Source organism: Haloferax sp. S2CR25, from assembly GCF_031624535.1.
GTDB lineage: Archaea > Halobacteriota > Halobacteria > Halobacteriales > Haloferacaceae > Haloferax > Haloferax massiliensis.
Genome location: NZ_JAMQOO010000009.1, coordinates 1 through 57,045 on the forward strand (window position 1 = coordinate 1; position 57,045 = coordinate 57,045).

60 protein-coding genes (1 of these 60 only partly in view) are annotated in these 57,045 nt (G+C 61.4%); 54 read left to right on the forward strand and 6 right to left on the reverse strand.

Going from position 1 to position 57,045, the window contains the following annotated elements; all coding sequences use genetic code 11:
* The coding region (locus NDI65_RS17255; RefSeq protein WP_310893885.1) for a trypsin-like peptidase domain-containing protein at positions 1–656 on the reverse strand (656 nt) is incomplete at its 3' end.
* On the opposite strand from NDI65_RS17255, the gene NDI65_RS17260 reads away from it, so the two are divergent.
* The 13 genes from NDI65_RS17260 to NDI65_RS17320 all read left to right on the forward strand — a co-directional run bounded on the left by NDI65_RS17260 (position 646) and on the right by NDI65_RS17320 (position 19,707).
* Positions 646–849, forward strand: coding sequence for a hypothetical protein (locus NDI65_RS17260; protein ID WP_310893886.1), 204 nt, complete (start codon positions 646–648; stop codon positions 847–849). The two genes, NDI65_RS17255 and NDI65_RS17260, sit on opposite strands and share 11 nt — an antisense overlap.
* A 254-nt stretch (positions 850–1,103) precedes the next feature.
* Positions 1,104–1,931: an IS5 family transposase gene (locus NDI65_RS17265; protein WP_310893887.1), complete on the forward strand. Its 828-nt coding sequence runs from the start codon at positions 1,104–1,106 to the stop codon at positions 1,929–1,931.
* A gap of 142 nt (positions 1,932–2,073) precedes the next feature.
* Positions 2,074–3,510: an ATP-binding protein gene (locus NDI65_RS17270; protein ID WP_310893888.1), complete on the forward strand. Its 1,437-nt coding sequence runs from the start codon at positions 2,074–2,076 to the stop codon at positions 3,508–3,510.
* A 180-nt stretch (positions 3,511–3,690) separates the two neighbouring features.
* Positions 3,691–4,029 (forward strand): hypothetical protein, encoded by a 339-nt coding sequence (locus tag NDI65_RS17275; RefSeq protein ID WP_310893889.1) that lies wholly within the window; start codon positions 3,691–3,693, stop codon positions 4,027–4,029.
* Positions 4,030–4,161: 132 nt separating this feature from the next.
* Positions 4,162–5,817, forward strand: a complete 1,656-nt coding sequence (locus NDI65_RS17280; RefSeq protein ID WP_310893890.1) for a hypothetical protein — start codon at positions 4,162–4,164, stop codon at positions 5,815–5,817.
* A 227-nt stretch (positions 5,818–6,044) separates the two neighbouring features.
* Entirely contained in the window at positions 6,045–7,826 is a 1,782-nt protein-coding gene (locus NDI65_RS17285; protein ID WP_310893891.1) for a hypothetical protein, read from the forward strand.
* 148 nt (positions 7,827–7,974) lie between these two features.
* Positions 7,975–8,337 carry a hypothetical protein gene (locus tag NDI65_RS17290; protein WP_310893892.1) on the forward strand — a complete coding sequence of 121 codons (363 nt, stop codon included), beginning with the start codon at positions 7,975–7,977 and terminating at the stop codon, positions 8,335–8,337.
* 1 nt (position 8,338) lies between these two features.
* Positions 8,339–10,033: a hypothetical protein gene (locus tag NDI65_RS17295; RefSeq protein WP_310893893.1), complete on the forward strand. Its 1,695-nt coding sequence runs from the start codon at positions 8,339–8,341 to the stop codon at positions 10,031–10,033.
* The gene (locus tag NDI65_RS17300) at positions 10,033–12,372 is read left to right on the forward strand and encodes a hypothetical protein (RefSeq protein WP_310893894.1); all 2,340 of its coding nucleotides are present in this window, start codon (positions 10,033–10,035) and stop codon (positions 12,370–12,372) included. The genes NDI65_RS17295 and NDI65_RS17300 overlap by 1 nt, the downstream gene beginning before the upstream one ends.
* Position 12,373: 1 nt before the next feature.
* On the forward strand, positions 12,374–12,880 hold the full coding sequence (locus tag NDI65_RS17305) for a metal-dependent hydrolase (RefSeq protein ID WP_310893895.1): 507 nt from the start codon (positions 12,374–12,376) through the stop codon (positions 12,878–12,880).
* Positions 12,881–13,052: 172 nt separating this feature from the next.
* Positions 13,053–17,300, forward strand: coding sequence for a hypothetical protein (locus NDI65_RS17310; protein ID WP_310893896.1), 4,248 nt, complete (start codon positions 13,053–13,055; stop codon positions 17,298–17,300).
* Positions 17,300–18,196: a DNA primase gene (locus tag NDI65_RS17315; RefSeq protein WP_310893897.1), complete on the forward strand. Its 897-nt coding sequence runs from the start codon at positions 17,300–17,302 to the stop codon at positions 18,194–18,196. The genes NDI65_RS17310 and NDI65_RS17315 overlap by 1 nt, the downstream gene beginning before the upstream one ends.
* The gene (locus tag NDI65_RS17320) at positions 18,193–19,707 is read left to right on the forward strand and encodes a primase-associated protein (RefSeq protein ID WP_310893898.1); all 1,515 of its coding nucleotides are present in this window, start codon (positions 18,193–18,195) and stop codon (positions 19,705–19,707) included. The genes NDI65_RS17315 and NDI65_RS17320 overlap by 4 nt, the downstream gene beginning before the upstream one ends.
* Positions 19,708–20,814: 1,107 nt before the next feature.
* Here the strand turns inward: NDI65_RS17320 and NDI65_RS17325 are convergent.
* Positions 20,815–21,405, reverse strand: coding sequence for a hypothetical protein (locus NDI65_RS17325; RefSeq protein WP_310893899.1), 591 nt, complete (start codon positions 21,403–21,405; stop codon positions 20,815–20,817).
* A 1,257-nt stretch (positions 21,406–22,662) separates the two neighbouring features.
* On the opposite strand from NDI65_RS17325, the gene NDI65_RS17330 reads away from it, so the two are divergent.
* The 7 genes from NDI65_RS17330 (at position 22,663) to NDI65_RS17360 (ending at position 28,817) form a co-directional block, all read left to right on the forward strand.
* Positions 22,663–23,469, forward strand: coding sequence for a hypothetical protein (locus NDI65_RS17330; RefSeq protein WP_310893900.1), 807 nt, complete (start codon positions 22,663–22,665; stop codon positions 23,467–23,469).
* Between the two features lie 765 nt (positions 23,470–24,234).
* The gene (locus NDI65_RS17335; RefSeq protein ID WP_310893902.1) at positions 24,235–24,648 is read left to right on the forward strand and encodes a hypothetical protein; all 414 of its coding nucleotides are present in this window, start codon (positions 24,235–24,237) and stop codon (positions 24,646–24,648) included.
* A 959-nt stretch (positions 24,649–25,607) separates the two neighbouring features.
* Positions 25,608–25,895 carry a hypothetical protein gene (locus NDI65_RS17340; protein ID WP_310893903.1) on the forward strand — a complete coding sequence of 96 codons (288 nt, stop codon included), beginning with the start codon at positions 25,608–25,610 and terminating at the stop codon, positions 25,893–25,895.
* A gap of 294 nt (positions 25,896–26,189) precedes the next feature.
* Positions 26,190–27,254: a DUF6610 family protein gene (locus NDI65_RS17345; RefSeq protein WP_310893904.1), complete on the forward strand. Its 1,065-nt coding sequence runs from the start codon at positions 26,190–26,192 to the stop codon at positions 27,252–27,254.
* 404 nt (positions 27,255–27,658) lie between these two features.
* A complete protein-coding gene (locus NDI65_RS17350; protein WP_310893905.1) occupies positions 27,659–28,111 on the forward strand; it encodes a hypothetical protein in 453 nt (150 codons plus the stop codon).
* Positions 28,112–28,453: 342 nt separating this feature from the next.
* On the forward strand, positions 28,454–28,624 hold the full coding sequence (locus tag NDI65_RS17355; protein WP_310893906.1) for a hypothetical protein: 171 nt from the start codon (positions 28,454–28,456) through the stop codon (positions 28,622–28,624).
* A gap of 1 nt (position 28,625) precedes the next feature.
* The gene (locus NDI65_RS17360; RefSeq protein WP_310893907.1) at positions 28,626–28,817 is read left to right on the forward strand and encodes a hypothetical protein; all 192 of its coding nucleotides are present in this window, start codon (positions 28,626–28,628) and stop codon (positions 28,815–28,817) included.
* A 233-nt stretch (positions 28,818–29,050) separates the two neighbouring features.
* Here the strand turns inward: NDI65_RS17360 and NDI65_RS17365 are convergent, their stop codons facing one another.
* The gene (locus tag NDI65_RS17365; RefSeq protein WP_310893908.1) at positions 29,051–29,620 is read right to left on the reverse strand and encodes a hypothetical protein; all 570 of its coding nucleotides are present in this window, start codon (positions 29,618–29,620) and stop codon (positions 29,051–29,053) included.
* Positions 29,621–30,322: 702 nt separating this feature from the next.
* Here NDI65_RS17365 and NDI65_RS17370 point away from each other — a divergent pair.
* From NDI65_RS17370 to NDI65_RS17390, 5 genes are all read left to right on the forward strand, one after another.
* Positions 30,323–30,700, forward strand: coding sequence for a hypothetical protein (locus NDI65_RS17370; protein ID WP_310893909.1), 378 nt, complete (start codon positions 30,323–30,325; stop codon positions 30,698–30,700).
* Positions 30,701–31,009: 309 nt separating this feature from the next.
* A complete protein-coding gene (locus tag NDI65_RS17375) occupies positions 31,010–31,507 on the forward strand; it encodes a hypothetical protein (protein WP_310893910.1) in 498 nt (165 codons plus the stop codon).
* A 263-nt stretch (positions 31,508–31,770) separates the two neighbouring features.
* Positions 31,771–32,142 (forward strand): hypothetical protein, encoded by a 372-nt coding sequence (locus NDI65_RS17380; RefSeq protein ID WP_310893911.1) that lies wholly within the window; start codon positions 31,771–31,773, stop codon positions 32,140–32,142.
* 1 nt (position 32,143) lies between these two features.
* Positions 32,144–32,503 carry a hypothetical protein gene (locus NDI65_RS17385; RefSeq protein WP_310893912.1) on the forward strand — a complete coding sequence of 120 codons (360 nt, stop codon included), beginning with the start codon at positions 32,144–32,146 and terminating at the stop codon, positions 32,501–32,503.
* 267 nt (positions 32,504–32,770) lie between these two features.
* Positions 32,771–33,772: an ArdC-like ssDNA-binding domain-containing protein gene (locus NDI65_RS17390; protein WP_310893913.1), complete on the forward strand. Its 1,002-nt coding sequence runs from the start codon at positions 32,771–32,773 to the stop codon at positions 33,770–33,772.
* A 148-nt stretch (positions 33,773–33,920) separates the two neighbouring features.
* Here the strand turns inward: NDI65_RS17390 and NDI65_RS17395 are convergent, their stop codons facing one another.
* Complete coding sequence (locus NDI65_RS17395; protein WP_310893914.1) at positions 33,921–34,439, reverse strand: type IV pilin N-terminal domain-containing protein; 519 nt, start codon at positions 34,437–34,439, stop codon at positions 33,921–33,923.
* A 383-nt stretch (positions 34,440–34,822) separates the two neighbouring features.
* On the opposite strand from NDI65_RS17395, the gene NDI65_RS17400 reads away from it, so the two are divergent.
* On the forward strand, positions 34,823–35,401 hold the full coding sequence (locus NDI65_RS17400; protein ID WP_310893915.1) for a hypothetical protein: 579 nt from the start codon (positions 34,823–34,825) through the stop codon (positions 35,399–35,401).
* A 3-nt stretch (positions 35,402–35,404) separates the two neighbouring features.
* Here NDI65_RS17400 and NDI65_RS17405 read toward each other — a convergent pair whose 3' ends face one another.
* Both NDI65_RS17405 and NDI65_RS17410 read right to left on the reverse strand, forming a co-directional pair.
* Positions 35,405–35,572: a hypothetical protein gene (locus NDI65_RS17405; RefSeq protein WP_310893916.1), complete on the reverse strand. Its 168-nt coding sequence runs from the start codon at positions 35,570–35,572 to the stop codon at positions 35,405–35,407.
* 45 nt (positions 35,573–35,617) lie between these two features.
* Positions 35,618–35,860 carry a hypothetical protein gene (locus NDI65_RS17410; RefSeq protein ID WP_310893917.1) on the reverse strand — a complete coding sequence of 81 codons (243 nt, stop codon included), beginning with the start codon at positions 35,858–35,860 and terminating at the stop codon, positions 35,618–35,620.
* Here NDI65_RS17410 and NDI65_RS17415 point away from each other — a divergent pair.
* The 28 genes from NDI65_RS17415 to NDI65_RS17550 all read left to right on the forward strand — a co-directional run.
* Positions 35,859–36,254: a hypothetical protein gene (locus tag NDI65_RS17415; protein WP_310893918.1), complete on the forward strand. Its 396-nt coding sequence runs from the start codon at positions 35,859–35,861 to the stop codon at positions 36,252–36,254. The two genes, NDI65_RS17410 and NDI65_RS17415, sit on opposite strands and share 2 nt — an antisense overlap.
* Before the next feature lie 267 nt (positions 36,255–36,521).
* The gene (locus NDI65_RS17420) at positions 36,522–37,325 is read left to right on the forward strand and encodes a hypothetical protein (RefSeq protein WP_310893919.1); all 804 of its coding nucleotides are present in this window, start codon (positions 36,522–36,524) and stop codon (positions 37,323–37,325) included.
* Between the two features lie 358 nt (positions 37,326–37,683).
* On the forward strand, positions 37,684–37,998 hold the full coding sequence (locus NDI65_RS17425) for a hypothetical protein (RefSeq protein ID WP_310893920.1): 315 nt from the start codon (positions 37,684–37,686) through the stop codon (positions 37,996–37,998).
* Between the two features lies 1 nt (position 37,999).
* Positions 38,000–38,143 (forward strand): hypothetical protein, encoded by a 144-nt coding sequence (locus NDI65_RS17430; protein WP_310893921.1) that lies wholly within the window; start codon positions 38,000–38,002, stop codon positions 38,141–38,143.
* A gap of 320 nt (positions 38,144–38,463) precedes the next feature.
* Positions 38,464–39,066, forward strand: a complete 603-nt coding sequence (locus tag NDI65_RS17435) for a hypothetical protein (protein ID WP_310893922.1) — start codon at positions 38,464–38,466, stop codon at positions 39,064–39,066.
* A gap of 271 nt (positions 39,067–39,337) precedes the next feature.
* Positions 39,338–40,072, forward strand: coding sequence for a hypothetical protein (locus NDI65_RS17440; RefSeq protein WP_310893923.1), 735 nt, complete (start codon positions 39,338–39,340; stop codon positions 40,070–40,072).
* Between the two features lie 333 nt (positions 40,073–40,405).
* Positions 40,406–40,726: a hypothetical protein gene (locus NDI65_RS17445; RefSeq protein ID WP_310893924.1), complete on the forward strand. Its 321-nt coding sequence runs from the start codon at positions 40,406–40,408 to the stop codon at positions 40,724–40,726.
* 237 nt (positions 40,727–40,963) lie between these two features.
* The gene (locus NDI65_RS17450) at positions 40,964–41,695 is read left to right on the forward strand and encodes an N-6 DNA methylase (protein WP_310893925.1); all 732 of its coding nucleotides are present in this window, start codon (positions 40,964–40,966) and stop codon (positions 41,693–41,695) included.
* Between the two features lie 255 nt (positions 41,696–41,950).
* Positions 41,951–42,691, forward strand: coding sequence for a hypothetical protein (locus NDI65_RS17455; RefSeq protein ID WP_310893926.1), 741 nt, complete (start codon positions 41,951–41,953; stop codon positions 42,689–42,691).
* Between the two features lie 257 nt (positions 42,692–42,948).
* Positions 42,949–43,557: a hypothetical protein gene (locus tag NDI65_RS17460; RefSeq protein WP_310893927.1), complete on the forward strand. Its 609-nt coding sequence runs from the start codon at positions 42,949–42,951 to the stop codon at positions 43,555–43,557.
* Between the two features lie 255 nt (positions 43,558–43,812).
* Complete coding sequence (locus NDI65_RS17465; protein WP_310893928.1) at positions 43,813–44,448, forward strand: hypothetical protein; 636 nt, start codon at positions 43,813–43,815, stop codon at positions 44,446–44,448.
* 342 nt (positions 44,449–44,790) lie between these two features.
* Positions 44,791–45,069: a hypothetical protein gene (locus NDI65_RS17470; RefSeq protein WP_310893929.1), complete on the forward strand. Its 279-nt coding sequence runs from the start codon at positions 44,791–44,793 to the stop codon at positions 45,067–45,069.
* 152 nt (positions 45,070–45,221) lie between these two features.
* The gene (locus NDI65_RS17475; RefSeq protein ID WP_310893930.1) at positions 45,222–45,629 is read left to right on the forward strand and encodes a hypothetical protein; all 408 of its coding nucleotides are present in this window, start codon (positions 45,222–45,224) and stop codon (positions 45,627–45,629) included.
* Between the two features lie 153 nt (positions 45,630–45,782).
* Positions 45,783–45,995 carry a hypothetical protein gene (locus NDI65_RS17480; protein ID WP_310893931.1) on the forward strand — a complete coding sequence of 71 codons (213 nt, stop codon included), beginning with the start codon at positions 45,783–45,785 and terminating at the stop codon, positions 45,993–45,995.
* 246 nt (positions 45,996–46,241) lie between these two features.
* Positions 46,242–46,562, forward strand: a complete 321-nt coding sequence (locus NDI65_RS17485) for a hypothetical protein (RefSeq protein WP_310893932.1) — start codon at positions 46,242–46,244, stop codon at positions 46,560–46,562.
* 129 nt (positions 46,563–46,691) lie between these two features.
* Positions 46,692–47,600 (forward strand): phosphoadenosine phosphosulfate reductase family protein, encoded by a 909-nt coding sequence (locus NDI65_RS17490; protein WP_310893933.1) that lies wholly within the window; start codon positions 46,692–46,694, stop codon positions 47,598–47,600.
* 66 nt (positions 47,601–47,666) lie between these two features.
* Positions 47,667–48,665, forward strand: a complete 999-nt coding sequence (locus NDI65_RS17495; protein WP_310893934.1) for a DNA N-6-adenine-methyltransferase — start codon at positions 47,667–47,669, stop codon at positions 48,663–48,665.
* An 85-nt stretch (positions 48,666–48,750) separates the two neighbouring features.
* Positions 48,751–49,209: a hypothetical protein gene (locus tag NDI65_RS17500; RefSeq protein ID WP_310893935.1), complete on the forward strand. Its 459-nt coding sequence runs from the start codon at positions 48,751–48,753 to the stop codon at positions 49,207–49,209.
* A gap of 2 nt (positions 49,210–49,211) precedes the next feature.
* A complete protein-coding gene (locus NDI65_RS17505) occupies positions 49,212–49,958 on the forward strand; it encodes a hypothetical protein (protein WP_310893936.1) in 747 nt (248 codons plus the stop codon).
* A gap of 2 nt (positions 49,959–49,960) precedes the next feature.
* Positions 49,961–50,746, forward strand: a complete 786-nt coding sequence (locus NDI65_RS17510; RefSeq protein WP_310893937.1) for a hypothetical protein — start codon at positions 49,961–49,963, stop codon at positions 50,744–50,746.
* Between the two features lie 432 nt (positions 50,747–51,178).
* Entirely contained in the window at positions 51,179–51,583 is a 405-nt protein-coding gene (locus tag NDI65_RS17515) for a hypothetical protein (protein ID WP_310893938.1), read from the forward strand.
* Positions 51,583–51,948: a hypothetical protein gene (locus tag NDI65_RS17520; protein ID WP_310893939.1), complete on the forward strand. Its 366-nt coding sequence runs from the start codon at positions 51,583–51,585 to the stop codon at positions 51,946–51,948. The genes NDI65_RS17515 and NDI65_RS17520 overlap by 1 nt, the downstream gene beginning before the upstream one ends.
* Positions 51,949–52,383: 435 nt before the next feature.
* Positions 52,384–52,665 (forward strand): helix-turn-helix transcriptional regulator, encoded by a 282-nt coding sequence (locus tag NDI65_RS17525; RefSeq protein ID WP_310893940.1) that lies wholly within the window; start codon positions 52,384–52,386, stop codon positions 52,663–52,665.
* A 298-nt stretch (positions 52,666–52,963) separates the two neighbouring features.
* Positions 52,964–54,046 carry a PD-(D/E)XK nuclease family protein gene (locus tag NDI65_RS17530; protein WP_310893941.1) on the forward strand — a complete coding sequence of 361 codons (1,083 nt, stop codon included), beginning with the start codon at positions 52,964–52,966 and terminating at the stop codon, positions 54,044–54,046.
* Positions 54,047–54,081: 35 nt separating this feature from the next.
* Positions 54,082–54,639 carry a hypothetical protein gene (locus NDI65_RS17535; protein WP_310893942.1) on the forward strand — a complete coding sequence of 186 codons (558 nt, stop codon included), beginning with the start codon at positions 54,082–54,084 and terminating at the stop codon, positions 54,637–54,639.
* Between the two features lie 309 nt (positions 54,640–54,948).
* Positions 54,949–55,419 carry a hypothetical protein gene (locus tag NDI65_RS17540; protein ID WP_310893943.1) on the forward strand — a complete coding sequence of 157 codons (471 nt, stop codon included), beginning with the start codon at positions 54,949–54,951 and terminating at the stop codon, positions 55,417–55,419.
* A 120-nt stretch (positions 55,420–55,539) separates the two neighbouring features.
* Positions 55,540–55,839 carry a hypothetical protein gene (locus NDI65_RS17545; RefSeq protein ID WP_310893944.1) on the forward strand — a complete coding sequence of 100 codons (300 nt, stop codon included), beginning with the start codon at positions 55,540–55,542 and terminating at the stop codon, positions 55,837–55,839.
* Positions 55,839–57,045, forward strand: the 5' portion of a protein-coding gene (locus tag NDI65_RS17550; protein WP_310893945.1) for a DNA cytosine methyltransferase. The gene runs 23 nt beyond the window's last position; only the first 1,207 of its 1,230 coding nucleotides appear in the window; the start codon lies at positions 55,839–55,841; its stop codon lies beyond the right edge, outside the window. The genes NDI65_RS17545 and NDI65_RS17550 overlap by 1 nt, the downstream gene beginning before the upstream one ends.

Here is a 57,045-nt window from a genome sequence, read left to right on the forward strand (position 1 = left end):
CGAGCGATTCCGAGCCAAACACATCCAGCGGAATCATTCGTGTCGGACACCGCTAGCGCGGTGTCCTTGCCCTCTTCGATTTCAGAGCAGCAGCTGAACTGAATCAACAATCTCCTACAGAAGAGCGTTGGATCTAACTTCTCATACACCTTATCATCTGTCACTTCTGGAGTTTCACCAGGCATCCGTGCGTTCTTCGGCATACCACCATAGGTGAGGCCCACAACCTCTCCATTCATAGAGAAAACAGGAGAACCACTGCTTCCTTGTGTTCCCGGAAGGGTTGACCCGAGGTCGTCGGGGGCTTCTTCGTAATTAATGGCTCCTGTGAATTGACCGAGACCGATAATCCAATTCCCAACGGAGGACGGATGACCGACGCTCACCATCGGTTGATCGACCTCTAGACCATCGGAGGAACCAATTGTGAGAGTAGGCTGCTTCTTTGCTTCGATCTTCAAGAGCGCCACGTCCGGTGATTTGTTTTTACCAACAACGGTAGGGGTGTATTCGTCTCCGTTGGCCGTCCAGAGTGTCAGCTCTTTCGCCCCATCTACGACGTGGTGGTTTGTCACAATATACCCCTCTGAGTCTACGAACCACCCGGTAGCACCTCCGAACGAGTATCCACCAAAACGCGCCTCGATGAACACCACGGATTTCCGAACCTGGAGACCTAGTTGCTTCGCCTTTGAGACGACTTTACAGGAGAACTCTTCTGCATCGCACGTCGGGGTCGAAGTGGTCGTGGTGGTTGTCGTCGTGGACTCTGGAGTTGTAGTCGGTGTGGTAGTAGTCGTCGGGGTCGGAGTCGGGGTTGAGGTCGACGTTCTGGCACTTGTCGTGTGAACTGCACTCGTCGTCGGCTGGGGCGCGGGGCGTGGCCGCTTTCCTGAAGGCTCAGTAGACGTGGTGTATGCGTACGCACCACCGCCGGTAACGGCACTTCCGCCAAGGATACCGCCGATGCCGGCTAACAATTCTCTGCGGGAAGGCATATCAATTCATTGGTGACTAGTCTATACGGCTTTGGTGAATCACTAGACGGCGTCGGATTCGTTCGGTAGTTCAAAGGAGTTGAAGCGGAAGATTGCCGATGATCCATGTCGAAAATCTCCCGCTTCACGAGCAAAGCGGTCACGTTAGCTAAAAATGTTGTTGGTGACCGAGGCGAAGCCGCCGCCCCCGAAGGGGGTGGCGGCTTCGCCGACTACGCCCTCGTTTCGCTGCACTGTCTGCGGGTTTACCTTGATGAATCGTACCGCAACGCACTCGATCTGCTGAGCGAGATGCCGCATATTTGTGGGGAGATCGGCCTCGAAGAGGGCGATCTCCCTGACCACTCGACGCTGGTTAAGGCGTTTGATAGGTTTGAGATGAAGGTCTGGCGAGTGCTGCTGCGCCTGTCGGCGCAGCTGCACGACCCCTCGGGTCACGCCGCCATCGACGCCACGTTTTTCGACCGTGAGAACGCCAGCAAGCACTACTGCCGCCGGACGAATTATCGCGTTCAAACACTGAAAGCGACCGCTCTCGTCGACACAGAAACTCAAGCGATCCTCGACGTTCACTGTACGACCGAAAAAACGCACGACACACAGCTCGGCTGGCAGGTCGCCTACCGCAACGCAGGCGACCTGCACAGCCTCGCCGCTGACAAAGGCTACGACTGGATGGGTTTACGCGAGAAACTGCGAGAAGAGGACGTGAGACCGCTGATTAAACATCGCATCTTCCGGCCCATCGACCACGCGCACAACGCGCGCGTCGATGGGCCTCGCTACCGCCAACGATCGATGTGTGAGACCGTCTTCTCGTCGATCAAGCGCACGCACGGCGACGCCGTGCGAGCGCGAACGTGGTACCGAGAATTTCGTGAACTCGTCGTCAAATGTGTCGTTCACAACATCAAGCGTGCCGCAACACAGTGAAATCAACCGCCGTATGGCGATTCACCAGAGCCGTCTATACATAAACCCTTCACACATATCGGCTCAGGGGGGTTGATATTCGTCGTCAAATTGTCTGACACTACCCCTGAATTTAAATATCGTCTATGGAATATCTCGACCTATGATGGACGGTAGAGAAAGCAACACGTCCACTTCCTCCTCCACGCCGACGTGGGGTACAAGAGCGAAGGATACCACTCTTCTTGGTGTGACGGCGCTTGTTGTCGTTGCGACGCACATCTACTTCCCCCTACTCATCTCGAGTATCATCCTGGACGCAGCCAGCTGGAGCGGGTGGGGCGGTCACATCATCATTACGGGCATCGGTCTTGTCCTCGGGCTCGCCGCCGCCGCGGTCATCTGGCGGGGCTCATCCTACATCGCGATGTACCCTCTCGCCCTCATCGAGGGAATATTCTACAAGGATCGGGATTGGAGCGTCCTCCCGTTCGCGCACAACGTGATGTACCTCTCCATCGGCGCTACGTTCATCATTTGGACCGCGCCGATCTGGCAGGGCACTATCCCTGGAGCCTATTCGGTCATCCGGCCTCTCACGGTTGAGGGAACCACGCTCGGCACGTGGTTTCTCCTGATTGCCCCGACTGCGTACATCTCCCGTCTGGCACTCCCCCGGGCCGAAGACTTCGAGGGGGACGCCACAGAAGACGGCCACTCGAATGCCACTGATGGGATGTCGACGCAGGTCGAACCGTCTGAACCGGCCGAAACGACACCGCAGAAGAAGCAGCGCCGGGCCTCGAAGGAGGCAGACTCGACTCGGTCGACCGACCGGAGCGACGAACTGACCTACGACTGGGAGAGTCCGCCCGACCTCACGTATCAGGACGTCGGTGGCTACCGGGACGTGACGAGTCGTCTTCGTCGGCGCGCGATCACGCCCCTCACTGCGAGTTCGGATGCGTACACTCGATTTGGTGTCTCACCGCCGACCGGCATCCTACTCTACGGGCCGCCCGGGACGGGAAAGAGCCATCTGGCTCGCGCAACCGCGGGTGAACTTGGGTTCCCGTACTTGGAACTCAGTCAGGCAGACCTCACGAGCAAGTGGATCAACGAGAGTGCGGGGAAGGTTCGACAGCTCTTCGACGAGGCCGAACAGTTCGAGCATTGTGTCATCTTCATTGACGAGATCGACAGCCTACTCCGCACCCGACAGGGGAGCGGCCACAGCGAGGACACGAAGGTCGTGAGCGAGTTCCTCGCTCGCCTCGAGGACGAGGACACGAACTACCTGCTCATCGCGGCGTCGAACCAGCCGGACCTCATTGACGATGCGATTCGCCGACCGGGCCGATTCGACGAACAGTTCGAGATCGGGCTCCCGGACGCGGAGGCACGAGAAGAAATCTTCCGCGTCCAGCTCCGGGAACGTCATCCCAGCCTCTCCGACGAGGACTATCGGGCGCTCGCGCGCAAGAGCGACGGACTTAGTGCTGCGGATATCGAGGCCGTCGCCAACAGTGCGGCATTCGACGCCGCCGAACAGGACGCGCCCACGCTCACCTACAACGACCTCAACGCTCACCTCCCCTAAGCGCCTCACTCCTTTCCAGTTGCCGTCACCATTAGACAGAGCCTTCAGTACGTTATGGTGAATTGGAATGATTCAATCACTTAGGAAGTAGGAACAGTAAAATTCGACTTCCGTACCCCAATTTTGTCTAACTATGTTGATGCACTAAAACTTTTAAACCTGTGAACTCATGGGGGAACTATGGCATCCAAAGCTAGATCCGCGGGCATTCTGGTAGCCCTCGCTGTTCTGCTCCTCGCAGCGACGGGACCGGCCGTGGCGCAAGATGGCTCATACTCAGGAACCGGCGAAGCGGAAGGCATCATGGATCGATTACATGAGGTTATCTTCGACCTTCTCCTCCTTCGTGGAGGAGTGATCGTGATGGGCATTGGAGCTGTGCTTTGGTTCACCGCGAAGAACAGCGCCGACCGCGCTCAGTGGGGTCGCTGGTTGGCGATCGGTGGCGTTAGCATGATGGGGTTTTCCATCGGTGTGAAAGCGGTCATGGGTGTCATCCGGTTCATTTTCGGCGGATAACCCCGCTCTTCGATGACTGTCCAACTGTTATCGTCTCGTAGACGTCTATTCGCGTTACTTGCTGCCGCTCTCCTTCTTGTTAGTGCCATCCCAGTAGCGGCCCACGTCAATTCTGCACCCGACGACGCGAGAGTGTTCTTCGCAGATGACAAGGACCCAAAAGAAAAGGAATACCCGGACTTCGGGCACGCTGACATCGGATGGGTCACAAATGTCGATGAGGAGACTAGTACCCTTGCGAAGGCGTACGACTTCTACTACTACTCGTCTCGTCCACAAACGGAAGTCGGGAGCGAGAACATTACCCTCTCAGAGTTCCGAGAGAACCAGCTGGAACGAGTCTCCCGGAACAGCTCCTCTAGCAAATGGCCAAATTCCGCCCCAACCCCAAAAGACGGTGAGTGGGTAAAAGACGCATACGTCGCATTTCTTGGCGTCGACGGCGGCGCGGAGTACAACGGCCCGACCGCGACCGACGGCGCGTACTTCATCGCCTCCGACGGAGCCGTATTGAATATGCTCGACTACCGCGTGGAGATGCCGACCGGGGACTGCGACGTTGACTATGACCGGAGACTCGTCAACGGAACTCGGCAGATTGTCGGTGGGACGAAAGACTGTATCGCCTACGACCTCGCTGATAAAACGGTCACTCGACGACTTTCTATCGGCTCGCAGACGTGGGTCGCCGTCGGGGACGACCGCCGAATCGAGTACCAGGGCGCAGCGGCAACCGGGGAAGCGGACGTCCGACTCGAAGCGACCATCGGCGTCGAGGTTGACAAACTTACGCGGTCGTTCACCTACGACGCGAACAACTCTACGTGGTTGCTCCAATCGCGAGACGTCGACCGAATTACGAAGTCGCTCACTGTCAGTGACTCAGCTCGGGCGTATATTACCTCCAATCAGGAACTCCAGGTACATCAGCGTGTCATCGACATCAGCGAGGACAAGAAAGCCATCGTCCTCACGTTCAATGGCCCGGACTCGCTGACGGAACGCCGGCTCTGGAGTCGGGCGACATTCAACGAGAAACAATCCCTCCGAAACGTTTGGGGGATCTACTCTATCCAACGGTATCAGGGTGGGAAGGTTGCGACGAACGACCGCCCCTCACCACGCGAGTACCATTTCCCCCACGCCCTTCGGATGCAGTTCACCGCACGGACGGACACACCCGCGGCGCAGTACAACTCGAACGGCGAAATCGGATACGCCCGAATCCCAGAGGTCGTCGATTACCAGCGCCATCAAGTCGGGACCGGGAATGCGTCACTCCCGTCGAACGTGAATCTCCCCACGAGTAAGGTCTACCTCTACGACCAGCTCGTCCTGGAGAACGCCCCCGACCGCATTCAGACCGTCTACGACATTCACGGTGAGCCGATTCCGGTTACCACCGAGGTTGACCCCTACCACCAGACCCGGTTCACATTCACACGTCTTGAGGACGACAGGCTCCGAATCCGACTGGTGACATCGTCGGGAGAGGGCGTCCCGAATCGGGACGTACTCTTGAGTGGCGTCTCGGTAGAGGCAGCGACGACGAACGAGAACGGAGCCATCGTCGTTGAGAAGGAGCGGAACGTTGTCTCTGCTGAGTTCGCGGGGGATAATTGGCGTGTTGACCAGAACCAGTACTATGGTGCTTCTCAGGCAACCCGTGTCATCCAATCACCGGGCCAGATTTCTCACGTGATTAACGATCTCCTAGTCTCGATGGGGTACGCCCTTCCGTGGATTCTCATCGGAGTTCTTGCCTATTCGATGCGACGACGGGACTGAATTACGTTCAGTCAAATTGAAACTCTTAGCTCACTCACTTTGAACATTCACTGAAGAAATGCAGTACGTGAGTGGGTATGTCGCTTCTGTATTTGTGAACTAATACTACCATAGATTTTTAAGCGTTGAATGGGTTGGGATGATTAACTGCTGCATCATCAAGTGATAAAATGACGCCAAAAGAGTGGTTGGCCCATCGGGGAATCGTACCAGTCTTATCCCCGGGAATGATTCAGACTACGCTTACACCGACTCCTTTATTTGTCGGTGCGGACTGGATCATCAACCTCCTGAACACTATCCTGCAAGGGCTTACCGGCGCGATTGGCGAACTGTTCACGGCGGGACTCGCGGAGTTCCTGTTCTTCCCGAGCCCGTACCATATGTCAGCCGCCAACGAGGCGTTCTACTACAGCCGCGAGCTCGGACTCAAGCTCTTCCCGATCGTCATCGCTTTCGGCATTCTTTCTATGCCGTTCTCACAGATGGAGAAGGCGCGACCATACCGGCAAGTCTGGCGTGGCGTCACCGTCATCTTCGCGATGGCGCTCGCACCCCCGATGCTGGATATCTGCCTCCAACTCGTCAACTGGACCGGTCAGCAACTCTTCCCCACCTCGTATAGCCTCTCGTTCGCCGGGCAAGGGATGCTTGATCAACTCGCAGGCATCGGGCTCGCGGGTGTCGGTCTTGTCGTCGCTGGCTACCTAATGATGGGCGTGTCTATCCTCGGCGTACTCGTTCTCCTGTTCTTCCTCTTCCTCCGAGAGTTCCTCTTCCAGCTTACCTACCAGCACTTCGCGATTCTCATGGTTATGTGGTACATCGATTGGGGGCCGTTCAAAGTCTCGAACCACATCGCTAAACTCGTCTTCCGGACGACTGGGTATCTCCTGCTCGCCGGGATTCTCATGTCCGCCGCGCTCGCGACGGGCGCGGCCCTTGCCGGTGGCGACCCGGGAACGGTTCAAGCCTCAATGCAGGGTGGCCAATTCGCTGGGGAACAGGCGACGATCTCCTTCTGGAGGCAGTTCGCCGGATGGTTCATGGGAATTGCGCTCGCCGGCGTCGTTGGGGCGAAGGCCGCGACGATGGGTGGGGTCCCGATGAGCCAAGTCGCCCGGGCGCGGGGCGCTGGTAGCGGTTCGGGAAATACCGCGTCGGCATCGAACGGAGACGGCAAAATCACCCGTCTCCGCGACCAAGGGCGAGAAGCCCTGTCGGACCTCGGTAGCCGTGCGGGAGGCCGACTCGACGAAGCCGGTGGTCCGCTCGCCGGGATTTCTGTCGGTGGGGCACAGGGATACATCGCACAAGGTAAGTCCTCGTTGAACGAGACTGCGTCGTCGATATCCGATCGCGTCGGCCCGCGAGGGACTGCGGTCGCAGCTGGTGTCGGGTCGGTCGGGAAGTTCGCCGCAACGGAAGGAATGGCTGGAACCGCGTACGCCGCAAAGAACATGAACCAGTCTCCGATGCAGTGGGCGACGGCAGCCCGTGACCGCTACCGGGAAAGGCCCCTCGTAGACACGGGGAAGTACTCAGATGGGCAGTACAAACTCGATTCCTTCGGGTCGAGTGGATCAGGCGCATCCGGCGGTGCTACTGATTCGACGCCCGTCGACGGGTCCCGCGCTGCCGCGGCGGGCGCGACTGACCGCGAGTCGGAACAGGCTGGTCTCTCTGATGAGTTCGATGAGGCGTTTGACGAGGCATTCGAGAACTCCGATCTCTTCGAGAGTGGCAACAATCAGTCCAAGAGAGGTCTCGTTGACGACAACGCTGGTGGGTCAGGTACATCTCCCAGTGGCTACTCCGACCGTGCAGACGGGGAGACAGATACCGGATGGGAGTTGAAGCCCCGCTATACGCTTCGGCGGACAGGAAGCGAGGGAGACGGTGAAACGAGCGCTCCCGAATCGCCGCCCGCAGGGTCCAATCCATCGGACAACAGCGAGGACAACGGTGAAGACGACAGGGATTGGGGAAACCCTGCTGACTTCATGTAACCACCCGGTCGTTCCAGAAGCCGGTGCAGTCGGTCGGTTTTGAAAACATTCTAATTCTTCAAAGAGTAGAAAACGCAATACGGCAAAGGGTATCCAATATTCATTTCGCCACACAAAAATTAAATGTCTATACGGATAAGGACGCGTTATGCGTTCGTTCCCCGTTGCCGGGAGACTACTAGAACAGAAGTTCCTGTTCGGCCTCTCGGTGAAGCATCTGGAAGTATTGGTGATCCCCTTCGCGTTCATGGTGATCCCGGAGTTCCTCGGCGTGCCCACGATGTACTACCTCTGGTTGGGACTCGTCGGTCTCGTCTTCGCTGGATTGGTACTCCACTACACACCGCCCGTGCAGCGCCCCCGTGAGTGGGTTATCGGCTGGTTTCACATCAACTACGGAACCACAACCTACCTGAATCGACCAACTGAGCGCGGTCGAGCGCACGGAAAGATTCAGGATGTTGTTCTCACGTACGAAGATAGCTGGAAGACAGATTCGGAGGGAGAGTAAAATGGCTGTTCAAGACCCCGAGAGCCGGAACCTTGGCCCTGCGCTCGACATTCTCCGCGACCAGGAAACCCCGATGAAGCACCGTCTCGAAGCGACGATGGGTGCGACTCAGGACGAAGCGACGGCACGGGACGCGATTATCCAACGTGGCGTCGAACTCACAGAGGGAACGGCCAGCGATGCGGAACGTGCGGAACTGAAGGCACTCTTGGAGACCGCCGCGAACGAGTTTGGAATTGCGGTGTCCCCGAAGGAGATCGCCGCTGCTCGAAAGCGCGACGAGCAAGAACAGGCCGAGGACGAAGTCGACGACGAGCCCGACGAGACCACGGAACGAACGCACGTCCCGTCGGGAGGTCTGGCCCCAGAGCAGGCGGAAGACGCCCGCGAAGAGATCGAGGTTGACGAGGCGTCCGACGTCGACGAGGGGAACGACGCCGGCGACGAGGCCGCCCTAAGCACTGCCGACCACGACGAAGCGGGAACCTCCAACGACACGGGGACGCCTACGACGGCCGGAGAAGCGCGTGAACACGACGCTTCGCCAGCCAACGTCCAGCACCCCCTTGGTCAGGATAACGGCAGGGACGACGCCGAGAGCGGCGTGACGGACAACGCTCCCGGCAACGGAGACGCCGAGAGGGCAACGGTTGAGGCCGCCGACGTAGAACCCCCGGTCGAGAGCGATGACCCCGACGACGAGACATCCAACGAGCCGGACGGGGAGAGCTTGGACCACGAGGGCGAGATCGGCGAGGGAATCCCTACTGCGCAGAGTGTCCTCGAGGGTCGCCAGACGGAGTCTCTCGACTCGCCAGCCAGCGAGCCAGCTGAACCGAAGACGATTGACGAGGAACGCATCCAGCGAGATATCGAGACGGGCGACGACTCCGCCCGTCCAACGGCGCGCGACCGTGTCCTCCCCGACGACGACTACGTCATCTACGACCGCCTCACGCGGCGCAGCACGCTCACTCAAGACACGCTCGGGTTCGAGTACGTGCGAGACGATGGAGTCGCGGTCGATGACGACCACTACATCGGCCTCATCCACGTCACCCCCCGGAACTGGCTGGTACTGAACGACGAGGAGAAGCAGAGCGTCTTCAGCGCCTTCGTCTCGTTCCTCCGTGGAGCCGTCCAGTTCCCCATCCAGATCGTCGCGATTCCGCGGGACTTCGACGTCACCCACCATACCTCGAACATCAAGGACGCCGACAACCGAGCGAACCACGACAAGGAAAGCCCGTTCCTCGCGCACGGACGACGACGACAGGTCATCTGGACGCAGAACGCCATCGACAACCGTCACGTCAAGGACCGTGACCACTACATCGTCGTTCGCGTCCGGGCAGAGCAGGTCTACTCCTACATGAACAAGTCGGGGGCCTTCGACGGCATCCCTATCCTTGAGAACCTCGCGAAGAAGGTGAAGCGAACCGCCTCCAGTGATGAAGAGGAGGACCAAGTCGCGAGCGAAGACCGCTGTGTCGCCGAGGTCAACCAACGTCGGCACTCCCTTCGAGAGAAGCTCGCGAACACTGGTGTTCGGACGGAGCTGGTCAACGACCGCGGCGAGATGATGGATATCTTGTACCGCTACTACAACCACTCGAACTCCCCCTTCGACGAGTACAACCACGCCACGTACACGGAGAAGTTGTCGAACATCGTCTCCCCCGGAGGTAACCACTAATGCCGATCAGTCTAGGAGCGATTCAACAGTACCTACCCAACGCCGCACAACAGATCGTACAGCAACTCATCAACCAGTACGGTGAGGCTGCCGTCGCAGGAGGCGCGATAGCCGCCATCGGTCTCATCATCGTATTTCTCTACGGCGGCTACCGTGGCGTTCGAATCGGTGTCGAAAAACTCCGGAACACCGAGCGAAGTGTCGGACGGTCGCAGGGGTTCGGCTCCTTGGACGACGTCGACGAGGACACGTTCGACCTTGCGGTCAGTATCCTGAAAGCTGAGGGTGAGGAACCGACTCGGAAGAGCATCAAGGAGAAGGCGGAACAGATCCGGGAACTGGAGACGATGGACGAGGACGACCTCCGTCTCGGAATCGTCCAAGACGACGGTGAGAGGAAGCGTGCCGACCAGCGCGTTGTCGCGCCTATCCGTATTGAGGAAGAAGCCGACTACTTCGAGCGGAACGGCCAGTACGTTCGAGTGCTCACCCTGAGCCAGCTCCCCGACAAGGTTCCGATTGGGTGGCTCACTGGTCTGTTCACGACCAACCTGGACGTCCGCGTTAGCTACCATATCACGCCGCGTGACACGTCCACGATTCTGGGAAAACTCCAGAAGAAGCTCACACAGGTCATGGTTGAACTCATCCGGAAACAAGAGAAGAACCGGACGGACACCCACGAGCAAGAACAGGAGAAGGCGGCGATCAACCGGCTCATCGACCGCATTGTCGAGGGCTCTACGAAACTTTACGACTTCGCGATTTACATCGAAGTTGTCGGGAGCACGAAAGAGGAACTGGACACCGCGACCCGCGACATCATCCAGCTCTTTAGCGAGAAGAACGCCGAACTCGTCCCGCTGGAGAACATGCAGGTCGCTTCGCAGAACACCGTCGCACCCGTCGGGAAGGACAACATCAAGAACACAGGTCTGCTCCAGGAAGAAGCACTCGGGACGACGTTCAGTTTCGTCGAGCCCGCTATCAGTGACCCCGACGGCATCCTTCTCGGCTTCGACGATACGTCGCGACCGATCATGCTGGACAAGTTCAGCCTCTCCGGCTACTCGAAGGCTGTCACCGGGAAGATTGGGTCCGGGAAGACCTACGACACGAAGAAGTGCATCTACCGCCGCCTCCAGATTGACCCTGGGATCGAGTGCATCATGTTCGACCCGTTGGGGGACGACTTCGTCGACTTCGTAGAGAAAATGGACGGACAGGTCATCCGATTCGGTGGAGACTACGTCATCAACCCGTTCGCTATCGCCCCGTCCGACGACGACGTCATCGAGGATCCCTACAACGACAAGATTCGGTCGCTTGTCGGGATGCTCTACACGCACTTCGAGGAGAAGGGCGGCCTCGAGTCTGCAAAGGAAGGGCTCTCGATTCGTGTCTTCCACCTCGCGTACCTCCAGAATGGAATTACCCCGGACGAGAGCACGCACCACCGCGAAAACCCCACGTTCCAAGACTTCTTGGACATTCTTCAGAAGCTCGCCGATGGTGAGGAACCTACGGAGTTCATAGAACTTTCCGACGAAATCGACGACAAGAAGCAGATCATGCGGCACATCCAGCGGATGGAGGACAACCTCCGTCCAGAGCAGCGTGCCCACGCCGACGACCTCTTGCTCGGTCTCGAAGCCTTCCAGAAGAACGGGCCGAACTCCAACCTAAACGGCCACACGAACGTCTCGCTGGACGACCAGCTCGTCGTGTTCGACATGTCGAACTTCGCGGACGGAAGCGAGGCCCCTCTCTTCATGCATGTCATGCTGGACTGGGCCTACAGGCGCACGCAGACGACGCCCGGTCGGATGGACGTCACGTTCGAGGAGGCGCACTATCTCCTGAAGCAGGAGGGGACGCGCTCGCTTCTGAACCTCTGGTTTCGGCACGCGCGCCACTTTGACGCCGGACTTACGCTCATCAGCCAAACGGCCGAAGAGTTCGTTGACGGCGACGAGGTGCAGGAGATCTATGATCAGTGTGACATTAAGCAGATGTTCTATCAAAAGAACGTCTCTCATAAAGTCGTGGACTACTACGACCTCAGCCCGCGCGAGAAGCAGTACATCGAGCAGGCAGCTCGCGGACAGAAGTCGGGTTACTCCGAGTGCCTTCTCTCCGTGACGGGCCACGGGCGGCGTCGGTTGGAAGTTCGGACGGGTGAGTTCGAGAACCACATCCTCGACGACGATGAAGACCCGTGGGAGTACCTTGTGGAACACAAGGACATCACCTACGACGACCTTGAGTACCTGGAAGAGAAGGGAAAACTGGACGACTACGCTATCCCTGAGAACGTGAAAGCGCAAGTGAGGGCCTAAGATGTACCGGAAGGGGCATCAGGGCATGGCGTTGCTGTTCGCCGCGCCGCCCTCGGTCTTGCTCATCCTCACGACGGGGAATCCCGGAGCCGGACTCCCGTTCACTGCCCTCGCGTTCACGGTCGCGATGCTTCCCGACACCGACCAAAGAATCCCGTTTGTGAAGCACCGCGGAATCACGCACACCATTGTTTTCGCGGTCGCGGTCGCACTCATTGGGGGCGTGCTGCTGTTCCAACTCGTCCAAATCGTCCTCCCGTGGAGAGACCTCCCGGCTGTACTCCTCTTTGGGTACGTGGCGAGTGCGTTGTTCGTCGGACTACTCAGCCATCTCTTCGCGGATTCGCTGACTGTCGGGAGTGGGGACTATGCAATTCACCCCTTCTGGCCGATCAGCGACCGTGAGGCACGGCTTGGTCTCACGACCGCAAGTTCAACCATCTGGAATGTATCTCTCCTAGCAGCGGGAATCGCCGTTCAAATCGTTGTCTACGCTGTCGTCATCTAATTTCCCCATTCGAACGTTTCTGGCTCTGTACTGCTCTCTGAAGCTTTTGGAGATTCAATGTGATTTCCTAATAGGATTTATTAACGTCACGTACATGGGTTCTTCATAAACAGTTCGGAGAACTAAGGAATATGAACCAGACCAATCACAAAACGATACGGAGGTGTCGCAGATGAAACGAGAATACATAAAAATCGAGCCGTCCCGAGGAATCCTCGCACCGGAGACAGTCGTCCGATACATTGCGGGACTCCGGAAACTCGGCGACTCGGGGATGCTCAACAAGCTGATGGGGAGCGCTGAGACCCCCACGTTCGAGTTCATCATCTACAGTTCCGGAGCCGACGAACAGATCGAGTTCTACGTCGGATGCGAACCTGACGAGATGCTTGATCAGCTTGCCCGAAAGCTCCGATCGATGTATCCGGACTCCTTCGATTATCGAGAAGCCGAGTTCGACCTCGCCACTGCCCTCATACCACGGTTAGACGAGTTCGACTACGATCCGGACGAGTACGACGAGCAGACACTCTACACGATTGAGGGTGACGAGCCGGAATCCGAGGATGACAACCTCCCGGACACTCTCAAAGACCCCGAAGAGATCCGTCCTGATATCGATGAAATCGACCCCTTCGTCACACGATGGGGCGGTCTCGGGCAGAAGTCGAAGGATTGGATGACACCGCTTCGTCGGTTCACGCAGCGCGAGCAGGTTGAGGACGAGGAGGCTCCTCCCCGAAGCCCGCTTTCGGACATAATCGAGGAAATGGCGCATACCGACTTCCCCATCGCTTACCAAGTTCTGTTCCAGCGCCGTCCTGATTGGTCGGGGGCCGCGTCGAAACGGAAGAACGACATTCGACTTGGACAGGACGGCCTCCGCGCCGCTGTGTCGCAGACGTTCAACGACGCGGTGTTCGGTATGTCGACCGAGGAGAAGCGCGAGCGATACAAAAGCGACACCGCGACCGAGGTCGGGGAAGGAAGCCAGCAGAGCGAGACCGCAGTAACAGGCGACCTCGCAGGACGGAAGACCCTCATCGACTTGAAGTCGCCCGGCCAGACGTTCACCGTCAACGTTCGCGCGGCAGCAGTTCCACGGCGAGACTATCCCGTCGACGTGATTGAGCCGACGATGAGTAGCATTTGTAGTGCCTTCGACCACTTGGATGGGTATTTTTACTCGATACAGGGAGACGTTCTCAAAGGTTCTTGGAAGGACAAGGCCGTTGAGTGGATGCGTCGAGGAGAGAATCGCTCCGAAATCGAGTTCCGACGGATGCTTGATCGGGAACTCGTCACCTCGAAAGCCGGGAAGAAACGGAAGCATCTCGTACTAAACGCAGACGAGCTCGCGAACCTCATCTCCGTCCCCAGCTCTCGAACGCTCACCGTCGCCGGTGAGCGCGGAGCAAGAGGGAAAGCCGAAGCCCGCGACCCGCTCCCCCGACCCGACCCGGACGTGATGGAAGCCTTCGAGGAACCGGGTATGGCCATCGGGTACGCGATGGACGAGAACGGGAAGGTCGTCAACCCACCCGTCCAACTGGGGCCGCGTCACCTCGAACGGCACTACCTCCGAGCCGCGTCTACAGGGTCCGGTAAGTCCGTTGCCGTCCAAAACGACCTGCTCACCGCACACGCTAATATTCGTGGGCCGACAGCCATTGTCGAACCAAAAGGCGACGGTATGTGCATGGAGTACCTCCGCGCCCACTACAAGCAGTACAACACGCTGGACGACGTATTGTACTTTCACATTCCCGATGTTCTCCCTGCATTCTCCTTTTTTGACATTCGACCGGCACTGAAAGCGGGTCGTCGTCGTGAAGACGTCATTGAGGACAAAATCAACCACTTCCACGAGATTCTGCGGATGGTCATGGACTCCGAACTCTACGAGCAGGCGTTCGTTGCGAACGAGATTCTCGACTGGCTCATCAAAGCCCTGTTCGACGAGAAGCATGGGAGTGACGCCTTCGGTATCGACGATCTCTCAGAAGCGGTACGGACAATGCTGAAAGAGCAGAAGACGCCCCCAATATCTGAAGAGAATCGAGACGTTGAGGATGAACTGTCCGCGCACTTCGAGAAGGACGCCCAGCAGTTCACGCAGTCTATGGAGGCGGCCCGTCACCGTATCAACCAGATCAAAAAGAACACGCACCTCTACAAGATTTTCAGCCACGTTCCAGAGTGGGATTACGAGAATCAACGGTACGCGAGCAACGTATTCGATTTCCGTCACTTCCTCGAAGAAGATGTTGTTCTCCTGTTCGACACGGGTGATCTTCGTCCCGAGGCGCAGCAGGCGTTCACGCTCCTCCTACTTTCGAACGTATGGGACGCGGTACAAGTCCGCCGTCGCGATCCACAGGCGGAGTACGACTACGTCGCGAACCTCATTCTCGAAGAGGCCGCTGATATTGCCTCCAGTGAACTCGTCTACAAACAACTCCTCCCCCAAGGTCGGTCGTTCGGTCTCGCAATAGGGCTCATCATGCAGTTCTCCGAACAAGTCAACCTTGGCGACGGCGGAGACCGCGCCTACCGGGAAATACTGAACAACGTGAAGACGAAGCTCGTCGGGAACGTCGAAATCGACTCAGACCTCGCGGAAGCCCTCGCACATGAAGGTTTGGAACCCGTCGAACTCAGGAACCGTCTCACCGCGCTCCCGACGGGCGAGTGGATCGCCCAGCTCCCGAGCCCGGGATTCGGGAAGACTGCTCCCGAACTGTTCACCGTGAAACCGCTCCCGATCCCTCCGGGAACTACTGAAAGCGACGATCCGCTCCACCCTGATCAAGCGTCGACCTTCAATAGCTCTGCACTCCCCCGCGTCGAGACACGAACAGCGACCCACTACGGAATTGACGCACCTGCTAGGGACGACGAGAATATGGGCGACGGCGACAGCGTCTTCTGGGGTGTCGACGACGGTGAGCAGGTTGCCGAATCCCAAGCCGATGAGGTGGGCAGTAGTATTCTCGCAGCGAAACCAACGCACGCGTCCTCCGGAGCTACGGAAGAGGCGACCACGGACACATCGGAGGCGGCTCCACAATTGACCGCCGACGCTACCGAGGAGCCTGCTGACTCGGCTGGTGGCGGCGACTTCTTGGACGAGATCGACGCAGAGATGGGGCTTGTACCGGGTCAAGACGGCGGGGAATCTCCGTCGACGGCCGAAGAGACTACGGACAGCCCAAACACCACCCAAGCGACTATCGACTCGGACTCGGAGAGCACCTCTGAAGCAGGATCGAAATCGTCCTCCACCGGTTCGCCGATGACGGAATCCGTGTACGCTGACGGACTCCCTGCCCATATCGAGGTGGACAAGGAAGGGAACGTCTACCGCTGCACCATCTGTGAGGCCGAGTACGCGAGTGCAGACCGCAGTGCCGCGAAGCAATGCTGCCAGTTTGAGACAAGGGGCGACGTACTCGCCGTTGTCCAGCACCTAATTGACGAAGCAGAGAATCCTTCGACTCTGTACGGGAAGTTCGGGGCCATCGTCGGCCACGCGGAAGGTCAGAACGTCGACGTTGAGTTTAGTGAGATGAGGTCGCTGGTTACTGCCGATGAAGAAGCCACGGTCGAGGAGACAGAAGACGCCGAGAGTGCTACCGAGGACGATGGGCAGGTCGAGGATGAAGACGAACTGGACGCAGAGACGTTCCATGAAGCGGTCGCTGGCGTCGACGATGCGACACTCGAAGAAGAGGGCTTCACCCGCGACGAGGCGAAGTTCCTCGGATTGGTCCTGGACGCGATGAACGACGACGTCCCCGGGTACAATCTCCTGAAATCCATGACCAAGCTACGGGATGGGTTCGAGGAGATCGACACCGGGAGTCTCGAAGAACGAGGGTTCATCGAGAGCCACCGAGTATGCCGCCGCCGGTACTACACCGTCACTCCCGACGGTCGGAAGCTCATCGGGAAGAAGCTCCGTGCGATGCCCGGTCGCGGCGACCTCGGTGAGAAGACTCCCCACAAGGTCGGCGTTGAGATGCTACGAACGTGGTTCGAGCAGAAGAGCGTCATCCAACGGGCCGAGAAATACTACGAGTACGACCCGGACACCATCATCGACGCCGTCGCGTTCGACGAGGATGACGGGATCGCGTGGGTCGGCGAGGTCGAACGCTCCTCGAATAATGCCGACTCGACTGAGAAGGACTACCAGCAACTCCAGAGCGTCGACGCGTCTGCTGTCTGGGCGTTCAAGAACAAAACGGAGGCCATCGAAATCCTGAACGTACTGATTGAGCGTGACTGCATCGACCTTGAACTGACCACGACTATCACGAAGTCGTTCCCTAAGATGCAGGAGGCGGTTGAGAACATGAACGACGACGGTATGAGCCGCATCCTCCGGTTTAGCGACCTAAACGAGGAACTTTACTGATGACCTGGAGACAAGCAACCTCAGACGAGATATCCGCCTACTACGACGGTGAGTTCCAAGACCGCCTCGGCCAGCTCCCAGAGCACATCACTCCTGCCGGGCCGAAGCAGTACGCCATCGCGTTCCGAGAACCCCATCCAGTAAAGAAGGACGATATCCCCGACCGCGACTTCATCCGTCGCGATACTCGGAACACCAACTGGGACGGGGAGCCGACGAGCAAGCAGTTCACATCAATGCAGGAGATCGTCGACTTCATCCGGTGGCCTGCACGGAACGACCCCCTCCGGAACACAAACGTTGGTCTCGCCGATCCCGACATACCCGGCGTGTCAAACCCGACAACCGACGCAGTCTACTACGCGCTCGATAACTGGGACCGGCCGTGGGTCATGCTCGTCGACATCGACGCGAAAGACGTCGCGAAGCAGCGCGCCGAACGAACTCTCGGCGACCGCTACGACGACCAGGAGACGCTACTCGCACACGCCGGGGTCACGCCCGGTGCGCCCGAGGACTACCCCTACGAGTTCAAGGATATCCGGAAGGCTATCGAGTATGGCTTCAAGACGAAGCGCCTCTTCGAGGACGTCTTCAACGCAGACGAGACGCAGGTCGTCTACACCGGACAGGGCGTCCACGTCTACCTTCTGGATACCGACCTCGAACACTCCTACGACGCGAAATCGAGGGAAGTGTTCAACGACCTCCTTCAAGAGAAGTACGCCATACCAATCGACCCGGTCGTGACAGCCGACCAGCGGCGAGTCGCCCGGCTCCCCTACAGCCTCCACACGGACGTCTGCCGGGTCGTACAGCCCATCGAGAGCCAAGACTTCGACTTCCGGACAGACGCCCGACCAGAGTTTCTCCAGCAGGAGGCTGAAACCGCATGACTCGGAAGAACCCCTACAACAACGAACGCGAGGCCCTGCGCGCCGCTGCACTCCCGCACGACTACCAGACTCGTGGATTCAACCAGCTGTTCCGGCGCGGCTACGGGCGCTGGAAAGCAGACGGTGAGGACCAGACAGACAAACTCATCAAGGATATCGAGACGTTCGCGAAGGGTGCGTTCGACGAGGACGTCCGGGAACGTGCCCTTTGTCGCCCCTACGTCGATGAACCGGGAACGCTCGCCGTCCTCGCCACTCTCGCCGCAGTCTGCGTGCAGGAACACCCTCGGCTGAAAGACACGCCCACGGGTCGACTGAAACTCATCGAGAACATCCAGGAGCTATATACGAACAACGTCCTCTCACTGATTCACGACTTCGACGACCCCTCGTTCGCACAGGATATCGCCGAGACCATATTCGGGAAAGGCTCCGTCGACGGTGTCCCACACGCCGGTCGCGTTTGTACCGGGATCGTCGAGCGCCCCGACCTTGGGGACGGGCTCTACATCGAGATCCCGATGGTAGCTGCCTCCCGGAAGTGCCTCATCCACGTCGACGACGAGGCGGGCGGACACCTCGTGACCGAGGTCGCGGACAACAACCTCTACATCCCTGCCAAGTACCTCGATAAACGCTACCGGGAGTACGCAGGCGGTGCGTTCCAGCGCATCCTCCACGCACAGGAGTCCAGCCTCTCACCCGACCAGCGCGATTGGCTCGCGAAGAACGAGGAAGGCGTCACCGACCGTATCAACCGATTCTTCAACACCGGTCATCACGACCGTATCTGGAAGAACTGGAGTCGTGAGGAGCAACAGGTCAAGCTCATCGTGAACGTAGTCGAGGCCGCCGAGGAGGACGACGTCGCGCTCGGTGAACAGCTCACCGCGACCGAGATCTACGAAGCGGTCGCGTCGTACTCCCCGGAACACCGCTGGGAGTTCGATATCGCCGACCAGTTCTCGAGTGCGACCGGCATCGCGAACATCCTCCGTGACAACGAAGACCACAAGAGCGTCAGCATCGACCGCAGTGGTCGTGTCAACAAGTACGAGCTCTCCGGCTACGGCGGCTCCTCGAAACAGATCACCGTGCAGGGCTTGGAGGACCTCTTCGAGCTTCCCTGTATGGCTGCGATGGATGAACGCCTCCAGAACGAGAAGCCCGTTCGGAAGGACCTGTTCAACTTCGCTCGCATGGTCATGTGGCTCCCGAAGTACCAGCCGAATTCAGATATCGACGTCATCGTCGAGGACCTGAAAGATGTGTTCAGTCGGTGGCCGTGGTACGACGAACAGGAGACCGATTACCAGGTGCGATATGAGTTCGCCCACGGGAAGAACTCGGACGGTGACGACTACCTCCCGATGGGGTGTGACAACGACGATATGCAGCGCTACTGCATTGGTCAGAACGAGTGCGAATATTCGATCTGGGGGAGCATCGATTTCCCCGATCGGATGTACGATCAGGCCCAGTCTCAAGACGGGTTCAACGGTTACTACTGACCGACTATCGATCTCTTTCTTTTCGAGTCCTCGAACCGCGTTGAGCTACCTCTCTCGCGAGGGCTACGAAGCACCGCATGATGATGGTGTAAGGAACGGCCACCCTTGCTTACCTACCAGACTTATTTCACATCGTATTTCGCCAATCTGCCTGCGTCGTGGCCACCCCATTGGACGCACCCTTTCGCGCCCAATTTAGAGCCTGTCGCGTCCAATCGTGGCCATTTCAGCCGATTTTTCGCACCCAATTTCTGAGTGCCGCAGAGACCGTGGAGTCCAATTCTGCTGTATTCTCCCACTACAACTGGTGACGGCTCAGAATCGACTCGTCGATTTTCCCTTTCCACACCTCTGTTCGCACCAATTTATACACAATTAAAGATTAACTATTTGTTAGGAGGGTGATTTCTGCGTCTCAGGCCATATCGCACCGATTCGTGGCCAATTAGCGAGCTCTCACAACTCAAAATCTCTTTCGTACCCAATTTAACGGACGGAGAGGAGACGATAGATTCTCTAAAGATATTTGGACTCATAACGGCCTCTTGCATATGGATTTTATTGTCCAAAGGAAAGGGGCCATATGCAGAAAGAGGAGAGAGGGGTTGGCTCAGGCCGCGGGTGGACGGCCGAAATCTTCTGCCGCCAGATAGGCAGTCTATCGGATTGTTGATACAGGAAAGAACACCTGCTTGGGAGTGGGTGGTCGGCCCCTTGATGAGCGTGAACTGGTGGAGGTTGAGGTGGAGCGTATGAGCAAGTCACTCTGCCGCCGTTTGGGCGGGTCACTCTACGCCGTGACAGGCGGTCCACTCTATCGCCGTGGAGGGCGGAGTCATTCAGACGTCATGACGGACTTGGCGTCGGGGTATGGACGGTTGCCTGCTGGGTGTGAACCGCATCGCGTTGCGGGGCCGGTGGCCCCACGTAGACATACACACCCAGCAGGGACCGCACGGGCCGCCGGGGGCGGCCCGTTGTCCATCCCCTCCTGACGGGGTGTGGGTGGTGGTAGGAGTAGCGGTGAGCCGAGCGCGGCTGATAGCCGGCGCGTACCAAGCCGAAGGGAGTTGGCTTGGCGAACGGGGGAGACGTTGGGGGCGTGTCTTAGGGGGCGATGGTGTAGAGGAGGCCGAAGTAGGCGATGATGACGGCGACGAACAGGAGGAAGGTGAGGATGAGGGGGCCGATGAAGACAGGTGCGCCAGAACGTTCAGAGCGGTCTCGTCGGTAGAGGGTAGGCGTAGGGGGACGGTTCGAGTTCTTCTTCGAGTTCGCGAGGCGGACGTGGGCGACGAGGGAGAGGGCGAGGACGCCGAGCATGGTGTGGTACTGGTTGGTCGTCGACCACTGACTGACTCCAAACGTTACGAAGATGACGAGGACGGCAGAGACGAGAGCGACCACGATGTCGACAACGCGAGCGTGCCTACTGAGGTCGAGGTACGTATCGAGTCGAGTGGCCGCGAGCTTCGCGATGAAGTGCTCAGCGGTGACGTCGACAAAGTCGGTAGTGGCGAGGGCGAGGGCTGCATAGAGGAGGAGGCGGACGTTCTCTCGAGAGAACGAGCTGTCGTAATAGAGCGCGATGATGACGCCGGCAGTGATGAGGACGACGAGCAGGCGAGTCCCTGTATGGGGGAGGAGGTCGTCGACACGATCTTGCCCAGTGGGGGACGGGTTCGAGTCAGTAGCCATTACACGAGCGGAGTGAGGGAACCGGTTTACGTATGCTGGTCCGTTGACGGGTCTCCGCAGTCAGAATCGGAGTCGACTACCCCCCGAAGCCCGGTCGCTCTCGACGACCCGCGACCCGCGCTGCGCTCCGGTAGGTGCTTGCGAGGTCGGGGGCCGGTCGAGGCGCGCCCACCCTTCGGAAGTCCACCACCGCAGCGGTGGTTGGAGGGCTCGCGTCAGACAGGAAGGTGTGCCTCTGCGTTCCGCGATGAAGGCCGGGACGTTTTTTCGTCTTGCGATTTCCAGTCTCACGTACCGGTGGACTGTCGGGGGCCGTCGTGCCGCTCGCCTCCCCACAGGGGTCGGCGCGCGTCACTCCGGCAGGTGTCCGAGCGCGCCAGCGCCCGGTCTCCTGGTAGAGCCCTTAATGGCCTCCAGTCGGGCCAGCAAACCGCACTGGCCCGATGTAACCACTAAGGGACTACCAGCTACCGAGGCGCGTATGGCGCGCTACGAGTGTCCCACGCACGGAGTTATCGGCTACAAACAGACGACGTCCTCGAAGACCCCGCCCGGTCGGAACTGCGCCGAGTGCGGCGCGTCCGTCGCTCGGTGCTGGGGCCGGCCGTAGCCACCCCGGCTTCTTTTTGCTTCCGAACGGCACGTCGGAAGCGAGCGCCGATGTCGTCCCTCCGCGTGTTCGAGGCGGCCCGTCCCGCTCGACTCCACTTCCCGCGGCCCGCTTTACCCAGAAGAACCATCACCCGCGCGTCGGAGTCACGCGGGGAAGCTGCACGCCGGGTGGGGGCGACGGCGTCGTTGAGGGATGTCTGTTCGGTGTGTACGCAACGATCCGCACCGCTCGCCTCCAGTCGCATCGCCCGCTCGTCACCGACCATTCCGGGCATGCGGGGCCGCTCACTCACTGCGTTCGCGGCCCCGTTCCGGGCCGGGCTCCGCTCGGGGTCGCCGGGCCGCTCACCGCCGGGTTCGACACAACCACCGTGTCAAACCCCCGCGGCCCGACCGGCGCTCACTCGATGCGTTCGCGCCGTCTCCCCCTTCGCTCCGTATGGTTTGACTCCAGCACTAAGCGCGCTTTCGGTCGCGGCGGCGCAAACCGCACGCCGCCGGACACGAAACCGGCTTATGTGCTGGACGCGGGCTCTGCTCCTTCTCGACGCGCGCCGCTGGATTCTGTCCGGCACAGTCGCCCGCGTCCCGCGCGCCGAGGGCGCGCGTGAAGCCCGCGGGACGCGGGCTTGAAGGTGTTCCAACATGACGGAAATGACAGCAGTAGAGCCATTCGCATCGGAGTTCAACTACACGTTCACGGTTACGGAGAAGCGTCCAGTGATGGTTCCCACGGGGCCATCGAAGGTCATCATCTCGGAGTTCGACTCGGCGGACGCAGGAGTGAGCGCGGTGTCGCCTGAAAACTACCCTCACGTGGAGCGGATGGAGGTTGAGACGGACGTCGGAACGCACGAACGCTGGAAGCCGGTGGACACGGTCGCACCAGAGGCATCGAAGCACGTGACCCTCGAAGAGCGGAAGATTCGTCGGCGGAAGTCGCGGTATGACGGTGGTGCGTACAACCTGTTCCTGCGGTTGATTCGGCAGGGTGAGCTGGTCCACTACGGCTTCGAGACCGAGGACGGACCGGAGATTCGGAGCGCACGGTCGGTGTGTGAGTTCCTCGCGGACAGGGTGAAGATTCCATACCGGACGGAAAGCGGGCGGGCGCGGACGTCGTCGTACGGGCCGTTCATCGACGACGTTCCAAGTGACAGGGAAGTGCGCGCGATGCAGATGCTCATCAACGGTCACACACAGAAGACTGGTGGTGCGCCGAGTCCTCGGGTGGTTCTGGGCATCGTCGAGGCGGTTGTCGAGAACGACATGGAGCGGTTGAACGGGTACGTGAACGACCTGATGACCCCCTTCATGGACTCGGAGTGGGTGAAGATCCCTCTCAAAGAGCAGGATGACGACCAAGTGCCGCTCATCCGGTCAGTTACCCCGGAGAGCCGGCGGAAGGTGAAGCAGCGGTTCACCCTCACCCTCGAAGGCACGAACGCGTAACCCCGAACGCGCCCCTTTTTTGGTTCGTTTCTCTGGTGTGTACGTTCCCCACCTCCCACCCACCTCCAGGTTCCGGACTGCTCACGGCGCCGCGGTGCGGCGTCGTTGCGCGGTCGGGCTTTCCCCTCGTTCAGCTGCGCGCTAACGCGCCGGGCGATCGGGGCGCGCGCCTCGAGGCCAACCTCGTGACGACGACCGTGGCCGGGGGTGTGCGCGGTCACACGCCGTCGCCGCAAGGAAAGGTTACCCGCGCTCCTGGCCGGGGCGCGGAAGCGGTGGGTCACTGGCCGTCACCGGCGCTCCCCACGTCGTGATATCGCTCGCGAACAGCCACTTCCGTCAGAGGCACACAGGCACAGCCGGCGTCCCCCGACACCCTTTTACGTTGTTACTTGAGGCAGGTCCCACGTCGAGCGACGAGGTCACTCGGTACGAGGAGTCTCTACCGCACCGCAGAACTACCAGTCGCACGCGTCGAGAGTCGCGTGCGTCGACGACGTTCCCGCACCGCGGCGGCCCGCGTCGCTCGGAGCGTGCTGTTCCCTCGCGGCCTCGTGGCTCCCCGCCACGCCAGCACCAAGCGCGCTCCCGGTCGCTGCGCTCGCGTGGCGTGCTCGCGACACGGAACCGGCTTGTGTGCTGGACGGCCGCTCAGTCCAGACTCCGCGCGCCGCTGGTTGGTCGAGGAGAGTGCGCGGCGCGCCCGACAGGGTCGGGCGGAGGCGCGCCGCGGCAGGTGCGGTTCTGATTGGAGGCAGTACACGGATGAGCAAAAGCACGGAAGTCGAAGCATCGATTCTTGAACGCATTCGACACAAGGGCGCTGTGGACGTGGACGTCGTTCGGATGTTCACGACGCTCCGCACGCACGTCTGGTTGGACGAAGACGAAGATGTCGCCAGCGCCCGGTTCGCGCGCCGGCTGGCCACCGTGTGTGACCAGGAGGTCGTCGAAGTGCCCGACGAGGTACGCAAGGCTGCGGTCGTCCGGTTCGAGCGTGGACGGTTCGAGACAGTCGATGAGGCGGTCGTCGCCTTCATCAACTGCTACACGGACTTCCACTTCGGGCCGGACGAGGAGATTCCGGTGTGGTTCACCCGTCTCCTGAAAGCCATCGCGTTCTTCGTGCAGGCGCTCACGCTCCTCGAACTCGTCATCCGGCTTCTCGGCCTGCGGTAACGGCCACTGAACGACTGCCGCAGTCGCGTCTCCATTTGCGGTACTTCTTTGCTCCCTCGCGTGTCCGTCACCACCACCCACCCGCCTCCACGTTCCGGACGCCCCCGGGGGGTGCGTCGGGCTTTCGCTCTCGTACCGCCCCGCACCGCTTCCGGTTCACTCCCTTCGGTCGTTCACCGTCCCGCGCTCGCTCGCTACGCTCGCTCGCGCGGTTAACGAAGCTCTCCCCACCCCTCACACTCGAACCTCTCTACGAGCACGTCAGGGCCGTCTACGGAGAACCAAGCGAACGCCCGCGGTCGCTCGGCATCCCGCGACCCGCGCTGCGCGCCTCACATCTGTTCGGTGCTTACGGGGTCGGGGGACGACCGAGACGCCCGCCCCCGTCCGAACTCCCCGCCAGCAGCGGCTGATCGGCATGTGGCCATATGGCCAGATGCGTTTTATGTTCCTCCAGCCACAACAAGCAGACGCCGGGACGACGATCCGGCGTGAGACCGCACGGAGTCGCTTTGCCAGAGTCGCAACGTGCGTCCCACTTCCGTCCTTTCGTGTCGACGTCAGAGGCACACCCTATTCGTGTTCGAGCGGCACGGGCCGCTCGTCCTTCCGCTCCTTCTCGGCTTCCCGCCGCGCGACGACTAAGCGCAGTTTCGGTTCCTGCGGTCCAGTCGGTCCTTGGAACACGAAAACTGGCTTATGTCGTCGCCAGTCGCTTCCGGCGCGCGTCCCTGGTTGGTCCGGTGAGCGGTCGGCGCGCCCGACAGAGTCGGGCGAGGGCGCGCCTCCGACGGAGGTGTTGCCTGAAGGTGTTCGACATGACAGGCTTATGGACCGACTGTCGGCGACAGAATCGTACGGGAAACCAGTGCTGTCTGTTCAGCGAGGACGTCCTCGCAGAACTCGAGGCACGCGGCGTCGACGCCGATCCGTTCGCGGTTGGCGAAGCACTAAACGAAATGTACCCTGTCCACATCCCCGAGCGCGTGATGTGGATGGTGCAGTTCGAGGTGAGCTCTGCGCCTCTCATCACCGTCGAGATGGTCTTCTACCAACTGGAGGTCGAGTTCATCCACCTCCAGCAGCGGTACGAACCCACACATCAGCGCACCCCCGAGGGCCGTCTCGCGAAGGCACTCATCTCCTTCGGAGAACGGCGCGTCGGGTTCCAGGACCGGCTTCGATCCCACGCTCGAAAGGCGTTCGAGCGCGGACGAGCGCTCGGTCAGAAACTCGTGTCCGCCTAACCACCGGCCCCTTTTTTGCGTCCCTGGTTGGCCGATGTGTACGCGTCAGCTCGGCGCACGCGGGGCGTGCTGGCTTTCCCTGCCCTCGCGCCCTCCCGGCGCGCCACCACCAAGCCCGCGCCCGGTTCGCTCCCAACCACGGTCGCGAACACAGAACGGGCTTGTGTGCTGGACGGACCAGCTCGCCAGATCCCCGCGTGCTTCTGGATGGGTAGGAGAGGGTCGGCGCGGCCCGACAGGAGTCGGGCGAGGCCGCGCCTCCGAGCAAGGAGGCGGGTCAGAAGGTGTTCCATCATGTCTTCGTTCTCTCCCAGTAGCAGCAGTAGCGTCGCCCATCAAGTAGCCGCCGCCCGTCGAGCGGACTACATCGCGTTCCTCTTCAGGATGCCGTACGCGTTCGACGCTCACCAACTCGGGTTCGCAACGGGCGTTCGGGAGGACTACTCGATGCAGAACAAGTACGACACGGCGGACGTCCCCGTGTTCATGCTGGACAACGACTTCAAGGACCCCGACCTGGAGCGCTACCTCGAAGTGTTCCGCGAGTACGAACCCCGAATTGGCGTTATCGGTGATGCCTACGACGTCGACGATGCACAGCAGCTCGTCGACGCGGCTCGTGAGTTGACGGATGAACTCGAGTATTTCGACCCCATCATCGTCCCGAAGTGCGAGGCGGCACTGGAGGCGATTCCGAAGGAGATCATCGTCGGCTATCCGATTGGATATTCGGACATCCACGCGCCGGACTTCACGCGACCGAGCGACTGGGCCGGTCGTCGAGTTCACATCCTCGGCGGGAGCCCGCCGAAGCAGTGGACGGCGATCCAGGAGCTCGCACCGGGCGGTGACGCAGCTGGAGACCAGTCAGGTCTCAGCGCGTTCGGCGTGACGAGTGAGCCCGCGTGGGACCCCGCGGATATCGTCGGCCTGGACTGGAACGGCCTGCACGGGGTCGCGCTGAAGGGTGAGTATTGGCATCACGAGTCGCCGCACTGGCGGCGAGCGGACGACCTCACTATCCGCGGGACGGTTCGACGGGGTCTCCAGCATATCCGGCGGTTCTGGAGGGATCGTGGCGTCTGGCCGACGCTCACATTCGCCGACGCCGGCGTTCGTCAGAAGGAACCCCTCTCTCCGACCGACCCACTCTGCACGGGGTGCGGTCGCGATCTTTTCGACCCGGATGAGATAGAGGTGCTCGTTGAGTACGAGGACCGCGTCACCCGCGCGTACTGTTCGGAGTCGTGCTTCGACCACGCGGAGTACCATACGGGCCTCGTCCCGCTCGATATCTCTCGCGACACCTCGTTCTACACGATGAACCGCGCTCGCATCAGCGGCTTCAAGGCTGCCTGAGACGGGCGAATCCCGGTGTTTCTCGTTACGGTTCGCACCGCTCGCCGCTCCAGTCTCCGGCCGGTCGCCGCCGGAGGCGGCTCCCGACCCGCCGCTTCGCTCGCGCCTTCCCGGCGCGCCAGCACTAAGCGCGTTTTCGGTTGCGTCCCTCAGCGGACTTTCGCGCTCCAGCCTCCGGCCACTCGCCTGCGACGGGCGTCTGCGCCGCCCGTCGGTGCTCGCGACCTTCGACTGTTCACGTTCCGCAGTCCGGGACGGACGCGAGAAACGGCTTATGTGCTGGCCGCTCGCTCTGGACTGGTCGGCGCGCGTGGCTGGTTTGGGGTGTTCACTGTTGCCCGCGTCCCGCGGCCCCAGGGGGCCGCGTGAAGCCCGCGGGACGCGGGCGAGAAGGTGTTTCTAACATGAGTAGTGCAAGCAACTCAGGAGCGAAGTACGGACGAACTGAACAGAACGAACAGACGACCCTCGGAGACTCGAAAGCGGTTTCTCCCCCTGAGCGCGTTCTCGGACGACGTGAAGGCGTGACGTACCGGGCAGTCGGCAAGGGCGTACCGCTGGGGATTCACATTCGCTTCGAGACGGTGAAGCCAGCGAACAGCTGGGATCCGACGAACGAACTCGGGAACAGAGTGGTTGACAAGAACGACGCGAGCGATGTCTACGTGGAGGCGTACCACTCCCCGGTGTGTGCGATTAAAGACGGACGGTTGGTGACTGAGGGCGACCTCGATGACCCTGATGACGAAGATACGATGAAGTTCGGTGGCGTGGCGTCATTCCTGGAAAACGGGGTGGTCGACTTCATGCCCACCGAGGACGTGAAGTGGTACGTCGTCGACGATCCTCACCGATAGACGGCGGCTCTCTTTTTTGTCGTCACTCCTCTATTAGCGTCTCTCTCCTCAGTTCGCCCCGCTCGTCTCTCCGTCGCGATACTCCCTCGCGGCTCCCCGCCGCGCCAGCACCAAGCGCGTTTTCGGTTCGACTCCCTCCCACGGTCGGTCTCGAACGCGAGAAACGGCTTGTGTGCTGGACGGTCGTTCTGCTCCGTTCCGACGCGCGCTGCTGGACTGGGTCGTCGCTGGTTGCCCGCGTCCCGCGACCCAGAGGGGTCGCGGCGAGCCCGCGGGACGCGGGCGAGTAGGTGTTCCAACATGTACGAGAACGTCAGTTTCGAGGCGAAGCAGAGTGCGCTAATGTACCATTCCCAAGTGTCGCAGGATATCCGGCATCCGAGTTCGGGGACGGCGGTCGTCGTGAACCGGCACTCGGACGGGTCGCGGTTCGAGTCAGTTGACGCGATGATTCGGCATCTGGTCGCGATGGGCGACACGGAGATCGTGGAGTTCCTGGAGGCGGCGCTGTAAAATGGTTCGACAGGCATGGGAGGATCCGCAGGCGCGGGCGTCCCTCGACTTCCGGAGCGGCGCGGCGGCGCGAGAGTTCGAGCGCGAGCAGATGCTCGAACGCGCACCGGCGGAGTGCGCTCGGTGCGGCGGGGACGCGGCGCGCGATGTCGCGCTGTGCGGGACGTGCGAGGCCCTCGTCAAGGACGAGTAGCCCGCACCGTCGCCTCGCTTTACGACCCACCATCCCCACCCACCTCCACGGTCCGGACGCACCCCCGAGGGCGTCCGGCTTTCGCACAGCCGCTTCCGGTTCACTCCCTTCGGTCGTTCACCGGCCCGCGCTCGCTCGCTACGCTCGCTCGCGCGGTTAACGAAGCACCGTTCCTGCCGTCCATACGGTGCGTACGGTGCGTACGGTACAGACGGTAACAACGGTGAGCCCGACTACGCGTCCGAGGTCTGCCGACGCAGGAGTTCGAGCGGGGCTTCGTACGCCAGTCGAATCGCTTCGATCAGCTCCGAGACCTGCTCGGGACCCTCGCGATACTCGGTCGCGTGCATCTGGTAGACGACGTCGTCCTCGTCGAAGATACAAACCTCGTGATCGGGTGCGACTTCGGGGTCGTCTGGCCACGAGGCATCGTCATCGAGGACAACACGGAGTGGTGGCGTCTCGTCGACGTCGATCCCAGCTGGTGGTTCCGGAAGTGGTTCTGGAGTGAACCAATCCGGCCCGTTCGCCCCGTCCGTCCACATCTCGCGCTCTTCGTACTGCCCCTGCATCCAGGAAGCGTTCGTTGCGAGGAGACTAGCGGGATCTTCGTAGGCGTCGACGAGCGCAGAGACCATCCGAGGGACCATCTCGTCGCAGGGACCTTCAGGACCCCAATCGTGGTTAGTGAACGGGACGACTTCCGCGCCGTTGGCGTCGTACACGACGACGATTCCGTCGTTCGAGAGGATTTGGAGGGGGAGTTCACCGTACTCGATTTCGGTGTCGGTGTTCGTAGCCATATCCTACATTTCGGGAGATAGGGCCTTCATATTCCCGAACTTAATAACTCTAAGCAGAACGGTGACACTTCCCGGACGCCCTCATCCGCTCGGCATCCCGCGACCCACGCTGCGCTCCAGTAGGTGCTTACGGGGTCGGGGGACGGCCGAAGCGCCGAGCCCGCCGGACGTCCACCCGCGGCCGGCGCTCGCTTCGCTCGCTCAGGTGGATCGCAGAGGATCGTCAACACCAGTGGCTACTCGAGCTCGTAAGGGCAGTAAGATGAGGCAGCGCGGAAACGCTGCCTGAAGGTGTTTCCAACATGTCGGTGTCGACATGCGGATGAGAGCCATGTTCCAATCCAGCTCTCGCGTCGACAGAGTTCCAAGCCGTCGACGTACTTTACTGTTCCAGTCGGACGTTATAAAAACGTTATCCGTGCAGTGTTCGTCAACGCCGTCTCGGTACAGCCCGCTCGGAGCGTCCTACCATCCAGTCGTTCGCGGCTTCCCGCCGCGCCAGCACCAAGCGCGTTTTCGGTTCGACTCCCTCCCGCGGTCGGTCGCGAACGCGAGAAACGGCTTGTGTGCTGGTCCCTCCTTCCCGGCAGATCTCCGCGCGGTCTTCGTCTGGGTCACTGTCGTTGCCGCGCCGGGACGCGCTCCCGGGGGAGCGCGTGCAGAGCGCGCCCGGCGCGGGCGGGCCTGTAGGTGTTTCCAACAATGAATCGGATGTTCGACACTGGTACTGGTGAGACGCTGATGATCAACGACGTCGATGCGCTGACTTTCGAGCGCGAGTGCTTCGAGGAGACGTACGAGGCGGTGCGGGCGAAGGCGAAGGCGGTGGCGGACGAGGACGACGACGAGCAGGTTCGGCTGGCGGTGCTGAAGGCGCTGATGGATGAGGTTCTGGACATCGCGCTGGAAGACGTCCTGGAGCTGAAGGTGCTCGTGACGCTGGACGAAGAGGTCACGGGGTTCGAGTGGGTGCTCGCGCGGACGGTCGAGCAGACGCTGAACACGGTGGCCGACTGGAAGACGGGCGTGTCGGAGCCCAGCTGGGAGTCGGAGACGGAGCGAGAGACGGCGTTCGCCTGAACCGGCGGCCTATTTTTTGCGTCGCTTTGGGAGACCGGTGTGGACATCTCCGGATCGAGTGCTCGCCTCCCGTTCCCGTCACTCCCTCGCGGCTTCCCGCCGCGCCAGCACTAAGCGCGCTCCCGGTCGCTGCGCTCGCGTAGCGTGCTCGCGACGCGGAACCGGCTTATGTGCTGGACGGTCGTTCTGGTCTCTCTCGGCGCGCGCTCTGGTTTCTGTCAGGGTTGTTGCCGCGCCGGGACGCGCTCCCGGGGGAGCGCGTGCAGAGCGCGCCCGGCGCGGGCGAGCCTGCCTGTAGGTGTTTCCAAAATGAGTACCACTCAGTCCAAGAACGGTAGTATCGAGATTCGGTCGAAGAAAGGCGCGCTCGACGAACGAGATCGGTTCGACGAGACGGTTGAGGAACGTATCGTGACGAAACTCCAGTACGGTGCGGGCGTCAAGGACACGGACGCGGACGGGCTGATGGCCGAGACCGCGTGGGCGGCGAAGGTCGAGTTGGTTTGGATGCCGAGTGAGGTCCTGATGGACGTGCGCGAGGAATTGGAGGCCCAGGTCTGGACGGACGAGTCTCTGGAAGACGTCGTCGAGACGTTCATGGTCGCGGTCGAGCGTGTGTACAACGCGTGGCTAACGGACGACCGGGCGGACCTTGTCCTGAAGAAGGAGAAGGCGGTGAAACGCTTCGAGGAGGAGTTCATCGAATGGGACCACATCTGTCCGACGACGTGGACGCTCGTGGACAAGTATCTCACCGAGAACGAGGAGAATTTGGTTGCGGTACGCGTAGCAGCGGAGAACCGGTAGGCCATCGAACACCCTTTTTTGCCGTGGTAGAGACGGCCCGTCACGCGTTGAGGCGCTCCGTCAGTCCATCCCGGACTGCGCGGACTAAGCGCGGTTTCGATTCCTGCGGTCCAGTCGGTCCTCGGAACGCGAGAACCGGCTTATGTCCGCGCCCATCACGCCCCTGACGCGTTCCTGGATGTGTCGGGGAGTGGTCGGCGCGCCCGACAGGAGTCGGGCGAGGGCGCGCCTCCGAACAGAGGCGTTGCCTGAAGGTGTTCCAGATGGAACGACAGATAATCGCAAACCGCAACGACAGAGCAGCGTTCATCAAGCAACTTCGAGCACTCCCAGAGGGGAGTGCAGTCCGTATCCGCGGGCCGACCGAGGACGAAGAGGCGTACGCAGACGGGCCGTTCAACGCGACGTTCGTCGGTCGCGGCCAACTCACGCTTCGCGATCAGGACGGCGAGATCCTCTTCATCCATCTCCCCGTCGAGTGCGCGCAGGACTGGTGGCCGTTCCTCACCCACTCCGAGTACCGGACGTCGACGAACAACCTGTGTGAAGTCGAGGAACTCGACATTCTCACGACGAATCGCGCGGAGGCGTTCGCGACGGTCGAGAACGGCACTCGCGTTTCCGGAGGTGTCTAACGTGGCGACTTACCAGGGCTACACGGCGTCCAACTGCGTCCTCGTCACCGACGTCAACGCGGTCGCAGAACTCCTCGAAGTCTACGGCGTAGAGATGTTCGTCGACCAGTCGGAGTGGGAACGCGGACAGCTCCGGTTCGCCGCGGACGCGACGTTCTCGGCAGAGAACCCCGGTGCGGGCGAACAGGCGACGACGGAGGGCTTCTTCATCGCTCTCAGCGACCACCTGCCGGAGGACGTGACCCTAGTCGTGCAGAGCATCGGCCACGAGCGGACGCGCTTCCCGCTGAACGCGTACCAGTACACCGTCACCGACGACGACGTCGAGTTCGTGCAACTCGATCCCGAGGGTAGTCTGTAGTCGCCCCCGGTTCCTCCCTTTTTGCTTCCGGACGGCACGGGCCACATCGGCCTTCCACACCTCGCGCCCTCCCGGCGCGCCACCACCAAGCGCGCTCCCGGTTGCGTCGACGCAAAACCGCGCGTCGACGGACGCGGAACCGGCTTGTGTGCTGGCCGGTGTTCCCGGCCGCGTGTCCCTGGATGCTTAGGTGAGCGGTCGGCGCGCCCGACAGAGTCGGGCGGAGGCGCGCCTCCGACAGAACGGAGGGCGTCAAGGTGTTCCAACATGTCCAGTAGTCAACCTACGATCGAAGACAGCATCGAGCGGAAAGAGCAGGCGGAAGCGGCGGTCGCGTTCGACGACAAGGAGACGCGAAAGGACGAAATGCACTCCGAGATCGAGGAGTGGGTCGAAGAGCTCGCCGAGATGACAGACGAGGCGGCGGCGTCCAAGCAGTTCCAGGAGTGGCTGGATATCCAGTCGAAGTTCCACGACTACTCCGTGAACAACACGCTCCTCATTCTCGCACAGAAACCAGAGGCGAGCGCGGTGGCGGGCTACCGGGCGTGGCAGAACGACTTCGACCGTCAGGTCTCCGAGGGCGAGAGTGCCATCTGGATCTGGGCTCCGGTCATCGCGAAGCAGTGTCCCGGGTGCGGGAACGCGCCGAGCTACCACGAGCGGATCGAGTGTGAGTACGACGAGACGCTGCCGGAGGAGTGGTCGAAGGGCGCTGTGGCGTTCCGTCCTGCTCCAGTGTTCGACATCAGCCAGACCGAGGGCGAGCCGTTGACGGACATGGACACGGCAGCGTACGGGGACGGTGCGTCGCTACTGCCCGCGGTCGTGGACACGGCGACCGACTTCGGAGTGGATCTCGAACTGGTGAACGTCGAGGACTGGTCGCGGGGGAGCGCGCTCGGTGTCGCGAAGCCGAGCGACGACGAGGAGCATCAGGCGGAGGTGAAGGTGCAGAAGCAATCGAACCTCGCGGACGTGGCGTCGACGACGATCCACGAGTACGCCCACGCGCTCCTACACGTCGGTGTGTCCGATACGGAGGAACGCGGCATGCGGGAGGTCGAAGCGGAGTCGACGGCCTACGTGGTGGCGCGGTACTTCGGGCTGGACGCGTCGAACTCGGCATTCTACATCGCGCGGTGGGCTGACCAGGACGCGGACGCGATCCGAGAGCGGCTCACGCGAATCAGCCGGACGAGCAAGCAGCTCATAGAAACCATCGAAGGCCACCTCGAAGACGACGAGGCGGAAGACAAGGACCAGTAGCCCCTCACGGGCTCTCTTTTTTGTCGAACCGCCATCCCCACCCACCTCCACGGTTCGGACTGCTCGCGACGCCTATTGGCGTCGCTGTGCGGTCGGACTTTCGCATGAAGAACGCACAAAAACGGAAAGGTCGTAGACGAACGAGGGGTTACGCGGATGCCGTGAGTTCGGCAATCTGTTGATCACTTTCGTCGTCGATAATGAGCACCTTGACCGGGTCGCTCTCCAAGTCGAAAGTGTTCGACGAGGACGAGTACGCGGCAGATCCGGCGAAGCTAACGGTCGTCGATGTATCGTCACTCTCGATACTAATCGTGTCTCCCACACTGATGTCGACGTCGTTCCCGTTCGAGAAGGTGGCGAGCGTTGCGCCGTCTCGCTTCACCTTAATCATCGTGTCCTGTGCGTTGAGCTCTGTACCGCCCTCGTGGGAGACGTGGATAGTGTCCGTTGTTCCGGACTCTGCGTCTTCAACTGCGAAGTTCGCTTTGGGGGCTGTCTTCCCCATCTGACTGTTAAAGTCGAGGACGAATGCCCCGACACCGGCCGCCATGATGACCACGAGTCCGATCATCAAAATCACGGCGATGACCGGGCTGACTGCTCGGTCCTCGCGGCGAAGGGCGGCGAACTGTTCTTGTACTGAGTTGAGTATTCCGCGTTTCATTCCTTAGTGCTTTGAATCGTTTTGTTCTTAATCGTTCCGTTTATCCGAATTGAATCTCTTGCTCACCACCCCGTATGGCGTTTTTCTTCTCCTTGGTGTTCTGGAATATCACCTTTCAGGGTATGTTTCGTAATTAGAATGACGTTGCATAAACCTTTCTACAGGAGGAATGGCCCGGAACGAACGCTGTCCCTTATTCGCCCAATAACGGGCGCGACGGTGAATACAGCACCCGATTCGCTCCCCCGCGGTCGCGAATACGGGACTGGTTTCAACCGTCGCCAGTCGGTCCACGCATTCGTTCCTGGTTGCTGGAATGAATCGACGGCGCGCCCGACGAGGTCGAGGCGAGGGCGCGCCGAAGAGAACGCCCGTGAAAGCCCATGAATGACGACATGCACACAGATGCTTATCGAACCGCAATCGAAACCTTTCAAAAACATGGAACGGAAGACACCGAGCCACCAGGAGCCCCAACGGGGCCAACAGGTGAGTGGATCTATTCGTTCAGCGAAGATCGCGTCCCTGTACACCCGAACACCTCCCGGAACTACGAACGGGCAAACCGTGCTCACTTCGAGTTCTGGTGCGTGGCCGACACTGGCTACCGATACGACGGCTACGTCGTCGTCTCGTTCCTCAACGACACCCGCGAGGAGACCGAGGGCGTCGTCGTGAGACCGGATGTGTACGCACGCTGGTACACGGTGAAGCCGCCCGAGAAGCGAACTTGCGAGGCCGATGTGAAGGAGATCGATCAGCAGTGGGTGACGAACGAGGACGACATGGCCTTCGAGGTCTCCGTCGACGAACTGGTCGAGCTCTTCGAGGAGGGAACGCAGTGGCTCCTCGAGTACGCCGAAATCTGTAACTCCGATCGACGCCAGGAGATCGCGCGTGCCGCAGAACACTACTGGAACGACACCCCCGAAACAGAGACGACGTCGCTCACCGACTTCTAGTTACTACCCGAAGGAGTTCGTCAACGCGCCGAATACGGTTGCAACAACTACACTTAGTACGGCGATGACCACATAGGCAATCACTTTTTCAAGAGGATTTAGCGGAACGAGTACAGCGGCGATCACATTCGTAACTGCCATTGCCAACAGAAATTCCGTAGGGTTGACCATATGCAGAATGATTCAACCTCTCTGTTTAAGACTCAGGGAAGTCCTCTACGGTTCGTCGCGCGCCGAGTCGAGCAGCGGCTTCGGCCCATCCCGGGCCGCCAGCACGAAGACGCGTTCCGGTTCGACTCCCTCCCCGCGGTCGGTCGCGAGCACGGAAGCGACTTCAGCGCTGGACAGCCTCGCTCTTGCGCGCTCCTCTTTGTGTAAGCAAGCAGTCGGCGCGCCCGACAGGAGTCGGGCGAGGGCGCGCCTCCGAAACAGGAGGTGGCCCAGAAGGTGTTCCAACATGAGTCTGGAAGTCATCGACCGACACAGCGAATCGCTCTTCGAGTTCATCTGGTGTCCCGTCTGCGGATACGACGTCTTCTCGCACATTCCGTTCGAGGGCGTCTTCTGCAAGCGGTGTAATACCGAAGTCGAGATCCGGGAGTCCCAGCAGAACGCCGGCTACGACGAGAACGTTCTCGTCGACTTCGACAGCTCACACGCGTGGAACGTCCACGTCGAGGAGAAGAACCGACGTGACCTCCCCGATCAGCGAGCCCGAGCGAAGGTCGTCCACGGCGCAGACGGCTACGAAGTGAAGTGGTGGAGCCCAGAGCCCGGCGAGGACTGGACGCCGGTCGAGAAAGGCGAGTTCGACGACGTCGACGAGCCCGCCGAGGTCGCGCACTTAGCGTAATCCACCATCTCCGGCCCCCTTTTTGTGTCCGGCACGGCCTGCTTCGCCTCTCGCTCCCTCGCGGCTTCCCGCCGCGCGACGACCAAGGGCAACCCCGGTTCGACTCCCTCCCCGTGGTCGGTCGCGAACACGGAACGCCCTTGCGCCGTCGCCGGTCGCTTCCGGCGCGCAGTCCTGGATGGGTCGGTGAGCGGTCGGCGCGCCCGACAGGAGTCGGGCGAGGGCGCGCCTCCGAGACAGGAGGTGGCCTGAAAGGTGTTTTCAGAAATGGCAATTCGAGTTGCACGCCGGAACGGACGTAGCGCATGGGTCAACATCGTCAAACCGACGACTGCGGAACACGAGCTCGCACTCCTGAAGCGGCTCGAAGAAGCTCAGGAGCAACTGGACGAGATGGAGCCAGTCGAAGACGTGGTACTCGCGGCAGTCCAGGATCTCGAACAGCACATCAAGGGCGGTTACACGGGTGAAGTCGTCCTCGCGAACATCGACTACGTCCTCCAGTACCTCTACGACACATTCGCGCTCTGCATCCGGCGGAGTGACATCGTCGAGTCCTCGGACGAGTTCGTCAGGTTCGGCGAGTTCGACGAGCTCTGGACCGGTGATGAGGACGGAGAGCCGTTCGAGACGAACTGGAACAACGTGCAGAGCATGCTTCGGACGTTCCCCGTCACGTTCGTTCCGCTGGATGCCGACGGCGTCCCCTTCAAGGTCGACGACGGCGACGTCGACGAGGAAGCCGCGAAGCCCATCCGGCAGACGTGGGAGGTGACAGGGCCGGAGACGGCGGCAGAAGCCGAACTCATCGTTCGCGAGGACTGGGACGGGATGAACGCGCCGTGTCCGGAATGCGGTGGGACGGAGTTCGACCACTTCCAGATGGAGGGCGGCGACTACGGACAGACCACCAACGGGGCGGTCATTCTTCGGACGGACTACGGAGCGTCGAAACAGACGCTCCTCACCGTCTGCAAGCCCTGTGGTGCGGTGCTCCACAAGCACCCCGCAGCGGATCTCCTCATCGACTGGAAGGACGTGACGAACACGGACGCGCTCATTCGACCGTAGCATCGTCTTCCCCTTTTTGTCTCAATACGGCACGGGGTGCGCGTCCATCCGCTCCCTCGCGGCCTCCCGCCGCGCGACGACCAAGTCCGCACCCGGTTCGTTCCCACAGGTCACGAACGCGGAACGGACTTGTGCCGTCGTCGGTTGCTCCTATCGCGCACCCCTGGATGGTCAGTAGAAGGGGCGGCGCGCCCGACAGGAGTCGGGCGAGGGCGCGCCTCAGACAGACGAGGCGGCTCTAAAAGGTGTTCCAACATGGAAGCAACCGTCGACGCAGTTCAGACCAGTCGATGTATCGCAGCGCGCGTAACTACCGAGATACAGACGGAGGACGGCGATGGGGAGTAGGTGCATCGCCGTGGTCCTCGCCGAGGACGGCCGCCGGTTCCGCGTGAAGAACTGGGTGAAGGGTAGTCACAGCACGTCCGAGCCAAAGCGGCCCGCGACGATCTACGGCATGACCCCCGATGAACTCGAGTGGTCGTACCTCGACTCGTGGAATGTCGCTCGAAATCGGGGGAAGGGGTACTACAAGGAAGCCCCCGACGAGGACGTCCTGAAGGACGCGATCCGGCGACTCCGTCTCGAATACGGAGTCAAAGTCGAGACCATCGTCTACCACAAGTTCTCCGGATCGAAGCTCAGCGAATACCCCTCGGAGCAGGTGGCCTAAGATGGGGACGCCCGAACAGTCGATAATCGCGACGCTCATCGCTGGTCCGATGGTCACCCTCAGCCTCCTGGACTATCTCTCCTACCGAGAGGGCGGCCGCACTCTCGTCGGGATGATTCGAAGCCGTTTCAGTTCCGGGAAGTAGCCCCTCACGGGCTCTCTTTTTTGGCGAACCGCCGTCCCCACCCACCTCCACGTTCCGGACGCCCCGAGGGGTGCGTCCGGCTTTCGCATGACGGCACGGGTCGCTCTCCCTCTTGCTCCTTCGCGGCCTCCCGCCGCGCGACGACCAAGGGCGGCCCCGGTCGCTGCGCGCCGCTGGTGCTCGCGACGCGGAACGCCCTTGCGCCGTCGCCAGTCGCGTCCGGGTCGCGTCCCTGGATGCTTAGGTGAGCGGTCGGCGCGCCCGACAGGAGTCGGGCGGAGGCGCGCCTCCGATAGAACGGGGGACGTCCCGACAGAATCATGACTGAAACCGAAATCCCCGGCCAGAACCCGGTAGAACAGCGTATCATCGACTTCTTCGCGACCGAAGCCTTCGGAGACCGAAGCCTCGTCACGGGCCTCGCCGTCGTCGGCGCGACGTCTGAAGAGTACCCTAGTCTCTCCGAGGTCGCCGCGGACGCCGACCTCGAGGTCACCGAACGGTCGGAGCAGAACATCGTCGGCGAGTGGGTTCGCTACGTAGCTCACCGCGTCGTCGAGGCCGCCGCCAACGACGAGTTGGACGCCCTCGTCGAGGATGCAGGACTGACGCGCCCCGGACACCAGATTCCGAATGAAGAACGCCCGCACACCAACATCACCGAACAGAAGGTCAGTGACACCATTGAAGCAGCGGAGACGCTCTTCGGCCCGAAGAGCGCCATCCTCGAACAGATGATGAGCTCGCTCCAAATCGTCGACTCGGATGAGGTCGTCGACGGTGCGGTCGAACACATGAACCGCGAACTCGCAGTCGAGGGCGGCGTGGACGCCGCCTTCGCTCGCGCAGGCTACTTCACCGCGGGGTACGTCGACTACTACGCTGATTCCTACTCCAACTGGAAAGCCGACCAGAACGCGTAGGCCACTCCAGACCCCCTTTTTACCGTGTGCTCCGGTTCGTCGCGCGCCGAGTCGAACACGTCGCTCGCGGCTCCCCGCCGCGCCAGCACTAAGCGCGGTTTCGGTTCAACTCCCTCCTAGGGGTCGGTCGCGAACGCGAGAACCGGCTTATGTGCTGGCCGCTCGTGTTCTTGCGCGCTCCTCTTTGTGGAGTCCAACGGTCGGCGCGCCCGACAGGGTCGGGCGGAGGCGCGCCTCCGAACAGAGGCGTTGCCTGACAGGTGTTTCCAATATGGAAGTCAACAACTGGACGCAGACGACTGACGAAGAACAGCTATTCGAGTTCGAGCACGACATCTACGGTGCGATCCTTCGGGGCGAAGACCGGGAGTTCGCCGACCAGAAGGTGACGCAGAGCTGGGCAGTCACCGTGCAGTACCGGTCGAAGACCCTCCTCACACTCTTCAAGGGGAAGCCGCACCGGAAGCAGGCGATGCAGCGCGCCGTCTCGTGGATGGAGGCTCACCCCGGACTCGCTGGTCTCCGCGTGAACGACGGCGTCGAGGACGAGCAAGATGGCGCGAGCCCCACCACAGCGCTCCGGCAGTACACCGAGTGGACGGACGACGAGCGCGCGTCGGCGGTCGAGGACCTCGAAGAGTGGGGCTTCGACGTCGGTGACGTCTACTTCGACGAGGAGTCGAACACCTACTTCGAGGTCGAGGAACTCACGACAGACGGGTTCGTCGCGCGCCCGTACCACGAGGGCGTCGAGGAGACGTTCGGCATCTACAGTACGTACCTCGCGAACATCGCAGTTCGCGCGGAAGACGGCGTCGTGACGCCGGTTCCGGAACACGTCGTCCGGAACCCGACGCAGATCCTCGAACGGTTCGCGGAGATGGAGGTCTCGAAATACCTCCAGTCGCTCGGGGCAAGCCACGACTTCAACGGCATCACCGGGGTCGACACCGTCGGCGACCTCCGGGCGGCGCTCCACTTGGGGCGAAGCGCGCTTCGCGAGTAGACCTCCACAGTCTCCTTCTTTTTACGAACCACCGTCCCCGCCCCCCTCCACGTTCCGGGTGCTTCGCACCGGACTTTCGCTCCTCGGTGCGTCGCGCGCCGAGTCGGCCTCCCTGCTCGCACCTTCCCGGTGCGTCACCGGGAAGCCCCTGTCACCACCGGCGAGCAGTGACTTCACCGGTGACCGTGGTCGGCCTTGCGCGCTCCTGTCTGTGGAGACAGTGGGCGGCGCGGCCCGACGAAGTCGGGTGAGGCCGCGCCTCCGAGAGGAGACGGTCCGAGAAATCCACAAATGACCAACGAACACAGTACGACAACATCAAACCGAGTCAAGGTGACAGACGTCGAAGGAGTCGAGAAACTGATTGACGACTACTACTTCCAAGAGATCGTTGCACATCTTAACCCGAAAACCAGTGAGCTACGATTCACCGGATCGAGAAGCTTCAACGCTTTCGAGGACCAATTCTATGACGAGAACGTAGATATTCAGTTCTTGAAACACCTCCAAAACTACCTCGAAGAAGGAGAGAAGCTCGTTATCCAGAGTGCAGGATTCACCAAAAACCAGTATCCGATCCGTGTTTTTCAGCTGAGCGTTTCACAGGAGAGCATAATCCTACACCAACTGGGGAAAGAACCCAGGATCTACTAAAACTCTCTCTTTTTTATATCACGGTACGTCGCGCGCCGAGCCGACCTCAGCCTCGTGGCTTCCCGCCACGCCAGCGGGAAGACGATCCCGGTTCGCTCTCACGAGTCGCGAACACGGCTACCGACTTCACCGCTGGACGGCTTCGCTCTTGCGCGCTCCTGTCTGTGGCGGGAGTAAGCGGCGCGGCCCGACAGAGTCGGGCGAGGCCGCGCCGCCGACAGGGCGCGGATAGTAACTATGGAAGAAACAGACGATTCTCCACTCGATTCAGTTCCCAGTAGTGTCGACGTGTCACCGATTACGAACCGGCTCGAAGGCGTCACTCACCAGACGGGGTTGTCACGATACCGGGCATTCCAACAGTGGATCGACCTCATGCTCGCGTCGTTCTCTCGCGACGACGACCGACACCAAGCGATCCTCAAGGACGTGGCCGACCTCGCCAACGACCCGCGGGCAATCTTCGAGACGTACGCCGAGTGCCTCGGCGAACTCGTCATGCTCAGTGAGGAGCACATGCACGACGTCCTCGGACAGGTCTACGAGGAGTTCGGTATGTCATCGGACAACTTCGGACAGTACTTCACCCCGTACCCGGCCGCCGAACTGCTGGCCGGGATTGGTGGCGTCCCGGGCGACGGCGAGAAAGTGTGCGACGACAGCTGCGGGAGCGGCCGGCTTCTTATCGCCGCCTACCGGCAAGCGGTGCGCGAGCCGGGTCGTCGACGGTACTTCGCGAAGGACAAGGACCCGATGTGTGCGAAGATGACCGCGATTAACTTCGCTCTCTTCAACATCGACGGCTACGTCGAGTTGGGCGATTCGATCAAGATGACGACGCAACGAGCGTGGGAGACCGGGATGCGCATGGACGGAACCGTGATTCGAGAACTGGACCTCGACGAGGACGGGGAGAAGCGGCCGGACGACGACGTCTTCGAGCAGTCATCGATCGGGACGTTCGCGTAACCCGACGCCCCCCTTTTCGCTCACGGCACGTCGCGCGCCGAGTCGGGCGGCGGCCTCGCGGCTTCCTGCCGCGCCACCAGGAAGACGCTCCCGGTCGCTGCGCCCGCGTGGCGTGCTCACGACACGGCGGCCGTCTTCACCGGTGGCCGACCTTGCCCTTGCGCACTCCTAGTTCTCCGGTCAAGCGGTCGGCGCGGCCCGACAGAGTCGAGCGAGGCCGCGCCTCCGAGTTAGAGGCGTGGTTAACAGGTAACTATGAATTTCAACGAACCCCTCATCCGAACGCAGCAGGATGCACAGGACGCCTATGCAGTCGACCTCCAGGCCCGCGACGAGACCGAAATAAAGGCCGTCATCGAGGCTATCGACGACCAACTCGAAGCGATGGACAACTCGAACTCGCTCGAACTCGTTCATGCTCCCCAACTGGAGACGCTTCAGCGAACTCTCTCGAACGGGTGTGAGGAGTCAATCAACGCGCTCACCCTTGTCGACGGGCTTCGTACGCTCAGTCCCGAGTTCGTCATCGAAATCGACCGCTCGGAAGACCACACACCAGCCGAGTACGTCTGGCACAACGGTTTCCGGTTCATCGGCATCTCAAGCCCCCACGGAGACACGCAGACGGATCTGAACCTCCACGACTACTCCGTCGAGCGGCTGCTCCATTTCACGAACGTCTACCCGGTGACGTTCTACCGAATCCAAAGCGAGGACGTACCCTTCAAAGCCGAACCCACCTCGGAAACCGACGGTGAGTGCCACGACCACGACGTCATCAAGAACGGGCCGTACGAGGAGTGCCCGTACTGCGAACTCCGAGGTCTTGGCGTCCTCAAGCTCGCCGAGTTCGGCGACCATCCCGACGTTCGGTTCTCCGACATCCGCTTCCACGGCACGCTCGCGCAGTGGTGCGTCGAGTGTGACCGGACGATCTACCGCCACCCCATTCTGGAGAACCTCAACGGCCTCCCGGGATGGGTCTTCGACAAGTAGCTCACTCCCCCTTTTTGTCTCAGTACGGCACGCAGTGCGTCACCTCCACTCCCTCGCGGCTCCCCGCCGCGCGACGACGAAGACCGCCCCGGTTGCGTCGACGCAAACCGCACGCCGACGAACGCGGAGCGGCCTTCAGCCGTCGCCAGTCGCTGCGGATCGCACTGCTGGTTCTTTGGTAGAGGAGTCGGCGCGCCCGACAGGGTCGGGCGAGGGCGCGCCTCCGACAGGCGAGGCGGCTTTGAAAGGTGTTCCACATGACGGACGATGTTCTGGTTCAGGAAGCAGTAGCGCTATTCGACGACTATGCGAATCGGTTCTACGAGGCTGCACGGTACGGCCAACCAGCTCCGAAAGGCGTCGAGCGGACGGATGAAATCAAAGAAGAACTCATTGACCGAGGGTTCCTCGTTGCGGGGAACGGCGACGCACGGTACGCGTTCACCATCCCGGACGAGTTGAAGACGACCGACCGGGAACTCGTCGTGAAGTTCCCTCTGAAACCGTGGGACGGCGAGGACTGCCGCCGGACCGATGGTCGTCATCAGAATCGCGTGGAACTCGAACTCTACCAGGACGTCTCCGTCGACGACGAGTACCTCGCACCAATATACGCATTCGACCCGGACGCTTGGTGGATCGTTATGGCGTACGCGCATCCCCTCGATCCGTTCGAGGACACCCCAGAAACGTGGGAACCAACGCTCTCCCGGCGTATTGCGGGTAGTGTCCTCCAAGATCGGGATATCCATCGGAAGAACGTCGGATGGATAGACACGAATGAAGAGGTAGATCCGTACGACGACCTCACCAAGGACGGGCGGCGTCTCGTCATCATTGACTACGGCTTCCAGCCGGCACTGTAGACTTCCTTTTGCTGTACCAGTGGCCCACTCTGTCCAGTCTCCGCGTCTACGCCCCTCCCGGGCGTTCAGCACCAAGCCTGCGCCCGGTTCGACTCCCTCCTCGTGGTCGGTCGCGAACACGGAACGGACTTGTGTGCTGACCGACGCTCCCGACTGTCCGCCGCTGGATGGTCAGTAGAAGGGTCGGCGCGCCCGACAGGAGTCGGGCGAGGGCGCGCCTCCGATAGACGAGGCAGTCCTGAAGGTGTTTCCAGTATGAGTGTTCAAAAGATTTCGACGGACGAACGACAAGTAGAGATCGCGCTCCTCGAGGACCTCATAGAGGAGGTCGATGGACAGATGGACAGAGCGGACGAACAGGCACGGAACGCAGCTGGGTCGGTCCCGATGCTGAAGTCGTCAGGGGCAGCGAGTGCCTACCAGAACATCCGAGAGCATCTGACGGAGAAGAAAGTGGCGCTCGAACATCAGCAGAGGCGGTCGAATGGAGCCAACATCAACCGTGATTCCGCAATCCGAGATGAGAATCTTCCGCAGTGCGAGCTATTCTCCGGCAAGTACAAGGTGTACTGGTGTCCGAAGTGGAACGCGTCGATTCGGTACGGCGGGCGTAGCACAGAAGACGTCGTCGAGGATGGACGTGTGGGTCGGACAACCTACACGACAGAGGTCACGTTCGCAGTTCGAGAATTGTCCCGTCAAAACGGCGATGTGGTGTACGAGGATGGGCGTCACCGAATTATGGACGCGAAGACACTGCCCGCGAGGGAAGCGGTTGCGCTCGTCAAAGACGAGTGCATCCCACTGGAGCGCGTCTCGGCGTCCGCGGAAGCCCGTGATCCGTCAGCGCGGTATCACGGCGTGAAGAAGTACCACGTCGTCGAGCCGTAGCCGAACAGCGGTTCGGCTACTACCGCCCGTGCCGACCCCACCGCGCTCGCTCCACTCGCTCCCTCCACGTTCCGGACGCCCCCGGGGGCGTCGGGCTTTCGCAATACCGGCTCGGGCCGCGCCGAGTCGAGGTCACCACTCACGGCTTTCCGCCGCGCCAGCACTAAGCGCGCTCCCGGTCGTTGCGCCCGCGTGGCGTGCTCACGACGCGGAACCGGCTTATGCGCTGGACGGGCTCCCTCTTGCGCGACCCTGGATGCTTAGGTGAGCGGTCGGCGCGCCCGACGGGGTCAGACGGAGGCGCGCCTCCGAGAAGGGGTGAGCCAGACAGGTGTTTCCAACATGGATGAACTAGAGCGACCGACGATTCACGACGATACATCGAACGACCACGAACGCTTCGAGCGCAGGCAGCTCGCCCGAGACCGAGATCGGCGAACCGAGGACATCCTCTCCATCGACGAGTCGGTGGCAAGCGATCTCGTCTACGTTCTTCGCGATGAAGGCGTCGTCGACGTCATCCCGGAAGATGAACTACTCGTCCACGTACCGTCCGGGCAGAAGTTCCGGTCGAACCTCGGACTCGCCTACTTCCACCAGGGCTGGGAGGCGAACGAGTAGTCGCCATCGAGGCCGTTTCTTTTTGCTTCCGAACGGCACGTCGCGCGCCGAGTCGGCCTCTCCCCTCGCGGCTTCCCGCCGCGCCAGCACCAAGCGCGTTTTCGGTTCGACTCCCTCCCCGTGGTCGGCCGCGAACGCGAGAAACGGCTTGTGTGCTGGACGGGGTCGGCCTTGCGCGCTCCTGGTTGTCCGGTCAAGCGGTCGGCGCGCCCGACAGGAGTCGGGCGAGGGCGCGCCTCCGAACAGAGGCGTTGCCTGAAGGTGTTCCAATGATGTATCTTCGACGAAGAACCAGCCTGCACGGACAGCCTATCGAATACCGAGCTCCCATCAACCTCGCGACGAGCGTCGAACGGTCGATTCAAAACGCGTGGGAGGAGGCGAGCCGGCACGAAGACCACCTAGACCGGTTCAAGATGTTCCTCTCGGTTCGATTCGAGCGCCACTTTCCGGACGCGGTCGTGGGAGGCCCTGACATCGACGAACTTCTCCAGAACGCGGAGGGAAAAACAGCCATCGAAGTGTTCGCGTCGGTTGTGACGCAGTATTTTTCGGAGTAGGCCATCCGATACCCCCTTTTTGCCGGTCTGTAGTTCACCACCTCCCACCCTCCTCCACGTTCCGGACTGCTCACGACGCCGCGGTGCGTCGTCGCTGCGCGGTCGGGCTTTCGCCCATACAGTTTTTATACGGTCCGTCGAGAAATCCCATGTATGAACGTCCGAGAACTGTCCGTCCGGGTCATCGACGAGCAGTCGATGCAGTGGGCGCTGGGAACCTTCATCCTGTGTGCTCTCGCGAGCCTGTACTTCGGAGCGACTGCCGCAGGCCGAGGCTCTCTGTACGCGGCTGGCACGACCTTCGGAATCTGCATCGTCGGCGGGGTTCTCGCAGCTGCCGTCGTCTGGGGCGAACACCGGTCGTAACCACATCCGCACCGCTACCGCACCGCAGTCACGATGGGTCCTCCCGTCGGTCGTCCCCTGCGGGACAGCCTACGGGTCGGGGGCAAGCCCCCGCGTTCCGTCCGCTCCGCTTGGAGGTGTCCGGCGCTCCGCTCTTCTGTCCCTTGGGGTGGTTGTGTAATCTGCCGACTCAGGGCTCTTGACGTGTGTTTTCGCGTGCTAACCTTTATGGGGGGGCGTTACTCTTTTGAAGAGGAGGCAGTACGAATGAGTGAAATCGAATCCCCGAGCACCGGAACACGAACCGACCCGTCGGAACAACCCGACGCGGAGATCATCGAGACGGCGAAGGAACTGCACGCGACACTCCTCACATACGCGGGCTGTACTGCGGCAATCGAAGCGAACACCTACCGGATGGAAATCATCCCGAACGAGCTGACTAACGCGATCCGAGGCTGGGGCGACTGGACGGAGGCAACGGCCGAGCGGTTCGTCGAGGACTGCGTCGACGTCGCCAGCGCGGAGATCGAGAACATGTGGTGGAAAGCGCTTCGAGATATCGACCATCCCGCGGTCGCGAACTGACTCGGCCAGTTACTCGTCGCGACGACTACCGGACACCTTCTCTGGTGAATCGCTCCCCGTGAGCGTGGCGTAGGCTGATGCGTCTCTTTATGTCCTTCCCGAGGTTATTGTAACGTGGAGGCAGTCAGGATGAGCAAAGCACAACCTGCGTTCGACCTACCGACGGAGATCGACAAGGCCGCCGCTGACGGGACTCGGCACGCCCTGGAACAAGCCCCGTCCGACACGGAGGCGCTCGCACTCGTATCCGGATGCCACGACTCCCTAACGGCGATGCACGTCGCCTACGAGGCTCCACAGGTGAACCTCACGGGAATCGTCCACATCAACACGGGGATCGGGATTCCGCAGACCCGTGAGTTCGTGAAGGAACGTGCCCGCGACCTCGGCCTTGAGTACCACGAGATCGGCGGGGCGAACGACGGCGACGAGTGCCACGACCTCCGGTACTTGAGCGAGGAGTACGTCTCGCTTGTAGTCAAGTACGGGTTCCCGGGGCCAGCTGCGCACAAGTGGATGTACGTGAACCTCAAGGAGAAACCCCTCCAGCGGTTCCTCAGCGAACGCGACGAGCCCGTGACGTTGGTCTCAGGCGTCCGGAAGCACGAGTCGAAGCGGCGGATGGTGAACGTCGACGAGGACGGCGTCCAGGAGTACCTCGGGAAGACGACCGTATCCCCGATCGTTAACTGGACGGGGATGGACGTCCGGCGGTATCGACGCGCGCGAAATCTCCCGATGAACCCCGTCGTTGAGATGTTGGAGATGTCCGGAGAGTGCCTTTGCGGTGCGTTTGCGAATCGAGGGGAGCGGCGGATGATTCGGTTGTTCTTCCCAGAGGTTCACCGCTACCTGCTCTGCCTCGAAGCGAAGGTCTCTGCGGCCGCGCACCTCGAAGACGGCCCCGCTGAGAAATACTCGCAATGGGGCCATAACCAGTTCAAGGACCACGAGCGAGACGCGATGAACGACGCGAACCAGATGCTCCTGTGTAGCAGCTGCGAACAGCAACAAGAGTGTTCGCGGAACGGGAACTGAACGAGCGACCCCGATACGGTTCTTTATATCCTATTGCGTTCTTAGAAAGAAGAGGAGGCAGTACGCGTGAAAGACGATACCGACAGTACGAACCCGGGGTCGAAGAGCGAGCGAGGGAGCTTCAACCGTGAAGCGCATTTCTCGAGTAACAGTGACGAATGGGCAACCCCCATCGAACTCGTCCGACAGCTGAAGCGCGCCATCGGCGGCGAGTTCGACCTGGACGCCGCGAGCGGGTGCGAACCGAGCCCTGTCGCGACCAACCGCTACACGGAGGCCGAGGACGGCCTCGCTCAGCCGTGGTTTGGACGTACGTACTGTAACCCGCCGTACTCCGCGATGGACGACTGGGCCGAGAAAGCCGCGACAGAAGCCGCAGACCCAGCCGGCCCTGACCTCATCGTGATGCTCATCCCCGCCCGAACGAGCACGCAGTGGTTCCACAACCACATCCTGAAGGCGGAGTACATCTGTCTCGTCGAGGGCCGCCTGAAGTTCTACGGAGCCGAGAACAGCGCACCGTTCCCGAGTGCGCTTGTGGTCTTTGACGGGACGACTGACGGAGCCGGTGTGCCCGAGACGCTCCTCCAGGTCCTCGAACACCGTGGTGCGGTCTACACCCGAGAAGAGGTCGAGGACGTCGGCGAACAGGCTCGCTTCGACGAACTGTTCGACACGGGTACAACCGACCGGCCAGCCCCCGACATCTCCCGAGGAGAGCCACCGCTCGCCAGCGTGAGCCTCGGTGACGACCTCCGCCTGACCCTCGATGATTCGACCATCGGGTTCCCGGCCGGGGTCGACGCAAAACCGACCGTTCGCGTCGTTGGGGGAGATCACGATGGCGATGTTCGAGAAGTTCTCGCTGTTGCAGACCACGGGCCAGCCGGGAGTGCCGCGCTGGAGACGTACTACGCGCTGTCCTACCGGGTGGAGTCGCCTCACGAGGTTCGGGTCTCGGTCTGTGCGGATGGGAACGGAGGGTGGCAGGACGCCGTCCTTCGCGAGGTCGAGGTGGTGAATGGAATTCCGGGCGGTCTTGCTCCTGAACGAGCGGTTGCGTAGACACCTGAATCGCTAGGCGAGGGCGTTTCCCGGATACATCCTTTTAATACTAGAGAGCTATTAAAATGAAGTGGAGGCAGTTAGGATGAGCCAAACACAACTGCGACAGTGCGACTTCTGCGACGAGTTCATCGCACCCGACGAGCCACTCGGAACCGCCCACACGTACCTTCGCTACCCGGACGACCGGGAAGACGGCGTCGAGCACGTACGCGTCTGTAGTACCTGCGCGCTCTCCCGGACGGACGCCAGCGGCTACGACGACGACCACGACGTCGCCGCGTGCGATATCTGCGACCGAGTCGGCTACACGGGCGGCGGGAACAAGGACGGCGAACTCTGGCGGCTCTCGTACGTCCAAGGATGGAGCGTCTCCATCCGCGGACTCAAAGGTGGGCTCAAAGTCTGCCGTGAGCACAGCCCGATCCGCGGCATCGACATGTTCCCCCGTGCAGACCGAAACCCCGACGACTGGAACGAGTGCTATGGCCCCGAGGGGACTGCGGGTGGAGACGTCGACGTCGCGACCATCGAGCGGGTCTGACCATGCCCGGAGTCGACTACCGTATCGGAGACGCCCTCGAAGCCCTTCAAGAGCTTCCCGCAAAATCCGTCTCGTGGATTCACCTCGATGATGCGTGGGCACGCCCGATGCGAAACGGAGCGTTTGGCGTCGAATACAACACCCATGCGTTCGACGAGAGCGACGATCACTTCGAGGAGCACGACACCAGCTTGACGACGGCCGCGCTCGTCGACGAATGTCACCGCGTCCTCGAACCGGGCGGACTCCTGGTCGCGGACACCGACGATTGGCTCTTCCCCCGGCTCTACCAGTACGTTCGGGAGAAATGGGGCGAAACGCAGGCCGCAGCGGGCAACGTCACGCTCCTCGCGAGCAGCGGCAAACCCGACCGTTCGACCCCAGGGATGTACCTCTCCACCGGCGGGTACAGTCTCGTCCTCGCGTGGAAGCAGGCGTCCCCGTGGTTCCCGAATGCACCGCGGTACTTCCAAGCCGACCGCCAGCGCGAGCAGTACGGCTGGTCGAGCGCGAAGCCGCTCACGCCCTACCGGCGGCTCCTCGAAATCTACTGCTCGTCGGGCGGAACCGTCGTCGTGCCGTGTGCCGGGACGGCCCCGGCCGCCGTCGCCGCCGAGAATCTCTACGGCGAAACCGTCGACGTCATCTGCATCGACACCGAGCCCGAGGCGAAGACCGCCTACAAGGAGCGACGGCGCGATGAACTGTTCGGACAGCAAGGACTCCAGCAGTTCACGGGAGAGCAGTGAGGATGGAGACTGTTCACGAGTTCAGCATGGAGGAGGCCGCCGACCTCATCGACGCCGGCGCGATCAACGCTTGCGGCGACCGACGGATTCGCGTCCTGGACCTCTGCTCGGGGCCGGGTGGAGTCGGACGAGCCCTCCATACCATCTTCTCGTCGTCCCGCATTCCCGGCTGGTTCCTCGGCGTAGATATCGTCGATTACAGTGACCACTACCTGGGAAACTTCGTGCAGGGTGACATCCGCGACGTGACGCTCGCCGACCTCGGTCTCGAAGAGCCAGTGGACCTCGTCTGGATCTCCGCACCCTGTCCGGCGTACGCGAAGACGTCCCACATCTGGTACGACGACCCGAAAGAAGTGCATCCGACGTTCGATGACCTCGGTGTCTACGACGCAGCCGAACGACTGGGGAAGGAGTTCGTCATCGAGAACGTGGTCGGATGCGACGATCTCCGTGACCCGATTAGCCTGAACGGTGCGCCGTTCCACCTTCGACTGAACTTCGAGCGGCGGTTCGACGCGAGTTTCGCCGTCGACGGATGGGTGTCGAGCCCGCCCGAGGACTTCGTCCGCGTCGGCGTGGACAGCGAACGGGAGCTCGCGAAGGCGAAAGGAATCTACGCGGCCGGGTGGTCGAAGACGGAGATCAGGAGTGCGATTCCGAGTTCATACGTGGGCTATCTGCTCTCGCACTGCCCGACGCTTCCCGAGGTCGAGCCCCCCGGAGGCGTCGACGAGTACCGACGGTTGCGCGTCGATGACAGTCAAGGCCAGCTCACCGATTTCTAATCCGGGGGCTACCGGCCCCTAAGAGTCTCTCTGCTGGATTGAGGATTTTTCCGGACGACCCCGGGGGTACAAGGTAGTATGTTGGAAGTAGACGGCCCTTATTCACCGTATAGCGAAGGTGACGACAGTTTGGGGTACTGGGGAGTTTTCCGGACGCACCCGGGGGTGTCGGGGCAGATCCTCCGCGGACGTACCGCGACCGCGCCGCATTCTCGATAGGTCCTCTCGTCGGTCGTCCCTGCGGGACAGCCTACGGGTCGGGGGCAAGCCCCCGCGTTCCGTCCACTCCGCTTGGAGGTATCCAGCGCTCCGCTCTTCTGTCCCTCGCGGTGGCTCGGAGAGGGTATAGATTCTGAAGGGAGAGTTTTCGAGTGTGCTCGTCCGTACCTTTATTACCTTTGGCGTGGTTAGAATGAAGTGGAGGCAGTACAGATGAGCATCACTCAGGAACCGGCGACATCAGAACCCGGACCGGCAGCTCAGCAGGACAGCCCAGACTCGAACCCAATCACGGACTCGATCCAGCGGCATATCCTCGTCCACGATGAGGAGACGCCCCTCGAGGAGCGCGAGGCCGTCGGCTTCGGAGCGGTCACCGCAGCCGGGCTCGACCCGACCGACCACTGGAACTACGTCGTCATCGTCGACCACGTCGAGGCCGACCGGTCGCTCGTCCTCTTCGTCCGATCGTACGACGCCGGTGCAGCGAGTTGCCGCGCGCACGACTGGTGTCAGAACAGCAAACTCCGCTGGACGCATCAGTTCGCGAACGTCCACTACCGCGTCTTCCAGCTTGGGGTGGGCGAGATCGAGGCCCCAGGCGGAGGTTCCTGGTGATGCGCATCGAGGGTACAGACAGCGACCGATACCAGATCGCTGGCGACAAGCACGACTGGGCAGTCACTGCAACCGCGACTGAAGCCCGTGCAGAGAGTCTTCGAAAACACGGACGTGATAGCCCACTCGTTGACCGCTACGAGTACATCCATCGCCTCGCCACGGACGCTATTCAGAAGGGGGGGACACTGCTCTTCCTCTCCGATATCGTCCTCGCGAAGGAGGCGGTCTACTGGTTCGCTCATGTCGCCGAACGCGATGGCGACGACAGCAACAAGAAAGCTCGAGAAGACGTCGGAAAACGATGGGTCGCGCTCGAAGACGACCTCGTCAAGCAGAAGGAGAGAGACGATGCCGGACAGTAATCAGACTCCGGATGAGGTTCTCGCGGCGCTCCAGGAGGGCGACCAGGAACGTTCGCGGGCAATGGGAAAGACGAAGGAGAAGAAGACTTCGTGAACAAGCCCTGACCGCACCGTCGGGCGGTCGGCCCGCCCGGTCGATGGAACACCATCCGTGTCCCCGGTCCACGCCTGGTTGGCCGGACTATCCGTCGCGTTCGATTCGCGAGTGGACGCTGCCCGTGACCGTGCGCACGGGCGTCTGTCATCCCTACAATCGCACGGTGCTCATCCATCGGAACACCACAAGGATCGGCCGCGTAACAGGTTAGCGGTCATGCTCATCCACCGCTGACCATTGCGCGGTGCTATTCTTTTCAATTGAAGTGAAAGCTGAAATCACCATACGTAAATGGAGCCTATAATTTTATTTTACCCTATTACAATTTGACTGGTAGGATGTACGATTTGACGGGCTTCCAACGAGACCTTCTCTGGGTGATTGCAGAGATGGACGACCCAAAGGGACTGGATATCAAAGAAGAACTCGAGGAATACTACAACTCGGAGATCAACCACGGTCAGCACTATCCAAATTTAGATGAGCTCGCAGACAAGGGCCTCATCAAAAAAGGAAATCGAGACCAACGAACGAACTACTATCGGCTGAGTGGACGCGGACGGAGCGAACTTCGACGGCGGCACAGATGGGAGGCGGAGAAAGCAGAAGCTGTCCTGTGAGTCTATCGCAAAGCGCTCTTAGAGATCTCACACCGTATTCTCTTCTGTAGCCGTTGCGCACCGTACCGCACCGCAGTCACGATGGGGTCCTCCCGCCGGTCGTCCCCCTGCGGGACAGCCTACGGGTCGGGGGCAAGCCCCCGCGTTCCGTCCGCTTCGCTTGGAGGTGTCCGGCGCTCCGCTCTTCTATCCCTTGGGGTGGTTGCGTAATCGAGCGCGTTGAGCCCAGTATACCCTGTTTTTCGTGCCCGTGCCTTTATGTTAGTGGCGTTCTTAGATTTGAGTGGAGGCAGTTAGGATGAGCAAGACCGAAGCCACCGACGACGACGAACAGACCACGACCGAGAAACCGACGACTGGCGAGTACGACGACTTCTGGGCCGAGCGCGTGCGCCAGCAGAACATCGCCGAAGGCTATCCCGAGCGCAACGACCCCGCGTACGTCCCCGACGACGGCCAGATCAGCCCGCACACCATCGGCCTCTGCCACCGGAAGGCCTTCTACCGCCGGTTCAACGCCCCCGAGGAAGAGCGCGACCCGCACGGCATCTTCTGGCAGGGCAAGACCTTCGAGACCGACGCGCTCCAGCCGTTCCTTGAAGAGAAGCACGGAGTGGAGCACATCACGAACGGGCTCGAAGTTGAGTACAGCCCGGCGGGCATTGAGGATATCCTCATCACGGGGAGTGCCGACCCGACGCTCCTGGACGCCGACGGCACGCCCCGCACGCAGTACGAAGCGAAGACCCAGCGCAGCGGCGCGCTCAAAAAGGACTCGCCGAGCGACCACCACTACAAGCAACTGCACGCCTACATGGCCGGTCTCGGCGTCACCGACGGCATTCTCGCCTACATGGACCGGACGACGAACCGCACGAAGTTCGTCGACGCGCCCTTCCGGGCCGACGTCTGGCAGGAGGTCATCGAGTGGGCGCGCCAGCAGACCGACTACGTGCGTGGCCGCGAACTCCCGCCCGCGGAGGCCGAACAGAGCTGGGAGTGTCGGTACTGTGACTTCAAGCACCGCTGCGGCGACACCGAGAAGCCAGCGTCCGACATGGGGTGGCAGGGCTTCGCGCCGCTCGTGAAGTACCCGCGCCCGAAAGTCGAAGACCACCTCACCGCATGGGACAACGTGAAGCTCACGCCGACGCTCGCTCACGAATTCCCCGACCTCGCAGAGGAACACGACATCCTCCCGTGGACGTGCGGTGAGTGCGGCGGCGAGTTCGAGCACGACTCGGTCGAGTGGGACTGCGACCTCGCGAACACGCCCTACTGCCCGACGTGCCGGGCGGAAGACGACCTCTGCTACCCCCTCCGGGGTGCGACGCAGGCCGAACAGTTCCCCAACCCGGGGACCGGTGACGTGAACGCGTAACGACCCCCCGAACGCCCTTCTTTCGAGCGATACTGATGAAGCAATCCGAACTAGCAGCAGAGCCGCCTCACGCGAACAAGAGTTGGCACACCGTCGAGGACGAGCGCTGGCAGCTGGAGAACGCAACGTCCGACCGCTGGCACGTCGCGAGCATCGCCATCGTCGAGAACCCCGGCCACGCTGGAGAGATCCCGCTGGAAGCAACGCTGGAACACGACACTGGCGCGGTGGTCGAGTGTACGGCGCTGGATCCGTGGGAGCATTTCGGGAACCGGCCCGTGATTCGAGCGCACCGCGTTCGACTCGAAAGCCCAACCGAGGATACCGCGTACTACCTCACGATCGACGAAGATGGTATCACCTACGTTGAGGCCGATCGGGTTGAGAAGGCCGACGCGTACGTCAAGCGCGTCCAGCCCGACGGTGGTCGACCCCACTTCGTTCGGCACGTCGATGAGGCGAAGCAGTGTATTTGTGTAGCAGCACTCCGTGTATCGCGAGCCGTCGCGACGGTCGAGGCGCGCGCCCCGGCCATCGCCGACTACGGAACCGGACAGGCCGCCCTCGGGACGTACGGAGGTGGGAACGAGTAGAGCGCCGACACCACAGCGACAGCCGAACCGTAACCGCAGTCACGATGGGTCCTCCCCGAGGTCGTCCCCGTGCGGAACACCTTGCGGGTCAAGGCGCAGGGCCTCGCGTTCCGCCCGCTTCACTCGGCGGGGGCCGTCGCTCCGCTTTTCTGTTCCTCCCGGTGATTGGTCGAGTCTCCTGAGTGCTGTCCGTACCTTTATGTCCTGTGGAGTGGTTGTTTTGAAGTGGAGGCAGACAAGATGAGCGGAACCCAACACGCCCGAAACGTACCGACACAGACCGAGACCGAACACCTAGAGGGCCGGTAGATGCCTGTTGATTTGCGTGATACGTTCGAGGACAGCACCACGGACCATCCGGCGCTTGCGGAAGCGGCGGCGGCCCTCTACGACGACGACGAGTTCCGAGTGGCCATCGAGGAAACCGCCGTCGCCCAGCTCGAAGAGCAGGTCGGGGACGACATCGACCCTGAAGCGATCCAGACGTTCGCTGCCCGCGCAGCGAAGGAGAGCCAGAGCGGATTCTTCCTCTTCCGGAACGGACTGCTCACGAACGAGGAGGCGGATCTCCAGAAGGGCGACCGAATCCACATGGAGAGCGCGCACCCCGACCACGAAGGGAAGGTCGTCAAGTACGAGATCTACTCGGCATCACCAGACAGGACCTCAGTCTCCGCACGCCCACTCGATGAAGACAAGAAGGGAGTGAGCCGCTTCGGCGCAGGGCAGGTCTTCTACGACGAGCGGTTCGAGGTCGAACGTCGCGACCGCGAGAATTGACTACGTAGCACTTTCCAACGCGTCCCACTATTTCTGCGGGCCTTCCAGCTGTTCTGAGCGATATCTTGGTACTAGCCTTTATGTCCATTCCGTTCTTAGAATAAAGAGGAGGCAGTAACGATGAGCGAAACGGACGACACCACGAACGGGACAGAAACGATCCCCGTGTACGCCGTCGAACGCGGACGGCGACACCGGACGGAAACACGACTCGCAACCCGCGAACACGGGTGGCCCACGCACGCCCCCTCGAAGACCGGGTACGAGACGTGGGTCGAGACGATGCAGGAACTCGAAGTCGTCATTGACCTGGGGGTCATCGGCCCCGGTGACCGGGTCGCGACGATGACCATCGACGCCTACACGCGCGAAGTCATCGACTACACCCTCACCGTGGGCGTTACGGACGGAGACGAGTAATGTCGGCCGTCGGTACGCAGTCGGAGTACCCGACCGCCATCGACCTCTGTGCAGGCTGTGGCGCGGCCTCGTTCGGACTCCAGAACGTCGGCTACAACGTCCGCGCCGCGTACGAGATCGACCCCGCCGCCCGCTACACGTATCAAGTCCATGTCGGCGATCACGACGACATGGCCGTCCTCGGTCATGACGTCACCGACGTCCGACCCGAGCTCATTGAGGACGACATTCGTCTCGTCTTCGCGGGACCGCCCTGCCAGCCGTTCAGTGAAGCAGCTGGGGAGATCGTCACCGACGACGAACGGCAGTTCGTCGCCTTCGCGATCCCCGAGTGGGTCGCGGCGCTACAGCCCGAAGCGGCCATCATCGAGAACGTCGGCGGCCTCGAACGCAACCACCCGGACGCACACGGGAAGATCCTCGACAACCTCGAGGACGCGGGCTACCAAGTCGAGACAGTCACACTCCTCGCCGCCGACTACCGTGTCCCGCAGACGCGTGAACGCGTCTTCATCATCGCCGTCCGGAACGACCGCGCGCCGCCAACCAAGTGGGAGCCTCCGACGGTTCGGAGCGACGACCCCGACCAGCTCACGTTCGACCAGTTCGGCACGAACCCGAAGGAGGGACCGAAGGGCTACCGGACGGCAGGCGAAGCACTTGGTGACCTCCCACAGCCGTTACCGCCGATGCGACCGAAGGACGACCCTGTCCACAGTGTCTCCCCGTACGACGAGAATCGCGTCCGTCCGCACTCGTGCGGCGAGTGGCTCTCCCGCGAGGAGTACCACGGAGACTTCGACGCGCTCGGACCCGACTTCCGGGCCGGGGGCGCGCAGGCCGGGAAGGCGATGCTCATGCCGCCGAACCACGTCGAGTCCAATCACCGAATTAGCACACGGGAGAAGTACGCTCAGTGGGTGCTCGGCTACTGTGGCGATTCGACGACTGACCGGCGGCTCCACCCGGACGAGCCCGCACCAACCATGACTGTCTCGAACGGGACGCCACCTGTTCACTACGTGGGCGCAGCGCCGGGTGTTGACGCGCCGGTCGAGGGTGTCCGGCGGCTCACTGTCCGAGAGGTCGCGCGACTCCAGACGTTTCCCGATCACTGGTGTTTCGCGGGGCTGAGAGCCGAACAGTTCCGACAGGCCGCGAACGCCGTCCCACCGCTCCTCGCGTCCCACGTCGGCGACCACATCC

Coding starts and splice junctions, on each gene's coding strand:
- NDI65_RS17260 (WP_310893886.1), top strand. CDS start 646: ATGAACACCACGGATTTCCGAACCTGGAGACCTAGTTGCTTCGCCTTT.
- NDI65_RS17265 (WP_310893887.1), top strand. CDS start 1,104: ATGTCGAAAATCTCCCGCTTCACGAGCAAAGCGGTCACGTTAGCTAAA.
- NDI65_RS17270 (WP_310893888.1), top strand. CDS start 2,074: ATGATGGACGGTAGAGAAAGCAACACGTCCACTTCCTCCTCCACGCCG.
- NDI65_RS17275 (WP_310893889.1), top strand. CDS start 3,691: ATGGCATCCAAAGCTAGATCCGCGGGCATTCTGGTAGCCCTCGCTGTT.
- NDI65_RS17285 (WP_310893891.1), top strand. CDS start 6,045: ATGATTCAGACTACGCTTACACCGACTCCTTTATTTGTCGGTGCGGAC.
- NDI65_RS17290 (WP_310893892.1), top strand. CDS start 7,975: ATGCGTTCGTTCCCCGTTGCCGGGAGACTACTAGAACAGAAGTTCCTG.
- NDI65_RS17295 (WP_310893893.1), top strand. CDS start 8,339: ATGGCTGTTCAAGACCCCGAGAGCCGGAACCTTGGCCCTGCGCTCGAC.
- NDI65_RS17300 (WP_310893894.1), top strand. CDS start 10,033: ATGCCGATCAGTCTAGGAGCGATTCAACAGTACCTACCCAACGCCGCA.
- NDI65_RS17305 (WP_310893895.1), top strand. CDS start 12,374: ATGTACCGGAAGGGGCATCAGGGCATGGCGTTGCTGTTCGCCGCGCCG.
- NDI65_RS17310 (WP_310893896.1), top strand. CDS start 13,053: ATGAAACGAGAATACATAAAAATCGAGCCGTCCCGAGGAATCCTCGCA.
- NDI65_RS17315 (WP_310893897.1), top strand. CDS start 17,300: ATGACCTGGAGACAAGCAACCTCAGACGAGATATCCGCCTACTACGAC.
- NDI65_RS17320 (WP_310893898.1), top strand. CDS start 18,193: ATGACTCGGAAGAACCCCTACAACAACGAACGCGAGGCCCTGCGCGCC.
- NDI65_RS17325 (WP_310893899.1), bottom strand. CDS start 21,405: ATGGCTACTGACTCGAACCCGTCCCCCACTGGGCAAGATCGTGTCGAC.
- NDI65_RS17330 (WP_310893900.1), top strand. CDS start 22,663: ATGACGGAAATGACAGCAGTAGAGCCATTCGCATCGGAGTTCAACTAC.
- NDI65_RS17335 (WP_310893902.1), top strand. CDS start 24,235: ATGAGCAAAAGCACGGAAGTCGAAGCATCGATTCTTGAACGCATTCGA.
- NDI65_RS17340 (WP_310893903.1), top strand. CDS start 25,608: ATGTACCCTGTCCACATCCCCGAGCGCGTGATGTGGATGGTGCAGTTC.
- NDI65_RS17345 (WP_310893904.1), top strand. CDS start 26,190: ATGTCTTCGTTCTCTCCCAGTAGCAGCAGTAGCGTCGCCCATCAAGTA.
- NDI65_RS17350 (WP_310893905.1), top strand. CDS start 27,659: ATGAGTAGTGCAAGCAACTCAGGAGCGAAGTACGGACGAACTGAACAG.
- NDI65_RS17355 (WP_310893906.1), top strand. CDS start 28,454: ATGTACCATTCCCAAGTGTCGCAGGATATCCGGCATCCGAGTTCGGGG.
- NDI65_RS17360 (WP_310893907.1), top strand. CDS start 28,626: ATGGTTCGACAGGCATGGGAGGATCCGCAGGCGCGGGCGTCCCTCGAC.
- NDI65_RS17365 (WP_310893908.1), bottom strand. CDS start 29,620: ATGGCTACGAACACCGACACCGAAATCGAGTACGGTGAACTCCCCCTC.
- NDI65_RS17370 (WP_310893909.1), top strand. CDS start 30,323: ATGAATCGGATGTTCGACACTGGTACTGGTGAGACGCTGATGATCAAC.
- NDI65_RS17375 (WP_310893910.1), top strand. CDS start 31,010: ATGAGTACCACTCAGTCCAAGAACGGTAGTATCGAGATTCGGTCGAAG.
- NDI65_RS17380 (WP_310893911.1), top strand. CDS start 31,771: ATGGAACGACAGATAATCGCAAACCGCAACGACAGAGCAGCGTTCATC.
- NDI65_RS17390 (WP_310893913.1), top strand. CDS start 32,771: ATGTCCAGTAGTCAACCTACGATCGAAGACAGCATCGAGCGGAAAGAG.
- NDI65_RS17395 (WP_310893914.1), bottom strand. CDS start 34,439: ATGAAACGCGGAATACTCAACTCAGTACAAGAACAGTTCGCCGCCCTT.
- NDI65_RS17400 (WP_310893915.1), top strand. CDS start 34,823: ATGAATGACGACATGCACACAGATGCTTATCGAACCGCAATCGAAACC.
- NDI65_RS17405 (WP_310893916.1), bottom strand. CDS start 35,572: ATGGTCAACCCTACGGAATTTCTGTTGGCAATGGCAGTTACGAATGTG.
- NDI65_RS17415 (WP_310893918.1), top strand. CDS start 35,859: ATGAGTCTGGAAGTCATCGACCGACACAGCGAATCGCTCTTCGAGTTC.
- NDI65_RS17410 (WP_310893917.1), bottom strand. CDS start 35,860: ATGTTGGAACACCTTCTGGGCCACCTCCTGTTTCGGAGGCGCGCCCTC.
- NDI65_RS17420 (WP_310893919.1), top strand. CDS start 36,522: ATGGCAATTCGAGTTGCACGCCGGAACGGACGTAGCGCATGGGTCAAC.
- NDI65_RS17430 (WP_310893921.1), top strand. CDS start 38,000: ATGGGGACGCCCGAACAGTCGATAATCGCGACGCTCATCGCTGGTCCG.
- NDI65_RS17435 (WP_310893922.1), top strand. CDS start 38,464: ATGACTGAAACCGAAATCCCCGGCCAGAACCCGGTAGAACAGCGTATC.
- NDI65_RS17440 (WP_310893923.1), top strand. CDS start 39,338: ATGGAAGTCAACAACTGGACGCAGACGACTGACGAAGAACAGCTATTC.
- NDI65_RS17450 (WP_310893925.1), top strand. CDS start 40,964: ATGGAAGAAACAGACGATTCTCCACTCGATTCAGTTCCCAGTAGTGTC.
- NDI65_RS17455 (WP_310893926.1), top strand. CDS start 41,951: ATGAATTTCAACGAACCCCTCATCCGAACGCAGCAGGATGCACAGGAC.
- NDI65_RS17460 (WP_310893927.1), top strand. CDS start 42,949: ATGACGGACGATGTTCTGGTTCAGGAAGCAGTAGCGCTATTCGACGAC.
- NDI65_RS17465 (WP_310893928.1), top strand. CDS start 43,813: ATGAGTGTTCAAAAGATTTCGACGGACGAACGACAAGTAGAGATCGCG.
- NDI65_RS17470 (WP_310893929.1), top strand. CDS start 44,791: ATGGATGAACTAGAGCGACCGACGATTCACGACGATACATCGAACGAC.
- NDI65_RS17480 (WP_310893931.1), top strand. CDS start 45,783: ATGAACGTCCGAGAACTGTCCGTCCGGGTCATCGACGAGCAGTCGATG.
- NDI65_RS17485 (WP_310893932.1), top strand. CDS start 46,242: ATGAGTGAAATCGAATCCCCGAGCACCGGAACACGAACCGACCCGTCG.
- NDI65_RS17490 (WP_310893933.1), top strand. CDS start 46,692: ATGAGCAAAGCACAACCTGCGTTCGACCTACCGACGGAGATCGACAAG.
- NDI65_RS17500 (WP_310893935.1), top strand. CDS start 48,751: ATGAGCCAAACACAACTGCGACAGTGCGACTTCTGCGACGAGTTCATC.
- NDI65_RS17505 (WP_310893936.1), top strand. CDS start 49,212: ATGCCCGGAGTCGACTACCGTATCGGAGACGCCCTCGAAGCCCTTCAA.
- NDI65_RS17510 (WP_310893937.1), top strand. CDS start 49,961: ATGGAGACTGTTCACGAGTTCAGCATGGAGGAGGCCGCCGACCTCATC.
- NDI65_RS17515 (WP_310893938.1), top strand. CDS start 51,179: ATGAGCATCACTCAGGAACCGGCGACATCAGAACCCGGACCGGCAGCT.
- NDI65_RS17520 (WP_310893939.1), top strand. CDS start 51,583: ATGCGCATCGAGGGTACAGACAGCGACCGATACCAGATCGCTGGCGAC.
- NDI65_RS17525 (WP_310893940.1), top strand. CDS start 52,384: ATGTACGATTTGACGGGCTTCCAACGAGACCTTCTCTGGGTGATTGCA.
- NDI65_RS17530 (WP_310893941.1), top strand. CDS start 52,964: ATGAGCAAGACCGAAGCCACCGACGACGACGAACAGACCACGACCGAG.
- NDI65_RS17535 (WP_310893942.1), top strand. CDS start 54,082: ATGAAGCAATCCGAACTAGCAGCAGAGCCGCCTCACGCGAACAAGAGT.
- NDI65_RS17540 (WP_310893943.1), top strand. CDS start 54,949: ATGCCTGTTGATTTGCGTGATACGTTCGAGGACAGCACCACGGACCAT.
- NDI65_RS17545 (WP_310893944.1), top strand. CDS start 55,540: ATGAGCGAAACGGACGACACCACGAACGGGACAGAAACGATCCCCGTG.